Origin of the sequence: Desulfatiglans anilini DSM 4660, assembly GCF_000422285.1 — a bacterium.
Classification (GTDB): Bacteria; Desulfobacterota; DSM-4660; order Desulfatiglandales; family Desulfatiglandaceae; genus Desulfatiglans; species Desulfatiglans anilini.
This window is the reverse complement of sequence record NZ_AULM01000023.1, coordinates 1-57,671: the sequence shown is the minus strand read 5'-3', so window position 1 is coordinate 57,671 and position 57,671 is coordinate 1. Positions and strand designations below refer to the sequence as shown.

Below are 57,671 nucleotides of genomic sequence, written 5' to 3'. Positions count from 1 at the left end.
CACCAGGATGCCCCCGCTCTGGCTGATCACGGCGACGGGCCCCGGTTCGGGGCGTACGAAGCGCTCGCTCGGCAGGAAAAAACTGTCGATGCGCCCGGGTGCGTAAAGTCCGAGGCAGTTCGGACCGATGAAGGGAAAATCGGCCTCCCGCGCGATCGCGGTCACCTGGTCCTGCAGGTCGCGCCTTCCGCTTTCGGCAAACCCGCCGGAGATGACGGCCGCGCCGCCAACGCCGCTGTTGATGCAGTCGGCGAGGATGTCCGGGACGAACTCCGCCCTGACGGCGATGACCGCGATATCGACGGCCTTCGGAATCTCGGCCACCCGCGAATAGACGATCTCACCCTGCAGGCGTCCCCCCTTGGGGTTGACGGCGAAGACCTCCACCGGGTAGCGCAGGTGGTTTTTGTAATAGACCACATTGGCCGGGTGGCGGTCGTTGTCGAGGGAGACCCCGATTACGGCCAGCGTCTTTGGTTCGAACAGCCTCTTGAAATTCATAGGGCTCCTCCCCGGAGCAAAACACTGCCTGCAAGCCGGCGCGTTCAGCATCGCATGCCGGCATCCTCGCCTGAAAGGGTGCGATCCGATCGGATCATCCGTCAATCGACATTGTGCCACCTCCCGCAGCGCTCCGCAACCTGATTCGGGGGTTTCCGCTCCAACTGCGGCGAATCGATCCTATTCATATTTAAGAATCGGTTCAAGGGGTTCCACCATAGCGGGAAGGTCCTTGTTTATCGTGTCCCAGAGGATTTCTTCGCTGACACTGAAAGGCTCATGGACGACAAAATGACGCCTAGCCTGCATATCAGCCCATGGCACATTCGGATGCTGGGGGGAGATTTCCTCATTTCCGGATTGGAAACGGGTTCTGCCGGGATATCCTTTCCGGATGGATTCCAAATAGCCCGTGCCGGCGTGTCTTGACAAATCGAAAACAATATTTAATGGATCATATAGGATATTAGGCCGGTCTTTCCCGCAGGAGGCGCTGGAAATGGTTTACTGAGCGCTGCGGTCTGAAAGGCCGAGATCCGAGAAGCTCCGTTTGATGGTCGATTTCATAACGGCATTTTCAGATGGAAGGGGTGTGAGATGATGGCGGTTTCCGAAAAGGCGAAAGAGAAGCTCGATGAGGCAGGGAAGGAGATACGGGATGCTGTCGAGAGCCTCGGAAGGGAGGTGGCGGAACTCACCGGCAAGGTGAAGGAAAAGTTCAAGACAGGCGGTGAGGAGGCCCGTAAATCCGCTGAAGAGCTGGCCAAGGAGGTCAAAACGCTCTCGGAGAAGGTGAAAAATCTGATGCCTGCAAGATGGCGCAAGACACAGGTGCCGGTGGGTGTCGGCCGAAGCTCCGCTTATTACCCCGAGGTGTGGGAGCAGGCCTTTCCCGAACTCCGGTGAGGTTCGGACCGTATGATGGAGGATTTTTTCGGTCCTCTCGGCTGGCGCGGGCGGCTCGGACCGTGGGGGTCGGCCGCTTGGCCGCGTGTCGATCTGGAGGAAAAGGACGATGAGATCAGGATCAGGGCGGAGCTGCCCGGCGTCGACAAGGACGACATCGATGTCATGGTGAACGAAGACAGCGTCATGATCCGCGGAGAGAAGAAGGAAGAGGAGGAGAAAAAAGGCAAGGGTGCCTATGTCCTGGAGTGTTACCAGGGGTTCTTTGAACGAAGATTTTTCCTTCCCTCTGAAGTGGAGCCGGACAGGGCAGAAGCGACCTTCAAGAACGGCGTGCTCTCATTGAAGCTCCCCAAGTCGCCCGCCGCACGTGAGCGGGTCAAGAAAATAGCCATTCGCGGGGAGTAGATCGCCGGCGGCGGGTGTTTCCGTTCGTTTGTTCATGCACCATCCTTCGCGAAAAAATCCAGGGCCCGGCAGACGACTCTCCTGGTCTCCTCTGGACAGATGATTGCATCGATCCAGTATTCATAGGCCGAGTCCCACACGGAGGCGCTTTTCGTCAGGTCGGCTCTCGCCTGCTGCTGGGCCTGGGCTTTGACCGCCGGATCCGCATGTTTGGTCAGGATGGCCGCCCCCATCTCCGGGGCGATGAAACTGATTTCGGCATTGGGCCAGGCCGCCACGAACTGGGCCCCGGTGGCCGCCATTCCGAGGAAATAATAGGCCGCCCCGTAAGACTTGCGGATGATGAGGGTCACCATGGGCACATCCACCCTGTCCATGGTGCCGGAGTGGGCCGCAATGGCGTTGACCATGCCGTCTTTTTCGACTTCGGAGCCGATCAGGAACCCAGGGATGTCCTGAATCACGAGGAGGGGGATTTTTCTCCTCGAAGCAAATTCCATGAACGAGGCTGATTTTCTGAGGCTCTTCGCGTCCACGGATCCCCCCCCGCTCATGGGCTGACTGGCCATGATGCCAACCGCCCGCCCCCCGATCCTGCCAAGGCCGATGATGAGACCTTTGCCGAATTTCGGTTTGAGTTCGATCCACTCCCCATGGTCACAAACGCGGTCGACGACCTTTTTCATGTCGTACACCTGCCGGTTGTTGTGCGGAACGATCGTCTCTAGGTCGGGGATGAGCCTGTCGGGGGGATCCGACGGGGATTCGGGAGACCGGAGGAGATGAAGGATCTTCCTCAGTGTCCTGATGCAGTCTTGCTCTGTCTTGACAACGAGGTCGACGGTCCCCGTCATTGTCTCGTGCATATGCGGGCCGCCCAGATCACGGTCCGTGATGGTTTCGTTGATCGCAACCTGCAGCAGGGGAGGGCTGGATACCGCTACGGAGGAGTCCTCCACCATCAGCGTGATATCCGCCATGCCGGCCCTGAAGGCCGGGTCCCCGTAAGTGTAGCCGAAGACCCCGCACAGCATCAAGGGCCGCCTGTCATGGTTGGCGAGCCAGCTGAGGGACTTGACGGTTTCCAGTCCGCTCAGCCGCGTGAAGCCGGATCCGATTCCATCCGGGATCCTGACGCCGCCTCCCTCCGAAAGGGACAGGATGGGAAAGCCGTTGCGCGTGGCGAGATCGATGATTCGATCCACCTTCCTCACACTGACAAAAGACTGGGTCCCGCCCAACACGGTGACATCGTCCCCGAGGACGGCCACCGTCCTCCCATGGATCCTGCCGAGGCCCGTCATGACACCGTCCCTGGGCGACCGCTCTTCGAAGCCGGGCTCCACCGAACGGGCGAATTCCCCGTACTCCAGCCAGCTTCCCTCATCCAGGAGCATGCTGATCCTCTGGGAGACATGCAGCTTTCCTTTGGCCAGGTGCCGTTCCAGCCGCGGCTGGTTGCCCCGCTGCACCCAGGCGCGTTCATCCTCGAATCGCCTTCGTCCCTCATCATAATCCATAGCAGCCTCCGACCCCTTTCGACGGAAGACGGTGCCTTGCGGTGACGATCCGGGGATTCGGTTGGAAATGATTGCCCATAACGATCCAGCCTCCAGGTATTGTGGGGGGGCGGGTCCCGGTCTCACCGATCCATGTGGAAAAATGAGAATGAGGGCGACCGTCCGATCGCCGCGCAGGCAAACCAGGCGAATTGACGCTGATTTGAACAGAGAAGGACCTTTCCGGGTGCATCTAATGGATCCTCCGGCTGAACCCTTCCCAATAAGGTTCTCTCAACACGTTCTTCCGGATCTTTCCGGAGGGGGTCCGAGGCAGTGGATCCAAGAATGCGACGGTCTTGGGGCACTTGTATTTGGCCAACCGCTTCTGGCAGTAGGAGACGATGTCTTCTTCAGTGGCGGTTGCACCCTGCTTCAGATGCACGAGGGCCATCACCCTTTCCCCCCACTTCTCATCCGGGACGCCGATCACCGCCGCTTCCAGCACCCCCGGTATCTCGGTCAGGACATTCTCCACTTCGACGGGATACACGTTCTCCCCTCCGGTGACGATCATGTCCTTCTTGCGGTCCCGCAAGAAGACGTAGCCCTGTTCGTTCCTGACCGCGATGTCGCCCGTGTCGAAGAATTCGCTCTTCATCACGGCCGCCGTTTCTTCCGGCGCCTCCCAGTAGCCGGAGGTCACGTTGTCCCCGCCGGCGACGATCTGTCCGATCCCGCCCGGCTCTGTTTCACGGCCTTTCTCGTCCACGATTCGCACTCGGCACCCATACATTTCCCTGCCACCGGAGGTCAGCAGTTCCGGCTTCTGGTGGTCTTCCCGGGTCAGACAGGTGAGGACGCTGGTCTCGGTAAGACCGTAGATCTGAAAGAAGACGTTTCCCAGGCGCTCGAGGGCCTTCTTGAGCAACTTCTCGGGCATGGGGGCCCCGGCGTAGACGACCAGGCGCAAAGCGCTGAGGTCGGCCTTTTCCTGACCTGGGAGGTTCAGGAGGGCCCCGATCATGGCCGGGACGAGCAGGGTGACGCTCGCCCGGGTCTGTTCAAGGGCTTCGAGGGTCGATTGGGGTTCGAAGGCTGGAAGGATGTTCACCGTACAGCCTCTTGCGATGTGGGCCATGTAGGTGTGGCAGCCCGCGACGTGGAAGAACGGTGCAACCATGAGGCCTGAGTCTTCGGGGGTGAGACCGAGTTCCACGAGAAGCGAAACCAGCGTGGAGGCGGTGTTGGCGTGGGTCAGTTTCACGCCTTTGGGAACTCCGGTTGTGCCGCTTGTGTAAAGGAGCGTGGCGAGATCTCCGGGCCTGGGCCTCTGGAGGGCGGCCGGCGAGGCATGGGCCATGAGTTGCCTCAGATCGAGGTTTCCGGCTGCCTGTTCCGTACAGATGCGCGCCTTCAGGAAGGGCAGATCAGGGGCCAGGGCGGCTACGGTCTGTTCGAAGGGGGGTGAATAGATCAGGGCCGAGGCCCGCGCATTGTGGATGATCCCCAGCAGTTCGTCCTTGGAAAGCCGCGTGTTCAAAGGAAGCGTGACCAGCGAACATGCCGGGAGCCCGAAGTGGGCGACAGCCAGCTCGATGCTGTTGTGGTCCAAAACGGCCACCCTGTCACCGGGGCTGAGCCCAAGCCCGTAAAGAGCTGACCCCAGGCGCTCCGCCGTGTCCATGAATCCTTTGTAGGTCAGGGTCCCTTTGGCCGAGGTGACCGCCGTCTTATCCGAGTAAAGGCGGACCGAATGCTCTAAAATGCGATACAAGTCCATTCCTGGCTATTTCCTCCTGTTTTTTTGGTGAATTACAGCCTTGGCCTACCACCAAACGGTTTTTGACAGGGAGGTCCAAACGGCCTCTATGCTGGAGGATGCGGGTTCGGAGAGCAGATCCAGCATCACGGCATCCCTGTAGAACATCGCTATTTTCATCTCCTCGAAGTATCCGTATCCCCCGTGGAGTTGAAGCGCCTCGTCGGCGGTTTCGTTGCCGAGTTCCACGGCCATGGCCTCTGCCGAGCGGGCAGCCAGAGAAACATCCAGACCTTTGTCCCAGTCGGCTGCAGCCTTGTAGACCAGGAGTCGAAGGGCTTGAAGCCGCTGCCATGTCTTGAAGAATTTGGCCCTGGTCGCCTCGAAATCGGACAGGTTTTGCTCGAAGATCTGTCTGCCCCGCGCATAGACGAGCGCCAGGAGGGCGGCGCCTCTGGACAGCCCGAGGCCGAGCGCAGCCGACCGGATGGCCTTCGCCTGCCTCGATCGTTCAACGACCCGCGGATGCCTGTAAAAGCACGCCTCTGAAAGGGCGGCGCCCCGCAGCTCCAACCGGGCCCCCGGCCAGCACCGCAGCCCGACCTTGTCCTCGAGAGGCAGGATGTCGAGACCGGGGAAATCGCGCCCCAAAAAGAAGAGACCTTCTTCTCCTTCGAGAAAACCCGGGATCAGGAACATCTCGGCGCCCCCATGAACGGGAGAGAAGGTCGAGGAGACACCAGCGCGCGCCTCCGCCCTGAAAGGATTTCCGTCCGCCGGATGGGCGAGTCCGAGCATCGGCCGATCGCTGGTCTTACCCCCCAACGGGGGAGGCAAATCGCCGGTGTGCGAAAGAAGTTCACATCCCCAGCCGATCTCGAGGATCGCCCTGGCGCCTCCGGGACTGGCGACGGCGAACTCCTCCGCCACCAGGCAGTCTTCAAGGAGCCCCAGCCCGGCCCCGCCTTGCCTTTCCGGAAGGGTCATTCCGACGAAGCCGAGCTCAACGGCCGCTTCCATGATCTCTGAAGGCATCCGGCCGGCCGCATCCCATTCCTGTGCACGGTCTGCCATTTCACCGGATGCGAAGTCGGCCGCGGCCTTCTTTATCTGGACCTGTTCCTTGTCAAGGCTCAGAAACATGATGACGCTTCTCCTGGCCAGGCGCTCCTTCCCTCAAGAGTCTCTTGAGGACCTTGCCCGCCGAATTCCTTGGGAGTTCATTGACGAATTCCACCTTTTTCGGGACCTTGTAGGCCGCCAACCTTTCGCGGCAGAATCGGAGGATCTCGCCTTCGCTCACCGCGGGCCCTCCTCTTGGAATTAGGAAGGCGACCGAGATCTCCCCCTTCTCCTCATCCGGCAGCCCGACGACGGCGGCTTCGCTCACCGACGGGTGTTGATAAAGGACCTCTTCTATTTCCCTGGGGTAGATGTTGAATCCGCCGGTCAGCACCATGTCCTTCTTACGGTCCACGATAAAGAGGTATCCATCCTCGTCCACGCACGCGAGGTCGCCGGTATGCAGCCACCCGCCCCGCAGGGCCTCCGCCGTGGCTTCGGGCTGGTTGAGGTATCCTTTCATGACATTAGGGCCGCGGACGAGGAGTTCGCCCACGGAACCCGCGGGCATTTCCCTGTCCTGTTCATCGGCGATCCGGATCGAGATGCCCGGGAGGGGAAGTCCGACGCTGCCAATCTTTTTCAGGCCGTGGAGGGGGTTGTGGGCTACGACCGGTCCGGCCTCGCTGAGTCCGTAGCCCTCCGTGATGGCGACGCCGTATTCCTTCGAGACGGTCTCGTAAAGGGCCCGGGGCATCGGGGCCGCGCCGACGATCAGCGCCCTGAGCGCGTCGACCGCAAAGTCCCGCCGGGCGGGGTGGTTCACGATCTGGTGATACATCGTGGGTACGCCCACGAATACGCTGGCGCGCTGCTCCGACACCGCCGTGATGGCCTCGTCCGCCGAGAATCTCGGCATGAGGTAGACCGCCGCCCCCCGGAAAAACCCCGCGTTCATCACGTTCGTTTGACCGGAGGAGTGGAAGAGGGGCATCCCGAAAACGATGACGTCTTCCTCCGCGTATTCGTAAGCCTCTGCCGCTGCGAGGGCGTTGCTGTAAAGATTCGCATGGGTGAGCATGGCTCCCTTGGGGCGCCCTGTCGTTCCCGAGGTGTAGAAGATGACCGCCACGTCCCCGGGATGCATTTCCGGCAGCGGTGATTCCCGCGGCTCCGCCAAGAGTTCCTCGAAGCAGGGTATCCCTGGGCGGAATGGAGTCGTGCAGAAGACCGCTTCCAGCGACTCGATCGCCGGCCCGGCGCGGAGAAGGTTCTCGATGAAGGGCTCCTGGCTGACGGCGAATCGGAGGGTGCTGTCCGTGCCGACATAGGCAAGCTCGGCCTCCTTGAGCATGACATTCAGCGGTACCACCTGCCCCCCCGCCCGTAGAATCCCGTAGTAGGCGTAAACAAACACCGGGATGTTGGCCAGGTGCAGCCCGACCCTGTCTCCGGGCCTGAGCCCCCTCTTGAGCAGACCTTGAGCTACGGACAGCGATTTTTTTTCGATGCCCGCAAAGGTATCCGATCCGCCCCGCCAGATCATCGCCGTCTTGTCCTGCCGCCGCGGGAGGTTTGCATCCAGTAAGGCGCAGAGAGTTCCATTCATCGGGCTCCCCCCGGGTCTCTGGTGGAGACATCGTCCGTCCCGCCGCCTTCGTTCCCTCTAGCCGATTCTTGAGGGTAGGCCCCTGCCAGCCCTCGACCGGCTTTCACGCCGTTGTACCCGGACATGGCGTAGATTCTGAGGACAGGGGAAGGCAGGAACCGTTCGCCGAATTCTCCGGTCAGTTCCAGCAGCAAGTCCGACACTTCCTGGAGACCGGTCTCGTCCGCCCACGCAAGGGGGCCCATTGGGAGCCCCGCGCCAAGCACCAGGGCGTCGTCGATTTCGCGCGCGCAAGCGACCCCCTCATCCAGGCAGCGGATGCTTTCGGCCCAGATCGCGGCGAGCAACTGCTTCTTCGCTCTGTCCGCGGCCCGGCCGTCCAGCTTCCGGGAAGCGGGCACGATGTCATGGGTTGCTGCCGGCGGCCGGGAGCGGTGATCGAGCAGGCCGCGCCCCGTCTTCAGGCCCAGTCTGTTCTCGCGGGTCAGCCGTTCGAGAAGGGGCGGGATCTCGAAGCGGGAGCCGTAGTAGGTCCTGAGAGTCTCGTTGGATGCCTGGATGATGTCCCAGCCGACCATTTCTCCCAGGGTGACCGGCCCCATGGGCAGCCCCAGATCCTTCGCCATTCCCTCCGCGTCGGTGATGCCGATGCGCTCTCCGAGAAGCCACATGACTTCGTTCATGTAGGCCCCCAGAACCCGGTTCACCAGAAACCCAGGGCAATCCTTGATGCGGATGGGTTTCTTTCCCTCTTCGGTCAGAAATGTCAAGGTTTGCTCGATGGTTTCCCCGGCCGTATCCACCCCCTTGACGACCTCGACAAGGGGCATGATCTGCGCGGGATTGAAGAAGTGGGTGCCCAGAAAACGCTCCGGCCGCTTGAGACAGGCCCCCAGGGCCGTGATGGGCAGGGCGCTGGTGTTGCTGGCGAGGATCGTCCCGGGTGCGACCGCATCTTCGGCTTCGCGGAGTATCCGCCTTTTCAGGTCGAAGTGCTCCGGTGCGGCTTCAATCACGAAGTCCGCCCCTTTCAGGCAGGAAAGGCCGGCAGCCGCCTCGAACCGCTCGATGCAGAGCCGGAAATCCTCCGGAGGAAACCTGCCTTTGTCCAAATCTTTGCGCAGGCGGGCATGGATCTTCTGGGTGCATTCCTCGGCGAGCGCCTCGCGGGCCTCCGCCACCACGACGCGAAAGCCACGGGGAAGAAGCCATTGGACCAGGCCCGTACCCATGATCCCTCCGCCAATGATGCCTATCTTGTCGATCGTGCCGGTCATTTTTCCTTGATCTCCCCCGTTGCGGTGCGTGGGTCGGATGCCCCCTTTTTCGGATGGATGATCCGGGCCCCTGCGCAGATGCCGCCCAGAGTGATCTGCCTCAGCGCCCAGGCCACCTGATGTCCGTCCAGATGCCTGTCGAATGCCAGCAGCTGGAGGACGATCCCATCGTGCACGGCAAGGATGATGGAGGTGATGATCTCCGCCTTGAGATCCTTACGAACGAAATGTTTTGCCTGGGCCTCCCGGATGATTTCGGTGATGAAGCTGCGCTGCTGTTCGAACACATCGAAGAGCGCCTTCGCGTTGTCGCCTTCGAGGGACTGCATCTCCAGGGAAAGGGTCCTCAGGCAGTGGATCAGGGTGGGGTGTTCGACCGCAAAGCGGGAGTTGAACTTGAACATGTGCCAGAGTTTGTCCATGGGCGAATCGCCTGCACCCCTGGTCTCCTCGATGAACCGGTTCAGGTAGGATTCCTGCAGTTCCTGGATGATCGCCCCCAGCAGATCGGCCTTGCTGTCGAAATGCCAGTAGAGCGCTCCCCGTGTAACGCCTGCGGCCTTGGTGATATCATCGACCGTGGTGCCGTGGTATCCCCTCATTCCGAAGATTTCTTTGGCGGCCTGGATCAGTTTTTCACGGCCCTGCGATTTTCCCCTTGCAGTCTGTTTCTGTTTGACCATTGAATCTTTCCTTTTTCGCAGTCTATCCATTGGCTCCGGCATGAGTGAACCCTGCCGCGTTGAGATACTCCAGGAGTTCCTGGGATCCATCTTCTCTGACGAGTCGCCCCCTCTCGAGAAGATATCCGCGATTCACGGTCTTCAATGCCAGCCGGGTGTTCTGTTCCACCAGCAGGAGGTTCAGGTTCATGTCCAGGATGAGGGTCCTGAGGATCCTGAAGATTTCCTTCACAACGAGCGGCGCGAGCCCCGTCGAGGGCTCGTCCAGCAAGAGCAGTCTCGGCTGGCTCATGAGGGCGCGCCCTATGGCCAGCATCTGCTGCTCTCCCCCGGACAGGGTGCCTGCCGCCTGGCGCAGGCGTCTCGAGAAGACGGGAAAGATTTCTGTCATCCTTTGCAGATCCTTCTGGATGTCCGGATCTCCGCCTTTTCTGATCCTCAGATAGGCGCCGAGCCTGAGGTTGGCCAGCACGCTCTGCCTGGCGAAGATTTCCCGCGACTCCGGGACATGGGCGATACCGAGGCTCACCCTTTTTTCCGGAGGGAGCTTCGAGATATCCTGTCCCAGGAACCGGATCGAGCCCGCCGCCGGGCGCAGGAACCCCGAGACGACCTTGAGAAAGGTCGTCTTTCCGCTCCCGTTCGTTCCCACGAGGGCGACGGATTCGCCTTCCCTGACCAAGAGGTCCAGCCCGGTGAGGATGTTCATCTTTCCGTAGCCGGCGTTGAGCGCCGTCACTTCCAGCACCGGGACATCAGTCGGCGTCTTCTTCACCAAGATAGGCCTCCAGGACCTGTTTGTCCTGCTGGATCTCCAAAGGGGTGCCGGTTGCAATGACCTTGCCGTAGTTCAGCACGATGATCCGGGTGCACAGGTTCACCATGAAACCGATATCGTGCTCGATGACCATCAGGGTGACGCCCCTGTTGTGGACGTCCCTCAGAAGGGTTCCCAGTTCGTCCCGCTCCTGCTCGTCAAGGCCGGCGCCGGGTTCATCCAGCAGGAGAAGCTCAGGGTCGGTGGCCAGGGCACGGGCCAGTTCCATCCTTCGCGCCTGGGAGAGGGTGAGCTCGTCGGCCGGCTTATCGGCCTGATCGGCAAGCCGCACGGCCTCCAGCAGCGTCATAGCCTGCTCCGCCTCCCGGCGGTCTTCCCGGACCGCGCCGGGCAGCCGGATCATATCGTAGAGCAGGTTGCTCCGGGAATGGAGATGCAGCCCCACCATGACGTTTTCCCTGACCGTCAGTCGTTTGAACACCCGCGTTGTCTGGAAGGTCCGGACGATCCCGCGTTTGACCACCTGGTGTGGCGTCAGCCGAGTGATGTCATGACCGCGGTGAAGGATGCTGCCCTCCGTGGCGTAGTCGAGGCCGCTCAGACAGTTGAAAAGCGTGGTTTTACCCGCTCCGTTGGGCCCGATCACGCCGGCGATCTCCCCCTCCCTCACGGTGAAGGAGACGCCGTAGAGCGCCCACAGCCCCCCGAATTTCCTGCTCAGCCGTTTCGCAGACAGAAGATCCACTTGCCCCCCGTTAGACCGCGGCGTTTTTCCCCGGTCGGTCGATCCGCCCGGATGGCACCCGGATGCCTGAAGATCGGAGTCATGTTCAGGCCCCCCCGGTACCGAACCTTCTTCGCAGCGCCGAACATATTCTCACGACACCGGTTGAAACGCCTCCCCATAATCCGCCCGGGGCCGCCACGACGATCACCATCAGGATCATTCCGAAAAAAAGAAGCCGGTACTCCTCGTAGCTCCGCATCAATTCCGGGAGAACGGCCATGAGGAGAGCGCCAAGGATGGCTCCGACCGGGCTCCCCAGCCCGCCGATGACCACGATGATCAGAAACTCCAGGGAGGCCCCGACCCCGAAAATTTCGGGCCCGACATAGTGCGTGTGCACCGCGTAGACGCCGCCGGCAAGCCCGGCCGCCACGGCCGAGACGGTAAAGGCCTGCACCTTGTAGACAGCGGTGGGGACGCCCACGGACTCCGCGGCGATCGGGTCGTCGCGCAGCGCGGCCAGGGCCCTGCCCGAGCCCAGGTTGGTCAGGTTGTTGAGCAGCCAGTAGACGAGCAGCACGAGGAACCAGGACAGGTGGAACGTTTTGAAAAGGGCGTCCCTGCCGTTGTCGATGGCGTGCCCCAGGATGCCGGCATAGGGGATGTTGGCGATGCCCCCCGCTCCACCCGTGAGGAATGGGAATTCCAGAAAGAAGATGTGCATGATCAAGCCGAAGCACAGCGTGATCATAGCGAGATAATGCCCCTGAAAGCGCAGGGCCAGGTAGCCCAGCGCCGCGCCGATCAGCCCGGCCAGCGCCCCGCCCGCCGGCATGGCGAGCCAGAAAGAGATCCCCGGTCCCGTCATCAGACGCGCCGTGGTGTAGGCGCCTATGCCGACGAAGGCGGCCTGCCCGAGGGAGATCTGCCCGGCGGTGCCCAGCACGAGATTCAACCCGATCGCTACGGCGGCGTTGATGCCCGCCAGTGTCAGGATCTGGAGGGTGTAGGTGCCCAGGCCGGAAAAGGGCAGAACGCCCACGGCGATTACGGCCAGCAGCCAAAACGGTTGGATTCCTGCGGTTCTTTTCATAGCGCTCAGACTTTTTCCCGCTTCCTGCCGCCCAGCAGGCCTTCCGGCCGAAAGGCAAGGATCGCGATGAGGAGCCCGAAACTGATGGCGTCCTTGAAGGCGCTGGAGAGGTACCCGGTGGTGAGGCTTTCTATGACCCCGAGCAGCAGACCCCCGACGATGGCGCCCATCGAATGGGTGATGCCCCCGAGGATGACCGCCACAAATCCCTTGATGCCCATTTCGGTCGACAGACTTCCTCCCGCGAAGGTGATCGGCGCGATCAGGATGCCGGCGAGGCCGGAAAGCCCGGTGGCGAGGGCCCAGGACATCGAGGTCATGCTCTTGACGTTGATCCCGACGATCCTTGCGGCTTCCGGCTTCTCCGCCGCGGCCATGATGGCGGAGCCGTAGATGGTCCGGGTGAAGAACAGCCAGAGCAGCAGGAAGAGCCCCACGGCGATCGCCATAATCCAGACGGCCTGCGGCAGAATCATGACGCCGCCGATGTTCAGGGGCGTTTCCCCGGAGATCGGCGGGAACAGCAGTTCGTCCTTGGTCCAGAAGACGTAGATGATCTGCTCGAAGAAGATGAAGCCCCCCACCGTCATGAGGATGCTGGAGAGCACCCCGGTGCGCCCGGCTGGAGAAACCAGCAGCACTTTGAACAGCGTGCCGATCACGGCTGTTGCGAAGAAGGTCAGAAAGAACACGAAGAGGTAGGGGATCCGCCAGGTGAGGAGCAGGCTCAACGCCATGATCCCCCCCAGTTGGACCAGGGCCCCTTGGGCGAAATTGATCACATGGGTCGAGATGAAGATCAGGTAGTAGCCCATGGCGATGAGGGCGTAGACGCTCCCAATGGTGAGCCCGCTGACCATGAACTGGCAGAAATCGATCATGTCACGTCACCTGTCCGGTTTCGCCCGGGGTTCCCTGCTTCGTCCGCCGGATATTCCATCTCCCGCAGGACCGGAACGAATCCCCACCCGAGCCCCTGTCGAGGCGGAGTCGACAGCCCTGCGGGGCATTGGCGTTGCGCTATCTGGGGTAGACTTTTTCCGCGGGATAGTAGTCCTGGTTCTTGACCACCGCCATCACGTAACACCCAGGCAGGAGGCCGTTGCAGCGGTTCTCCGAGAAATCGAAGGTCCCCTGGACCCCCTGGAAATTCCGGATGCCGGAGATGGCCTCTGCCAGCCGGGGGGCATCCCCGGCGGCGGTTTTCAGGGCCTCTGCCAGCAGGTACGCCGCGTCATATCCCACGGCGGCGAAGGTCGGCGGGATGGCCCCGAACTTCTTTTTGTAGTGGTCGATGAAGGCCTGTTCCCGCTCATTAGGCGCCCCGTAGTTCAGGACCGTATTGAAAAGAAGGCCTTCCCCGGCTTCTCCCAGGGATTCGATCATCTTGTGGGACCCCATGCCGGCTCCGCCCATCAGCCGGATCTCCTTCATCCCGAGCTGGTGCCAGTTCTTGACAATGACCGCCGGTGCAAAGCCCACGCCCCAGATGACGATGCACTGCGACCCGGCGTTTTTGAGGTTGATGAGCTGCGCGCTCATGTCACGGTCGGAGGACTGGTATTTCTCGACGCCCGCGATCTTGATGCCGGGGGCGCGCTTGCCGATCAGTTCCAGAAACGACTCCGTCGAACGGGACCCATATTCGTTGGCGTCGTGGATGATCCCGATCACGTTCAGCTTGAGGTTGTCCTTGATAAAGTCGATCATGCCTTCGGCATCCAGCTCATCGGCGGGAGCAGCGTTGAACACCCATTTTTTTCCTTTGCACAGGGCGGAGTTTCCCGAGATGTAAAACGTCGGGATGCCGGCTTTTTCCACCGCGGTAGCCGCGACGTTGATGGTCCCGGAGGTGGAGGCCCCGACAATTCCCACCACCTGGTCATTGCTGATGAGGCGGTCGATGAGGTTGGCCGCCTTGCCGGGGTTCCCTTCGTCATCGTAGGAGACGAGTTCGATCTGTTTCCCGAGGACCCCCCCATTGGCATTGATCTCCTCGACGGCCAGCTCAACCCCCTTTTGCTCAGGGTCTCCAAGGAAGGCGAAACGCCCGCTTGTCGAGAGCAGCGTACCGATCTTCACCTTCTCGGCGGAAAGGCCGAGGCCGGTGTGCAGCGCAAATATGCCAAATAACAGGACGGCCACGATACATCTTCCTCTCTTCATCTTTCCAACCTCCTTGCATGATTGGCGATTCGACCCATCAACCCCTTGCCAAAACGCTTGCTTACGCTCGATGCTCAGCCGAAATCCCTTCGAAGGAGGATGGCGTACCCCATCCCACCGCCGGCGCAAAGGCTTGCCAGCCCGAGAGGTGTGTCCCTGCGCATCATCTCGTGAAGAAGCGTCACCACCAGCCGGGTCCCTGTGGCGCCCACCGGGTGCCCGAGGGAGATCCCGCTGCCATTGACGTTCACCTTTTCCCGGTCCAGCCCGAGGTCCCTTTCGCAGGCGATGTAATAGGAGGCGAAGGCCTCGTTGATCTCCACCAGATCGATGTCCGAAAGCCCCAGGCCGGCCGACTCCGCAACCTCGCGGATGGCCGGCACGGGCGCGATCCCGGTGAGCCGCGGCTCCGTCGCCTTGATGGACCAGGGGCCGACCTTTGCGAGGCGTTCGAGCCCGTATGCTTCGCAGGCATCTTTGGTAGCGATCACAACGGCCGAGGCCCCGTCGTTCAAGGCGCTGGCATTGCCGGCCGTCACGGTGCCCTGGGCTGAAAAGGCCGGCTGGAGCCTTGCCAGGTCTTCGATGCCGAGTTCGGCCCTCGGGTGCTCGTCCGCATCGACCGTCCTGGACCGCCTTCCGTCTTTGACCTCGATCGGGACGATCTCCCGCGCGAAATAGCCGTTCCCCCTGGCCGAGGCCGCCCTCTGGTGGGAGGACAAAGCCAGTTCGTCCTGTTCTTCCCGGCTGATGCGGTACCGCTCCGCCAGGAAGTCGGCCGCCGCCCCCATGCCGCCCATGACGGGATCCTCCTGCATGCCCCACCACAGGAGGTCCACCGCCCGTGCGTGCCTCAGGCGCTGCCCCCAACGGGTGCTCGGCAGGAGGTAGGGCGCATTGCTCATGGATTCCACTCCCCCCACCAGTGCGATCCGTGCTTCGCCCAGCATGAGTGCGGAAACCCCGCTGATCAGCGCCTGCATCGCACTGGCGCAGGCGCAATGAATCGAGAAGGCGGGTGTCTGCGGGGGGATGCCGCAGGTGACGGCTGCCCCGCGGGCGATATTGGGGGTGAGCGGTGAGAGGGTGTTTCCCAGGATGACCTTCTCAATGGCTTCCTTGGGGATTCCCGCACGGGCCACGGCGGCTTCGATCACGGGTGCAACCAGTTCAATGGCGGGGAGGGGCCTGAAACCTCCTCCGAAATCCCCGATGGCCGACCGGGCCGCTGAGACCAGGTAGATGTCTGTGTTCATCAATGAAAGCCTCCTAAATGGAAAACCAGCTCATCGAGAGGGTTTAGGGCGAAAGCGAACCCTATCCCATGGGTCTTTTGAGGACCTGCCTCGCGATGGTCAGCTTCTCGAGATCCTTGGCGCCCTCGTAGATCTCCACGATCTTTGCGTCCCTGTAGAACCGGGAAAGGCGCCTCGTCTTTTCCTCCGCGTAGACGCCCACGATCCCGAGGGCATCCCTGGCGACGCGCACTCCGGTCTCGCCGGCGAGGAGCTTGGCCATGGCGACCTCGGCCGGGTCGATGTCCCCTTGGTCGATCTTCCATCCGGCCGAATAATACGCCGACCGGGCCGCCAGAACCGATGCCAGCATCTCGGCAAGCCGGAATTGGGTCGTCTGCTTCCCGGCTTGAAGCGGATTCTCCCTCAGGTGCTCGATTGCAAGGTCGATGGCCCCTTGAGCCACCCCGACCCCCTGGCCGCAGGCGAATACACGGTTGATGTTGAACAGATGCATCACTTGGGCAAAGCCCTGGCCCAGGGCTTTGCCCAGAAGGTGCGATTCCGGGACGAAAAGGTCCCTGAAAACGAGCTCCGCCGTGTCCGAAGCCCGGATGCCGAGTTTGCCCTTCATCTTTTCACTGGAGATGCCTGCGGAGTCCTTTTCGGCAACGAAGAAGGAGAAGCGCCTGGACGTCTGCCCGGGATCGCTTACAGCCAGGATGAGGATAACATCAGCGAGGGTTCCGCCCGTGATGAACTGTTTGGTTCCATCTAGGCGCCATCCGCCCCTGGAGGGCAGGGCGGAGGTTGCGACGGAAAAGATGTCGCTCCCCGCGTTCGGTTCGGTGATGGCGCAGCAGCTGATCGCGCGGCCTTCGGCGAGGGTCGGCAGCCACCGGCGTTTCAGTTCTTCGCTGCCGTAGAACATCAGCAGCTCCGACCCGAAGACGCCAAGGAGAATGTTGCCGATACCTGGATCCACCCGCCAGAACTCTTCCATGATCAAGGTGTGCCCCAGGAAGCCGATCCCGAGACCGCCGAACTCCTTCGGGATGTAGGCCCCGAGCAGCCCGGCAGAGCCCGCAGCCTGGTGAATCGCCGCAGGAAAGGCCTCTTCCTTGTCGAGCCGGTATCCGTCCGTGAAACGCTCGCGTGCAAACTCCCTTGCCTTGACCATCAACCCCAGCTTTTCGGGATTCAGCCTCGGATCCATCCCCCGACCCCCAAAGCCCTGATTGTACGGGCGGCGCTCTCATCCACAACAAACGGCGAGGATTACCAAACTAAATGTTTAGTATGGATCTTGTCAAGAAAATTTTACGGTTCTCTGGTCGAGCAAAATATCTGAATTGAACGGGATGATGCTGAGCTTGATGCCTTTACTCTCTCTTGATGGTCAGCCCCATCATGGTTACATCGTCCGATGCGGGCTCGTCCTGGACGAACCGCCCGACCGCCTCCCGCACGCCTTTGATGAGCGATCGCACGTCCAAACCCTTCAGCCCGTTGACCGCCTCGATCATCCGGGCATCGGAGAAGAGTTCCCCCCTCTCGTTCATGGCCTCCGTGACGCCGTCGGTATAGAGGAACAGAAGATCGCCGGGCTCGAGGATCGTCCGGGAGGACCGGAAACTGTAATCCTCCATGCCGCCGAGCACCAGGTTGACCGGCGCATCCAGGGTGGTAAAGTCTCCGCTTTGGCGGGAGACGACCGGCGGGTTGTGGCCGGCGCTGACGAACTCCATCTCCCCGGTCCGGATGTCCAGCAGGCCGGTGAAGACCGTCACGAACATGTTCTCCACGTTTTCGGAGCAGAGCATGTTGTTGGTCTGGTGGAACACCTGTTCGAGGGAACCGCCCTGGACCATCTGGTTTCTGAGGATGGTCATGGTGATGACCATGAAGAGGGCCGCCGGGATTCCCTTGCCGGAAACATCCCCGATGCTGAAGTACAGCCGCTGGTCGTCCAGCAGGAAAAAGTCGTAGAAGTCGCCCCCGACCTCCCTGGCCGGCTCCATGACGGCGTACAGGTCGAGCCGTTGGACATCCGGGAAGGGCGGGAAGACGCGCGGCAGCATGCTGGCCTGGATCTTGTTCGCCACCCGCAGCTCCCCTTCCACGCGCTCCTTTTCCGCCGTGACCTGCTGCAGGTTCCGGATATAATCCTTCAGGTCGCCGGTCATTTTATTGAAGGCGCCGGACAGGGCCTCGATCTCGTCCCCGGTGCGGATATGCAAAACATGGTCGAGGTTCCCCGAGGCCACGACCTCGACCCCTTTCTTCAGATCGAGCACGGGTTTTGCGATCCGGCCGGAGATGAAAAAGACCATCAGCAGAACGGCCAGAAGAATTCCAACCATCAGCAGGATGATGTTACGCATGAGGCGGTAGGCCTTTCCCATCAGCTCCGTCTCGTAGAGAGAGACCCCGATCGCCCAGCCGGGGGTGTTCGGGATCGGGTTGAAGATCGTCACCACCTGCGACCCGTCGGGCCGCTGGAAGGCGCGCAGCCCTGACCGGCCTTCCGTCACCATCCGTCCGATCTCTTCCACCCCTTTGAACCCGCGTTCCGAGGCCCGGAGCAGGTTCAGGTGCATGCGCATCTTCGGATCCGGGTGCGCAATGACGAGCGCGTTGTGGTCCGCCACCCAGCCAAAGCCGTTCCCCCCGATGGTGATCGAGCCCGCGACCTCCGAAAGCGTGTTGAGGAGGACCGTCGCGCCGATCAGGCCGATCGGTTTCCCCTCATCGTCTTTCACAGCCGCGGCTACCACGAAGACGTACTCGCCCGAAGCGCGTGAGATGACCGGCTCGCTGATGAACTCGGCCCGGCCCTCCTCCACGATGGCCTTCACGTAAAGCCGGTCCGACACGTCCCCCATGGCGCCGGTAGTCGTGATGAAGCGCCCCTGGGCATCGGCGAAAAAGAGCATTTCATAGTCAGGGTTGATGCTTTTGGCCCGCCGCTGCAGATCCATGCCGATCTCTACGAAATCTCCCCTCCGGATCAGGTTGCGGCTCGCGAACGTCTTGACATCGTTCAGGTAGCCCTGCATGAGCCGGCTCAGCTCGGCCGATCGCGCGCCGAGCACCTCCTGGCTCAGTTCCCGCGTCAGAGCAATCACGGTGTCCTTGGTTTGCCAATAGGTCGTGGCTGCGAGCAGCGACAGCAGCAGGGTCAACGTCAGGCCGAACCACAGAAGCATCTTCGCTTTGATGGATTGCATCAATCGAACTCCATAGGAGAAACCTTCATTCGTGTCCATCCGGAAATATAGCTTTGAAAAGGAAGATGTTTCCAGACTATCCATTCCCGTCATCCGCCGCCGTTTTACTTCCACGGCTTCGGCCGGCCTGCCTGCCCGTCCCCGCCCCCATCGCGAACGCGCGAAAGGCCCGTTTCCTGCGCACCGGGCAAGCTTCGTTCAAAGGGCTTCAAAAAGAGAAAGCGTTTCGTAATGTGCCGTAAAAGCAACAGAAAACAATTTGCGGAGGGTGCTCTTCGACAACACTCTGCCATACCCAAGGCGATTTTGAAACGATTTTCAAACGAAGATTCTCGCTGGAAGGAGCCGCTTTGAACCCTATTGAAAAGCTTCGCTATCCGAATTATGATCATTTATGGTGATCAACCCGATTCGTGCAAGGGGAAACCATCCCCGGCCTCGCCCTTCCGAAGGGTGGCCGGAAAGGCCTTCTGTTTTATCCGAAGGAGGGGGTTTTGTGAGCAGAGGCTTTTTCAATGCGCTGCCGGCAGCGTGAGGATGAATCCGCTTTGCCTTTCAGCCTGCCCAACGTAAGGCTTTTCATCGCCTTCCGGATTTTTTTCAACGCCCGGTTCTACTACCCTGTATTCACCATCCTTTTCCTGGACTACGGTCTGACCCTCGAGCAATTCGCCATCCTCAACGCCGTCTGGGCTGCGACCATCGTGCTGGTGGAGGTGCCCTCCGGGGCCTTGGCCGACACTCTGGGCCGCCGCCGGCTGCTGCTGCTTTCCGGGTTCTTGATGGTGCTGGAGATGGTCTTGATGGCCTTTGCGCCGCGGGGCCCTTCAGGGTGGCTCTTTCCGTTCTTTCTGGTCAACCGCGTCCTGAGCGGTACGGCCGAGGCTTCGGCCAGTGGTGCCGACGAAGCCCTCGCTTACGACTCCCTCAAAGCGGCGGGTCTCGCCCGGGAGTGGGGCCGGGTGCTCGAGCATCAGATCCGTTGGCAGGCGGGGGCCTTCATGGCGGCCTCGCTGGTGGGGGCGGCGGTTTACGACCCGGCTCTGATGCAGCGGGTTGCGGCCTTTGTGGGGTTCAACCAACCCATGGAGCAGACGGTTACGATGCGTTTCCCTGTCTACCTGACCCTTGCGATGGCCGTTGCGGCTCTAGCGACAGCCTGGCGCATGAGCGAACCGGACTGTGCCGGCCCTCAGGCCGCGGACGGAATAAAAGGCTGCGGGCGGCCCGTGGCGGACGCCATCAGGCTGACCTTCCGGGCCGGGGTCTGGATTGTGAAGACCCCCTTCGCCCTGGTGGTGATACTGGGCGGTTTGCTCTTCGACCATGTCATCCGGATGATTCTGACCCTCAACAGCCAGTATTACCGTCTCATCGAACTGCCCGAGGCCGGTTTCGGCCTGATCGGGGCGGCTATGGCGGCGGTGGGCCTGTTTGCGCCTCGTGCGGCGGCGGGCCTGGCGCTGCGGTGCTCCCCGCGGTGCATCTTCGCGCTTCTGGCTGGAGCGACCATCCTCGGGCTGGCGGGCATGACCCTCTTCGTGCCGGTCTACGGTGTGGCCCCCATGCTGCTGCTGATTGGGGTCATGTACGTCTTCAACTTCTTTCTGAGCCACTACCTCAACCGCATCACTGCATCGGAGCAGCGGGCCACGGTCCTCAGTTTCAAGGGGCTGTCGTTCAACCTGGCCTACGGGATGCTCGGTCTTGTCTACTCGGCCGGCCTGGCCGCGGCGCGCCGTTTTGGCACCGGTGAAGACGCCCTGTTCCCCCATTCCATAGGTTGGTTCCCCTGGTATTTCCTGGTGGCGATGACCGCCTTCCTGCTCCTTAGCAGCCGGCGTCTTCGGGGGGTTGACATCCACAAACTCCCGGGTTGATGGGCCGATTTTGCACAAACCATTCTTTTCCGGCCGGTCTTAAAAAGCAATCGTTCTCAGGATGGGGCTGCGGGTTCATCGCGGACTGAGCAGACCATATCGAAAACCGGGCAGCCCTGAAGCCTGGCTTTGCTTCCCGGCCGAGCTCCGTTGGGTGGATGGGCGCCGACACAGGCACACCCAGCGCCGCCGGTCTGGTTCGATGGGGTGCAGGGGTGCGCCGGGCGGCCCTCGTCAAAAGGGGAGTGCGGCCATGGATTGTAGCGTCCAGAGAAGAGGGCCGGAAGGGATGTGGGCCGCTTTGGGATTGACGGACAGGGCGAGGCGCTATAGCCTTTCGCCTGATCGAACAGGACGGGAGGATGCGAACGGGTCGTGAAACCGACTGGAGAACAGCAGGCCATCGTGGATTCAACGGGGAGGGTTCTTCTGATCAATGCCCGGGCGGGGACGGGAAAGACCACCACGCTTCAGATGATCGCCTCTGCGCATCCTGATCTGAGGATCCTTTACCTCGTCTACAACCGGAAGGCCAGAGAAGAGGCGCAGGGGAGGTTCCCGGGGAATGTGGAGATCAGGACGGTCCATTCCTTGGCCTTTTCGGCTAATGTCGGCCGATGGAAAGACCAGGTGGGGACCTTCACGGTGGCCGATGTGCTCCCTGCGTTTCGGGGAGGGAGAAACGCCCAGCAGCTCGCCGCAGTGGGATATGACTTCACGGAGTTTTTTTTGAACTCGCCGTTTCCAAAGGTCGAAGCAGCGATGGAGGCCTTTCGAGAGGGGCACCTGGGCCATGTCACCGGGGAGGTGAGAGAGGCCGTCGAAGGGGCTCAGGACCTCATCGTTCAGGCCAGCAGGGAGATTCTGGGCCAATGGTACCGGCAGGAAAAGCCCTGCCCGCATGACTTCTATTTGAAGCTTTTTCACAGGGAAGGGGGCTTTTACAGGAGCCTCGACCGCTATGACATGGTCCTGGTGGACGAGGGGCAGGATCTGTCACCGGTCATGCTCGACGCCCTGGCGCACTGCCGCAGACGGGTCGTCATCGTCGGGGATTCGCACCAGCAGATCTACAGCTTTCGATACGCCATCGATGCCATGAAGCGGCTGCCTTTCGACGCGGAGCGGGATCTCACCCTGAGCTTCCGCTTCGGGCAGGAGATTGCGCACCTCGCCTCGGTGTTTATCCGGGAGGCGAAAGGAGAGGCGGGTTTCAGGATAGAGGGGAACCCCGAAAAGGCGTCGAGGGTGCGCTTCTACACCGGCCTCCCGCGTCCGACGGCCGGGGAGCGGTGCGCCATCCTGAGCCGGACCAATCTGGCCCTCTTTGAAAAGGCCCTGGACCTGCGATCCCGGCGGATCTCATTTTCCCTGGAGGGGAGCGTCGGCGCCGTGCTGGGGCGGATCCTCGATGTCTACCAACTCTCGGAGGAAGAGCACGACAAGATCCGCGATCCGTTCATCCGGTCTTTCGAGGGCCTCGATGCCCTCGAAACCTATGCCAGGGATCTGGATGATTTCCAACTGGCCGGCATGGCTAAGCTGGTTAGGGAAAAGAGCCGCATTTTGCCGGATGCCCTCTATGACATGATGAGGATCTCCAAAAGGTCAGGGGAGGGCGGCGAGGGTCCGGGAATCATGCTTTCGACGGTCCACGGGGCGAAGGGGCGGGAATTTCACAGGGTGGCCATCGACGCCGACCTTTCCGTTTCGTTGTCAAGAAACGGCGGGCCTCCGGTCAAGCCATCCGGCGACGAAGCCAACGTCGCTTACGTGGGCTTCACCCGGGCGATCCGGGAGTTGAGTCTCCCTGAGGATTTCAAGAACGTCCTCACCCCTGAATGGCAGACGGCCGTGAAGCGTTATGAAGAGCCTCAAAGACCCGAGGCCGTCATCGCTTCTCAGGGTGGAGGCGCGGTAAAAGGATTCCGGCCGTTTTCAAAGCCTGGATTGCGCCTATCGACGAACGGGGCCCCTCAGCCGAAGGCGCCGCGGAAAAAATCCTTTCAGGTGGGCGACGCCGTTCGGACCATCCACGGCGAAGGAACCGTCGTCGAGGTGGATGGGGATGCCTATCTCGTTCGCCTGGAGGATCGGGGGGTACGGCTCTGGGAAAAGGCATGGGCGCTCAAGAAAGGGTGAAGGCGGCATACCGGTAGAGATCTTGGGGCCTACCTCGTTTCCATCCGGAAATGGTCTTTTTGGCCAATCTCGGCGTCAATCTGCACGTTTGCTTGTGCGGCGACCTGCAGGTCGCTTCCGCGCAAACGCTTGATTTCCCTGATATTTGCCAATCTAGGACCCGCCGCGAAGCGGTGGGACTGAGCACGCGCAGCGTGTAAAGAAAAATCCTCACTTCCGGATTGGAAACTAGGTTCTACCGGGAAATCATTTCCGGTTGGAAATTACCTCGTTTGAATCTTCAAAAAATGGTCCCGTCCATCGGGTCCACCTCGAGAGCGGGGGGGATCCCGCCGGCCGTGTTCGGCAGATGGGTTGACAAGAAACCCGTTCTATGCAAAAATATTTGTGCTCATGTGTTCTGAGCTGTGATCTCTCGTGATCGCAGACATCCTCGGATGCTTGTTCTTCGATTTATCCGGCGAAGATCTCTTCTTCGCGGTTTTTCTGTCTGTCCTGCCGATTTCGTTGAAGCGTTTCCATAAGGGTCTTTTCGACCGATCCGGGTATCGACCTGTGCGTTGACCCGATGACCTGCGGGCTGTCCCTCCGCAAACCGATCACTGAATCAGCACAGCGGGAATCCCTTGGTCCCGGCAATGAATGGGTCCGGCAGCCCAAAGGGACTTCCGAGGCCCGTCCGGCAGGAGAATCCGAAGGGACGCACAGGCAGGGCCTTTCAGGGAGTTCCCCCTACGCCCTGTCGATGTACTCCGCCGCCCAGGATGAGACGATGGTGCGACCGCTGGTGACATCGACCGTTCTGGGCGTGGCAGGGGTGCCCGTGTTGACCGTCTATCATCCGGGAGACCGCTGCCGGATACGGGGAAAAGGTCCTGTTATTCATGAAGAATGATGATCAAGAGACCGGCTTGTTTCGGGGTGCGGCGCGCCCGGCGGCCTTCGGGGCAAGGATGCTTTTTGGGGAAACCGGCCTGGAAGAGAGCATGCAACGACTGACCGGACAGGGGAGTGAGCATGGAGTTCGAGTGTATCTTGTACGAGAAGCGCGGCAGGACGGCGACCATCACCTTGAACCGCCCACGGGTTCTCAATGCGATGAACCGGCAGCTCTGGCTGGATGTACAGGAGGCGCTTCGGGATGCGGAGAGCGACGACCGCGTCAAGGTCCTCGTCATCACCGGCAGCGGCCGGGCCTTTTCGACCGGGGCGGATCTCAAGGAGTCGAAGGACCGCAGCCTCGAGGAGTACCGCGCCTATCTGGAGGAACTTCAGGAGGCCTCTCGCAAAATCATCCGCTTCGCAAAGCCCACCATCGCAGCTGTCAACGGCTATGCGTTGGGGTCGGGGTACGAACTGGCGCTCGCCTGCGACATCCGCATAGCGGCGGAGGATGCCCAGATCGGCTCTCCGGAGGCACGGGTGACCTCCTCGGTGACCGGAGGCGCGATGCGCCTCATCCAGGATCTGATCGGCCCGGGGCGGGCGAAGGAACTGCTCTTTACGGCCCGCAACATCGACGGCCGGGAGGCCGAGCGGATCGGCCTCGTCAACCGGGCCGTACCGGCGGAGCAGTTGATGGAGGCTGCCTACGCGATGGCGGAGGCGATCGCTGAGAACTCCTCGTTCTCCATGCGGATGATCAAGCGGGGCCTTCACATGGCCTCCGAGGTGAGCCTCGAGGCGCTGATGGACTACGAGATCGAGGCTTGTCTGGCCTGCGTGTCCACCAAGGAGCGGCAGGAGTCGCTCGTCCGGTTCGAGGGCCGCAAACGGCCGCAATGAGACGGCCTTTTCGAGCGGCGTGGGCGCGCCCGCCCAGGGGAGAAAAGGAAAAGCATAGGCGAAAGTGAGCGAAGGGATGCGCGGGTTGCAGCCGGAGCGCCCCTGGAGATTTCAGATGCGAAGGAGGGTTGATGCCACTGAAGAGGATATTGAATGCACAGTCGGTTGCCGTTGTAGGGGCTTCGAAGAGTGAAACGAAGCGCGGCTTTCAGGCCGTGCGGACCCTGATCGACGAGAAGTATGAAGGAAAGATCTTTCCGGTCAACCCGAAGGAGAAAAGCGTCCTGGGTTTCCGGTGCTACGAAAAGGTCTCGGACATCGAGGAACCGGTCGACCTGGCGCTCATCACCACACCGGCCGGGACGATCCCGGCGGTCCTGGATGACTGTGGAAAGAAGGGTGTTTCGGGGGCCGTCATCATCGCCGGCGGGTTCCGCGAGTCCGGCGCGGAGGGCCGGAGGCTCGAGGAGGAGGTGGTCGAGGCCGCGAACCGGAACAACGTGCGTATCATCGGCCCCAACACCTCCGGCATGATGAACCTGAAGACCGGTATGAACCTGGTCGGGCTGCCGGATGCGCCCAAGGGCGACATCGCGCTCGTCTCGCAGAGCGGAAACATGGCCCTTACGCTTATGACCGAGGCCCGCCTCAAGAGCCACAAAGGATTTTCCTACTATGTAGGCGTGGGAAACGAATCCGACATCCGTTTCCATGAATATCTGAGTTTCTTCAAGGAGGAGCCCGACACCCGGGCCGTCCTGATGTATGTCGAAGGGATGCGCGACGGCCGGCGTTTCCTCCAGGAGGCCTACAAGACCACGCTCCACAAGCCCATCATCCTCCTGAAGAGCGGGCGGTCCAAGACCGGCCGGCGGTCGGCCGGCTCCCACACCGGTGCGCTCGCGGGCATCTCCGAGGTGGCCCGCAGCGCGTTCAAGCGGGCCGGGATCATTGTCGTCGAAAAATCCGATGCGCTCTTCCCGATTGCCGAGACCCTCTCGAGCCTCCCCTCCATTCGGAACAACCGGGTGGCGATCCTGGCCGACGGCGGCGGCCACGCCACCATCGCGGCCGATATCCTGACGGACCTCGGCGTGGAGATCCCGGAAATGGAGCACAAGACCCAGGAGCGCCTGAAGAAGATCCTGCCCTTCACCGCCTCGGTGAGGAACCCGGTCGACGTGGCCGGGGGAACCGATGCGGACCCGTCCATCTTTGCAGAGTGCGCCCGGATCATCCTGAAGGACCCCCATGTGGGCGGGCTGCTCCTGGTCGGCCTCTTCGGCGGCTACGGGATCCGGTTCGCCGAAAGCCTCAAGTGGAAGGAGGAGGACTCTGCGCACCAGATGGGAAAGCTCGTCCGCAAGCGGGATAAACCGATCGTCGTCCACAGCCTCTACAGCTCCGCCAGGCCGCATTCCCTGGATCTTTTGCGGTACTACAACATCTCGGTCTACGACTCCCTCGACACGGCCTGCGAATGCATCGGGGCCCTGGCGGAGCGGGGGCGCTACCTGAGGGAGTACCACGCCAAGGTCAACTTCGTCTTCAACTGGGGCGCCAAGGCGCGGCCGGAAGGGCGGGCCATCATCGAGACGGTCCGAAAGGAAGGCAGGAATTTCCTGCTCGAGCCGGAGGCCAAGCGGCTCTTTCAGATCCACGGGGCGCCGGTCAGCGAGGACCGGCTGGCCCGGACGGCCGGCGAGGCGGCGGCCGTGGCGGCGGATTGCGGAGGCGAAGCGGCCCTCAAGATCGTTTCCCCGGACATCCTCCACAAGACGGACGCGGGCGGCGTGCGCCTGAACGTCATCGGGGAAGGCGCGGTGCGGCAGGCCTTCGAGGAGATCGTCGGCAATGCCCGAAGATACCGGCCCGACGCGGATATCCGCGGCGTGATGGTCTCGCCGATGGCGCCGCCTGGCCTCGAGCTGATCATCGGGACCAAGATCGACGACCAGTTCGGCCCGGTGATCATGTTCGGCCTCGGCGGGGTGATGGTGGAGGTCCTCCGGGACGTGGCCTTCCGCGTCCTGCCCATCTCGCCGCGCTCGGCCCGCAAGATGATGGAGGATGTGCGCTCGATCGCCATCCTGAACGGCGTCCGCGGAAACCCCCCGTACGACAAGGCCGCCATTGCGCGGGTGCTGCTGCAGTGTTCGGAAATGATCGAATCCTATCCCGAGATCGCCGAAATGGACCTGAACCCCGTGATCGCCTATGAGAAGGGTGTGCGCATCGTGGATGCCCGGGTGATTCTGAAGGAGGGTCAGGTGGAGGGTGGCTGATGGGTGGCCGCCCAAAGGTCATGAAAAGTGATGCCGCCCCGCGCTCGGCCGTTTGAAAACGGTTGTTTCCGGCGAAGGCCGGTCGAGCGCTGAGGGTCTTCAATTGGCAGCAGGAGGGGCTCTGCTGCCCGGCCTGCATCAGTTGAAGAGGGGGCGGCTTCCCTTCTACGGGTAGGGCGCTCCAGCCCCGGAGGTCACCAAGCCGTTTACCGAGAGAGGACAGACGATGGAACGAGAGAAGATCAGATCACGGCTGCTCAAGATATTGGATCTGGCGCCTCCGATCAAGGAGATCCTGTTGTCGGAGGCCCACCTCGACGATAAACGCCAAAGCATCCGGCATTTTCTGGAGGACATGCTGCGCAGAACGCTCGAGGACGATCCCGCGGTGCCCCCGCTCGAGTGCATCCAGGTCCGTGACGCAATCCGGGTCTTCGAGAGCGTCCTGTCCAGGCGCAGCGAACGCCTGGCGGGATACAGCCTTCTCGGGTACCTGAATGACCTGCTCCATCGGTCCGACTACCACGGCCTCGAGCGGCCCTCATCCGGTTTCCTGGCCGAGATGGAGCACCTCATGCGCGGGGTGATGGGCAAGACCGGCATCTATCAGGAAAAGATGCCGGCGTTTCCGAAGTATGAAGGACGCCGGGCGGCGAAGCTCCGCTCGGCGGACCTCTCGCGCATGATGCGTGCGGCCGACCGCTTCATGGCGCGCTATGCCTGCGGCCTCGATGAGGACGTGATCCGGCGCCGCAGCCGCAACAAGGTCCGGATCCTCGAGTATTTCAAGGCGACGGAGCTCGAATGGGACGACTGGCGCTGGCAGACGAAACACATCATCCGTAACGCCGACACCCTCGCGGCCATGGTCGAGCTGACCGAGGACGAGTACCGGGCGGTCAAGCTGGCGCGGGAAAATCGGATCCCCTTCGGCATCACGCCGTACTACCTGTCCCTTTTCGATCGGAAGCCCGGCGAGGGGCGGGACACTGCCGTTCGGGCCCAGGTCCTACCGAGCATGCACTATGTCACAAAGATGATGGCCCTGCGCGAACGCTCGGAGCACTCGATGGATTTCATGCTCGAGCGCGACACCTCTCCGATCGAGGGCATCACGCGGCGCTACCCCTCCATCGTGATTCTGAAGCCGATCCTGACCTGTCCCCAGATCTGCGTCTACTGCCAGCGGAACTGGGAGATCGAAGACGTCTATTCGGCGAATGCCGCGCTCGGGCAGGAGAAGCTTGACCGGGCCCTGAACTGGATCGGAGAGACCCCGGAGATACACGAGGTGCTTGTAACCGGCGGGGACCCGCTGCTGCTTTCCGACGACCGGATCGAAAACCTCCTCTACCGCCTCTCGAAGATTCCCCATGTGGAGAGGATCCGGATCGGCACCCGCACGCCGGTCACGCTGCCGCAGCGGATCACGGACACGCTGGTGCGGGACATCAACCACTTTCATCACCCCGGCAAGCGGGAGGTGATCATCATCACCCACTTCGAGCACCCCTACGAGATCACGCCCCAGGCCCTCGAGGCGGTGCAGAAGTTCAGGCGCTACGGCATGGAGGTGTACAACCAGCTGGTCTACACCTTCTACAACTCGCGGAAGTTCGAGGCCGCCTTCCTGCGCCACAAGCTGCGCCTCATCGGGGTCACGCCCTACTACACCTTCAACACCAAAGGGAAGGAAGAGACGGACGAATACCGGGTGCCCATCAGCCGTCTGCTGCAGGAGCAGCACGAGGAGGCGCGGCTCCTGCCCGGGACCGTGCGGACCGACGAGATCGTCTTCAATGTGCCGCGACTCGGGAAGAATTACCTGCGCGCGAGGCAGCACCACGACGTCATCTCGATCTTGCCCGACGGATGCCGCGTCTTCGAATTCCACCCCTGGGAGAAGAAGCTGGAACTGGTCGACACCTACGTCTACACGGACGTGTCGGTCTACGACTATGTGAAGCGCCTCAGGAGCGTGGGAGAGGACCCCGCGGACTATCAGACGATCTGGTACTATTATTGAGCTGCTATTTCCCGGCGGCTTCGCGGGCTGCGCGGATCAGATCGGTCCGCAGGTCGTGGAGCCGCATCTCGATGCCGGCCGGGTATTCATGGGGATTCAGGAGCCTCCGGATGGCCGGGTGCAGGCGTTCGAGCTGGTCCAGGCACCGCTGCCGGGCCTCGCGGGAAGATGGAACGTCGTAGATCAGGCGGCCTCCGTTGAAGATCGGAATGAGCAGATCCTCGTGGGGGGTTCCGGCCGTGACACGGATAAGGCGGGTGGGATTCAGCGGGTCCACGATCGTGCAGGGCTCTTCTACGCCCAGCTGGACATCGTAGATGGCATCCGCCTTGAAATCGCTGTTGCGCCGGTACCGGCGCACCTGCAGGACCCCGGGGGTCGTGACCTTGATCAGTTGCTCGGATAGCTTGACCTTGTAATCCCAGCGGCCGTCCTTGTTTCGCACCGCCGTGAGCTTGTAGACTCCGCCGAGGGCGGGATCGTCGTAGGCGGTGGCCAAACGTGTCCCGACCCCCCAACTGCTGATGGGGGCGTCCTGCACCTTGATGCTGTGGATGACATGTTCGTCGAGGTCGCTGCTTCCGACGATGCTCTTGTCTCCGAATCCCGCCTCCTCGAGGATCTTCTGGGCCTCGGTGCTGAGGTAGGCCAGATCCCCCGAATCGATCCGGATCCCCACCATCTCGTGTCCGGCCTCCCGCAACTCCTTCGCCGCCGCGACGGCGTGCCGGACCCCCTGGAGCGTATCGTAGGTGTCCACCAGGAAGATGCAGTTGTTGGGCATGGCTTTGGCATAGTCCCGGAAGGCCTGCAGTTCGTCATCGAACACCATCACCCAGCTGTGGGCGTGCGTGCCCTTGACCGGGATGTCGTAGAGCTTCCCGGCCAGGACGTTGGACGTCCCGGAGCAGCCCCCCACGAAAGCGGCGCGGCTGGCGGAGACCCCGCCGTCGATCCCCTGGGCGCGCCGGAGTCCGAACTCCATGACGGGGTCGCCTTCGGCGGCCAGGCAGATGCGCGCCGCCTTGGTGGCGACCAGGGTCTGGAAGTTGATCATGTTCAGCAGGGCCGATTCGAGGATCTGGCACTGCAGCAAAGGGCCGGTGACGCGCACCAGGGGTTCCTGCGGAAAGACGACGGTCCCCTCGGGCAGGGCGTCCAGGTTGAAGGTGAGGGTGAGGCCCTTGAGGTATTGCAGGAAGGCGTTATCGAAGATGGGGCGGCCGTCGTTGCCGGGGATGGTGCCGAGGTAGGCGATGTCTTCGTCGTCGAAGCGGAAGTTTTGCAGGTAGTCGATGACCTGGCTGAGGCCGCATGCCACCGCGTAGCCGCCTTTGAAAGGGTTTTGCCGAAAGGTCAGGTGAAAGGCCACCTCCTTGTCCGCCATCCCGAGTTTCCAGTAGCCGTAGGCCATCGTGAGTTCGTAGAGATCGGTCAGCAGGGTGAGGGAGTGGCGGTAGAGTTTGTTCAGGATCTCCATGGGCTGCATCTCCTCGTTGGACGGGATCCATCGGCGCATGCACGGTTTGCCTTCGCCGAAAGGACCGGGGCTGCAGGGGGGCGTTTGAACGAACGGTGAGGACGGCGCCTTCTGAGACATCACAGCGCACATATTCCCTTGGAAAACGCACTATAAGCATGTTTGCCCTTTTTGATCAACGGGATTTTTGGTTTTTCGTGAGGGGATCGTGAGAAGCCGGTGTGCTTTCGAGGTTCAGGGGGAGGCGCCGAGGCAGGCGCGCTTCGCGGGCCGGAAGGATTGTCCGAGGTGTCTGGATATGTCGTGAAGAATGGACAGGGGGCTGCGCCTCAGGTTTTCTGAGGCCTGGTCGGTGAGGCCCTGTTCAGGCGCGCATCCGGCGGAGCTCTTCTTACGGGTGGATCTCTTCGTGAGTGGGACTCGGCCGGTTTTTGCCCTTGACTTACAGTCATATTTACAGTAATATGCTGTTCCATAGCCATCCAATACCACCATAAAGGGGCGCAGGATGAAGTTGACGGATAAACAGAAGGCCTTCCTGGACTATCTGGTCCGGTACCGGTCGGAGTGGGGGCAGGCGCCGAGCTTCGATGAAATCTGCTGGCACTTCGGGTTCCGTTCTTACAATGCGGTCACGACCTATCTCGATATCCTGGAGCGGAAGGGGTATATCCGACGTCCGCGGGAGAAGAACCGCAAGCGGGCCGTCGAGGTGCTCCAGCCGCTGGAAGCCCGGCGGTTCGAGTTCCCGCTCCTCGGGAAGGTCGCCGCCGGCAAGCCGATCGAAGCGGTGGAGGACCGCCGGGCGATCGAGGTGCCGCCCTCCATGGCGGCTTCGGGAGACCATTTCGTTCTGCAGGTCACGGGGGATTCCATGATCGAAGACGGCATCCTGGACGGGGATTTCGTTGTGGTCAGGAAGCAGGCCGTGGCCGAAAACGGCGATACGGTCGTGGCCCTCATCGACAACGAGGCGACAGTGAAGCGCTACTACCGCTGGCCGGATCACGTCGAACTCCGGCCGGCCCACACCGGCATGGCTCCCATCCGGGTGGCAGAGGGGGACCTGCGCATCGACGGCAAGGTGGTCGGGGTGATCCGCTATTACAGGTAGGGCTCCGCATCGCCGTTTTCGGCTCGAAAATTGGGCGTGTTTTGCTGCGACTGCTGCAAGCCAGCGAAGCCGCCGAGAGGACCAGCGCCTATTTCCTGGAAAGAATCCATCCGGAAATGATTTCCCGGTAGAACCCAGTTTTCATCCGGAAATGAGGATTTTTCTTTACACGCTGCGCGTGCTCAGTCCCACCGCTTCGCGGCGGGTCCCGGTTTGGCCAATATCAAAAAAATCAAGCGTTTGCGCGGAGGCGACCTCCAGGTCGCTCCAGGTCGCCGCACAAGCAAACGTGCAGATTGACGCCGAGATTGGCCAAAAAGGCCATTTCCGGATGGAAACTGGAACATTGAACGTGTTTGTGCGGTGACTGCCGCAAGGGCGGGTGCGTGCCATGGAGCGCCAGATCATCCATCTTCATATTCCGGCCTTTGCCGTTGCGGTGGAGGAGGTCTGCCGGCCCGGGCTGAAGGGGCGGCCGGTAGCGGTGGCGGTGCCCCGCTCGGACCGGGCCCCGCTGCTCTGCGTGTCGCAGGAGGCCCGGAGGCAGGGGGTCTTCAAGGGCATGCCCTTCATGGCGGCCCGCAAACGGTGCCCGGACCTGCTGCGCCTGCCTCCCAACCCCGATCTGGTCGACCGCGCGTGGCGGGCCCTGACGGGGATCACCGGCCGGTACACCCCGCTTTGGGAGCCGTTCAAGCCCGGGCATGTCTACCTGGATATGACGGGCACCGGGCGGCTCTGGGGGCGGGCCAGGGACGCCGGGCAGCGGCTCGAGCGGGAGGTCCGGACGCGGATCCGGCTGGCGGGCAGTGTGGGCCTGGCAGGGAACAAGATGGTCTCGAGCATCGCCTCGCGGGTGCAGGGACGCCCGGGCGTGCTGGACGTTCATCACGGGCGGGAGGCCGCGTTCATGGCCCCCCTGCCGGTGGATATGGTCCCCGGCATCGGGCCTGTCCGGCGGAAGATCCTCCTCGAAGAACTGCACATCCGGCTGGCGGGCGAACTGGCCTCCCTGGACGACGGAGCGCTCCGGCTGATCTTCGGCGGCCGGGCCCACGTCATGCGGCAGCGGGTCCTCGGGGTCGATCCGACGCCCGTCCGTCCCGAGGCTGCCCGTCCGGTGGTGTCCGCCGGCGTGAGCCTGCCCGGGGACGAAAACGACGACGACCGGCTCCTGGGGGTGCTCGCCCGGCTGGTGGAGGTGTGTGCCGCCCGGCTGCGGGAAAAGGCCCTCCGGCCCCGCCGGGCGGGTCTGATGATCCGCTACGGGGACCTGGAAGAGGTCTACCGTCAGATGAAGCTCCCCGTTCACAGCTGGTGGGAGTTCGAATTGAACCCCTGGATGGCGCAGCTTTTCATGAAGGCCGCATCCCGCCGGGTCGGGATACGGGCCGTGGGGGTCTGGTTTCGGGACTTCGCCCCGGAAAGCGGCCAGCTCAGCCTATTCCCGGAGGTTGCGCCGCAGAAGGAAAAGGCGTGCGAGCTCGTCCGGGCGCTCGACCGGATCCGGGGGCGCTACGGTGCGGATGCGGTTCGGCGCGCGCGTCTGCCCCTGGAGGGCGACCTGGGGGGTGTGAGGGAGGGGGCATGAGCCATGAAGGATTTCGTCCATCTGCATGTCCACTCCCATTTTTCGAAGGGCTGGGGGATCGGCACGGTCGAACGGCTCTGCAGCGCCGCGGCGGCCCTGGGCATGCGGCGGCTGGCCCTGACCGACACCAATGGTCTCTACGGCCTGGTCCCCTTCCTCCAGGCGGCGCGGGAGCAAGGGATCACGCCCATCGCCGGGAGCGAACTCGTGCACGGGGGGCGCCGGGCGGTGCTGCTGGTCAAGGACGAGGCGGGCTACGCCAACCTTTCCGCAATGATCTCGGCTCGTCACTGCGACCCGGATTTCGACCTCATCCAGGTCCTGCGGGAAAGGCGCCGCGGCCTGACGGTCCTCTCGGACGACATCCGCCTCCTGAAGGCGCTGCGGAGGGACAGCCGGGACGATTTGTTCGTCGAGATGTCGCCCGGGTACGGGATGGCCCGGGCCTATGCCTTCGCCCGCGGGAGCGGCCTGCCGCCCGTGGCGACGAGCCGGGTCTTTCTCGTGGAGCGCGGGGATTTCCCCCTGCACCGCATCCTCCGGGCCATCGCCGAAAACAGCACCCTCTCGCGCCTGACGCCGGCGGCCGTTTGCAAGGAGGCGGATTTTCTCCAGCCCCCGTCGGCCATGATCGATCAGTTCCCACATGCCCCGGCGGCCGTCGCCAATACCCTGCGCGTTGCGGACGGCTGTCTGACGGCGTGGGAGTTCAACCGGATCATCTTTCCCCGCTTTGCGGGGATGGGCGACCGGGAGGCCTTCGACCGCCTCTACCAGACGGCCCTGGAGGGGTGCCGGCGGCGCTGCGGTCCGCTCACCGAGACCGTTCGCAGGCGTCTCGACCACGAGATGGAGATCATCCGCGCCAAGAACTTTGCCCATTATTTCCTGGTGGTGGCGGAAATGACCCGCAAGGTCCGCTACTCCTGCGGGCGCGGCAGCGCTGCGGCCTCCCTCGTGGCCTATGCCCTGGGGATTACGCACGTGGATCCCGTGCGGCACAACCTCCTCTTCGAGCGGTTTCTGAACCCGGGGCGTCTGGATCCGCCCGACATCGACGTGGATTTCGCCTGGGACGAGCGGGAGCAGGTGATGGACGAGGCCTTTGCGCGTTACGGCCACCGCCGGGCGGCCATGGTGGCCAACCAGAACACCTTCGGGGCGCGGGCGGCGGTGCGCGAGGTGGCCAAGGTGTTCGGCCTGACGGAGGGCGAGATCGCCCGCGTGACCGGCAGGATCGGCTACGGGTGGCGGCTCGGCAAGATGGGGGCGGAACTCCGGACGCACCCCCGGATGCGCGGCTTCGATTTCAAGGAGCCGTGGGGGGAGATCCTGGACGCCGCTGTCAAATTGGAAGGGCATTTCAACCACCTGTCCACCCATTGCGGCGGGATGGTGGTGGTGCCGGACGACATCCGCCGCTACTGTCCGGTGGAGATATCGGCCAAGGGGGTGCCGGTCCTCCAGTGGGAAAAGGACGCGGTGGAGGATGCAGGGCTGGTGAAGATCGACATCCTCGGCAACCGGAGCCTGGCGGTGATCCGGGACGCCCTCGCCATGGCGTCGGAGAACCACCCGGGCCGGGTGCCGGCCTATGACGAACTCGACCCGCTCGACGACCCCGCGGCCGTCCGTATCTTCCATCGGGCCGACACCTTCGGGGTCTTCTACTTCGAGAGCCCGGCGACCCGGCGGGTCCTGACCCAGGTCAGCCGGGGGGTCGATTTCGAGGCGTACCGGCGGATGGACCATTTCCATCTGAACGTGGTGGTCACCTCCATCATCCGACCGGCCTCCAACCAGAGCATCCACACCTGGGTGGAGCGCCTGCACGGCGCGCCGTGGGAGCCGGCCCATCCACTGCTGCGCCCCGTTCTGGAGGAGACGCTCGGGGTGATGGTCTTCCAGGAGCAGCTGAGCCTGGCGGCGATCCACCTGGCCGGGTTCGAGGCCGGGGAGGCGGACACCCTCCGCAAGGTCGTGAGCAAGAAGCACCGCGAGAAAAAGCTCAAGGACTTCTACGCGCGGTTCTGCGCCGGCGCCGCACGGCGGGGCGTGGGGCGGGAGACCGTCGAGGAGGTCTGGCGCATGATGATGGGCTTCGACGGCTACAGCTTCTGCAAGCCCCACTCGGCGAGCTACACGCTCGTGGCCTACAAGTCGGCTTGGCTGCGGGCCCGTTACCCGGCCGAGTTCATGGCCGCGGTGATCTCGAACGGCGGGGGCTACTACAACACCTTCGGGTACCTCTCCGAGGCGCGGCGCATGGGGCTGCGGGTCTTGCCGCCGGACATCGACGCGAGCGCGTCGGCCTACACCGGCGGCGGGCGGGATGTGCGGGTGGGGCTGATGCAGCTGAAGGCCCTTTCCGCGGAGTGCGCCGCGGCCGTCCTGGAGGAGCGGGGCAAGAACGGGCCTTTCCGGTCCTTCGAGTCCTTCCTGGGGCGCATGCGGGGGCGGATCACGCTCCAGGACGCGCGCATCCTGATCAAGGCGGGCTGCTTCGACCGCCTGGAGGGGGAGGCCGCCCGCCCGGCCCTCGTCTGGCAGGCCTTGGGCTTTTTCGCCCGCGATCGAAGCCGGAGGTGCCCGGGCCTCTTCGACCGTCCCGACCCGGCTCCGATGCGCCCGTCGGGCCGCGGGGAGCCGCTTTGCCGCGCCGACCGGCTGCGGCAGGAGGCCGAGACCCTCGGTTTTTACCTCTCGGTCCATCCCATCGCGTGCTACCGGGATGCCCTCGTGCGGCTGCGGCCGGTCTGGGCCCGGGACCTGCGGCGTTGCGTGGGATGTGAGGTCACGGCCGTCGGGTGGTGGGTGACGGGCAAGACCGTGCACACGCGGGGCGGGGAGGCCATGAAGTTCGTGAGTTTCGAGGACCCCACCGGGATCTACGAGGCGGTCTTTTTCCCGCGGGTCTACGACCGGTATTGCCACCTGCTGGAGGCGGCGCGGCCCTATGTCCTCAAGGGCCGGGTGGAGGACGACGGCGGGGCATTGAGCCTGAACGTGCGCTGGATCGGCTTCCTGGACGCGCAAACGGGGCGCGGACGCCCGCACGAGAAGGGGGCGGCGCAAAGATCGGCCGGTACGTCCTGAGGCCCGCCGGCGGATTTTTCCTGGAAAAACATCCAATAATGGCTATCATGGGATTTCGACACCGGTCCGGGCGGCCAGCCGCCTGGCGGGTCCGGTGGACAAACACAGATACTCCGACGGGAGGAAACGATCCCATGTCCCATTTCGTTCTGTTCGCACTGATGTTCGCCGGCGGCATGGCCGTGGCGCTCCAGCCCTCCATCAACGCCCGCCTCGCCCAGAAGGTGGGGTTCCTCGAGAGTTCTTGCATATCCTTCGCCGTCGGAACCCTGGCCCTCCTGGCCGTGGTGCTCGTGACGGGGCGCGGGAGCCTGAAGGGGATTTACGACGCCGTGTGGTGGGAGTTGACGGGCGGGTTTCTGGGGGCTATGTTCGTGACCCTGACGATCGTCGCTGTTCCCCGAATCGGGACGGCCGCCGCCATGGGGGCGACGATCGCGGCGCAGTTGACCACGGGGCTGATCCTGGACCACTACGGTTGGTTCGGGTTCAAAGGGATCCCCTTCGACCTCCGGCGCATGGCGGGGGTGCTGCTCCTCATGCTGGGCGCCCTGCTGCTCTTCAAGCGGTAGGCGGACGTCCTTCCCGTTGCGGCGCGGAGCGGAATCAGGTCTTCGAACCGCCTGTCATGCGCCTTTCCACCCGGTGTCTTCCATATAGCGATCCATATCGAAGCGGACCCATTTGAAGCGTTTCTGCACCGCTTCGGGGACCTGTCCGCCGATGCGCGCCATGAAGAGGTTCTCGGGCCGGAGCAGGACGTTGGGTTCGTTGGTCTGAAAGGTCCTGAAACCGAAGGCTGAGAACAGCCCGATCAGCATCTCGCGATAACGGATGGCGGTGAGCCCCGTGCCTTCGAGGTCCCAGGTCCAGGAGTACCCGACCATATAAAAGATGCGGTTTTCCTTCAGGGGGTGATCGACGAGGGCGCGCAGCATCTCCCGCGCGATGCCGGCGGAGCGCCAGGCGGCGCCGACCTCGATCACGGCGACCTCCATCATGATCCGCTCGCCGACCCGGGTCCAGCGCTCCTCCTTCGAGGGATATTCCAGCAGGGCCACACCCACGATGCCGCCTGCTTCCGTGCAGGCGAGCGTGACGTTCTGCTCCTCGTTCGAGGCGGCTGCAAGCAGGGCCTCCTTGTCCGAGAGGAGCGGTTTGTAGGCGGTGTACCGTTTGAGCGAGGGGTCGAAATCCAAGGGCCCGATCATCTCGGGCGGGCAGAACGATTGGATGTCGACGGGGCCTCTAGGGGTCTGCAGGCGGGTGACCTGTGGCGGGAAGCGGCTCATCGGCTCAAAAATCGCCCCAGGTCGGATAGAGCGTTCTCGTCATCACCACCGTGACGTAGCACATCCCGTCCGGGCACCTGAAGCCGTCCTCGACGACACACCGTTCGACGAAGGCGCACTGGCCGAGCGCCTCGATCACGTCGTTTTCGAGCCCCATCACGAGGTCCGCGCGGAGGGTCTCGATGTCGAACTCCATGGCCCGGCGAATCAGGTCCAGGGTCATCCATGTGCACAGGCCGAGCTTTCGAAACGTGGGCAGGACCGCGAGTTGCAGGGTGCTTGTGTGGCGGCGGCCGCCGTAGCCGGGGCGTAAAATGGTGCCGAATCCCACCACTTCGTCTTCACAAAGGGCTAGAATGCCGAATGTGCGACCCTCCAGATGCCGATCGATCCAGCCTTCCACGACGCCCCGTTCGCAGGGATTTTCACCGAAACACCAGCGCTCGATGAGCGGCAGCCTTTGAAAAAGCCCGAGCAGCCCTTCGGCGTCCGCCTTGCCGGGAGGGCGGATGAGCACTTCCCGCCCGTCCGGCAGGAGAATCTCCTTGGGGTATTTTTGGTCGATCGATGCGCGGGGTCCGCTCGACGCTGTCATGGCCGCGGCGTCCTTTCAGTCGTCCGCCGCTGCGGCCCCGGAGCGTACGAGGAGGTAGCGGTCGGGCTGGAGGCGGGCGAAGAGGGCCGCCCCGGGGCAGGGCGCCACCTGTTTGACGGGGTAGGCACCCCCGAGGATCTGGTAGATCTCGAGGCAGCAGGAGCACAGGTGGGCCGTGCGGTCGATGGAATAGGGAACGATCCGCCCTGCTTCCTCGACGAAGCAGCGCGGATGGATGAAGTTGGCGTGATTGGCTGTGTGGGTGAGGAAGAGCGCGTTGAAGTGGGGTTCCTCCGAGCCCATGCGGTGCGCCCAGCGGAGATAGATCGCTTCCTCGCGCGGCAGGACGTTGAGCCAGGCCGGGGGCATCCGCGCCTTCAGCATGGGGTCTTCGAGAAGGGCGCGCTTGTCCTCCTTGTCGGCCAAGCGGGGCGGAGCGAAGTCCGATTCGGTGATGACCGAAGCGAGACGGTCTTCATAGCCGGGCAGGGCTGCGGCGCTCACGACCGCGTGAAGACCGTCCTTGTCGGAAGTGTGGTACCACGCGCCGGCGCGTTTGCAGGTGTCATCCCAGACCTCGGGCGCGACGGTGCTGATTCGATTGAAGGAGTCGAACGGGGTGCAGACGACGCCTTTGGCGGCCTTCACCTTGATGCCTTGGGCGGTGAGGTCCTCCCTCAAGCGGGCTGTATCCTCCGGCGTAAGCCAGTAAATGAACTTTCTGTAGGGGCCGGTGCGTTTGCCTTTGAGATCCGGCGTAGCAGGCTGCATGTCTTCCTCGTGATCCTCCGGAAATGGTGATTCAGCACCCTGAACTTTTTGTCCGGGCATGAAAAACCCCTGCCGATATCTAAGAAGTCGGCGTCTCAAGCGGCGGACTGTCCATCCCCGCCTCTGTCTACATGCCCGAGAGGCTCTCGAATGGATCATGCCACAGCAGAGTCCGAATGGCAACCCTGCAGGGAAGGCTTTTATCCATGCGGATTCTGTAAAAGGATCGCGGGGGTTTTTCTGTTTGAAGCGCTATGTTTTTTATGACATAATCGAACATCGAAATTTGGTCCGCCCTTTGAGATGTTTATTCCGTGGAGCCGTGTGGGCTGCAGGGTTCGATCGGCGGGCGGATTCGATCTGGAGCCTTTGTGCATGGAGTCTTTTTTCAAGCTGAAAACGACTGCCGAAGTCGTAGCCCTGATCAACGCCTTCGATCCTTTGGATGAGGAAAGCCTGCCGGTCGACAAGGCCTTTGGCCGCGTACTTAGGCGGGATTTCCTTGCCCCGGAAGACCTGCCGGCCTTTTTCAAATCTGCGATGGACGGGTTTGCCGTCCGGGCCAGAGACACCTTCGGGGCTTCCGAGGGACTCCCGGCCCTTCTGAATCTGGCTGGAGAGGTTCGTATGGGCGCTGCTCCCAAGGTCAAGGTGGGGGAGCAGGAGGCCGTGCGGATTGCCACGGGCGGCATGCTGCCCGACGGTGCCGACGGGGTGGTCATGGTGGAGTATGCGGAGCTGCTGGACGAAACGACCCTGGAGGTTTCACGGCCGATCGCGCCCCTTGAGAATGTCATCCAGCCGGGAGACGATTTCAGGAAGGGCGTGCTGGTGATCCCGAAGGGCGTGCGCCTGCGCATGCAGGAGATCGGGGCACTGGCCGGTTTCGGTTGCGCGGAGGTTTCGGTCCACCGGCGTCCGGTGGTCGGGATCATTTCGACGGGCGATGAGATCGTCCCCTCTGATGCGCTGCCGTCTCCCGGCCAGGTGAGAGACATCAACCGCTATACGCTGGAGGCCTTCTGCCTCCGCCACGGTGCGGAGCCGCAGCATTTCGGGATCTGTCCGGACCGGTTCGAGGCCCTCGAGGGCAAGATGACGGAGGCCCTGGGGCTTTGCGACACCGTCTGGGTATCGGGGGGCAGTTCGGTCGGCATGCGCGACTTGACCCTTTCCGTCCTGGAGGCCCTGCCCGGGTTCGAACTGCTTGTCCACGGGGTCTCCATCAGCCCGGGCAAACCGACCATTCTCGGCCGTTGCGGCGGCAAGCCTTTCGTGGGGCTGCCCGGGCATGTCGCCTCGGCGCTGGTGGTGGCGGAGGTTTTTCTGCGCCCGCTGCTCGGAAGGCTTTCCGGGGTGGCCGCAGAGGCTGAGGAGCGGCCGAAGGAGGTCTCGGCCCGCCTGGCGCGCAACATCGAATCCGTCACGGGCCGAGAAGATTACGTCCGCGTCAGGCTTTTCGACGACGCAGGAACCCTGGCGGCCGAGCCCGTTTTCGGGAAATCCGGCCTCATATCCACGCTGATCCGTGCCGACGGGCTCGTGAAGATCGGTTTGCACACCGAGGGGCTTTATCAGGGGGAGACCGTGCGTGTCACGCTGCTCGAGTGACGGAAGGAGATCGGGGCTTGAAGAGAAACGTCTATCTGGACATGAAGACCATCGAAGAGGCGCAAGGCCTCTTTCTCGAGCGTTTCGGCCGCGGCAGGCGAACGGAGGCCGAGCGAGTCGAGGTGAGCGAGGCTCTGGGAAGGATCACCGCCGAGCCGGTCTTCGCCCGCTGGTCCGTGCCGACTTACCACTCGGCGGCCATGGACGGGGCGGCGGTCCGTGCCGCGGATACTTACGGGGCGACCGAAACGCGGCCGCGCCGGCTCGAGATCGGAAAGGAGGCCGTCTGGATCAACACGGGCCAGCCCATGCCGGCGGGGTTCAACGCCGTCATCATGATCGAAAAGATCCACACCCTGGACGCGGACCGGATCGAGATCAGGGCCTCCGCCTACCCGTGGCAGAACGTGCGCAAGGTGGGCGAGGACGTCGTCGCCAGCCAGTTGCTCTTTACGCAGGATCACCGTATCCGGCCCTGTGACATCGGTGCGCTGATCAGCGCCGGGGTCTTCGAACTGCTGGTCCGGCGCCGCCCGCTGGTCGCGATCATCCCGACAGGCACCGAGATCGTTCCTTTCGAGGAGGCCCGGAGGATCGATGCGCCAGAGGGCACGCAGATCGTGGAGTCCAACGCGCATCTTCTCTCGGCTCTGGTCGAGGAGTGCGGCGGCGAGGCCGTGATCTGTCCGGTGGCGCCGGATCAGGAGGACCGCGTCCGTCAGGCGCTCCAGATGGCCCTTGATCTGAACCCCCAAGTGGTGATAGTCAATGCAGGATCCTCCGCCGGCAGCAAGGACTTCACCGCGCACGCCATCGGTTCGATGGGCGAGATCCTGGTCCACGGCGTGGCGATGATGCCGGGGAAGCCGACGATCCTGGCCGATGTCGGCGGCAGACCCGTTGTAGGAAACCCCGGGTACGCCGTCTCGTCCGTCCTTTCCTTCGAGCATTTCGTCAAACCGCTCCTCTACCGTCTGCAGGGGCGTCGCTTGCCGGCGGGGCAGACCGTGGCGGTTACGCCGGTGAGAGATATCCCTTCGAAACCGGGGGTCGAGGAGTTTCTCCGCGTCAATATCGGCCAGGTAGGCGGCCGTTATGTCGCCGTGCCGCTGCCGAGGGCGGCCGGGTCCATCACGAGTCTGACCCGGGCCGAGGGCCTGATCAGGGTGCCTCTTCTGACGGAGGGGATCTCCCGTAAGGAGACGGTGGAGGCGATGCTCCTCGTGGACCGTGAAGAGTTGAGCCGGACGGTGGTGATGATCGGAAGCCACGACATGACCATCGACATCCTGGCCGACGAACTCCGCCGGCTGGGCCTCCCGGCCCGGATCGTTTCGGGGAATGTGGGAAGTGTGGGGGGGTTGCTGGCCCTCAAGAAGGGGTCGTGCCACATGGCCGGTTCGCATCTCCTGGATGTGGAATCCGGCCGGTACAATTTGCCCTACATCGAGCGCTACTTGAAGGAAGTGCCGGTGAGCGTCTTTCACCTCGCCTTGAGGGATCAGGGACTGATGGTCGCCAAGGGCAACCCCAAGGGGATCGAGGGCCTTCAGGATTTGACGCGGCCGGACGTCCTGTTCGTCAATCGGCAGGCCGGTTCGGGAACGCGGGTTCTCCTCGATTACAGCCTCCAATCGGCCGGTATTGATTCTGCCGGCGTCAGGGGGTATGATCAGGAGGAATTCACGCACACGGCAGTGGCCGTGGATGTCGTGAGCGGGGTGGCGGATTGCGGGATGGGGATCTTCGCCGCCGCCAAGGCGCTGGACCTCGATTTTATCCCCGTTGTGCGGGAGCAGTACGATGTCGTGGTGCTGCGCGAGGCGCTCGAGTCCGAGGCGGTCCGGATGGCGCTCGAAACGATGCGGTCCGGGGATTTTCGACGGCGTGTCACGGCGATGGGGGGCTACGACCCCTCTCGAAGCGGTGAACTCTGGCAGGAGGTGGGTTGAGGTGGAGGAACGTAAAGCACAGCCGGACAGCAAGGGCGCCGAAGCCCTGCGCTTGAAGACGCGGCTTTGGATCGTCGATGAAAACGATCGTATCATCATGGGCGAAGGCCGGAGAGAAATCCTCGAAACGATCGACAAGACCGGGTCCATCAACCAGACGGCCAAGCTCATGAAGATGTCCTACAAGGCGGTCTGGGGCAAGATCAAGGCGACCGAAAAGACGCTGGGGCGGCGCATCGTGCACACCGACCGCAAAGAAGGGACGCATCTGACCGATGCCGGACGGGAACTCTTGGAAAAGTACCGGGTCCTGAAAGAGCAGTGCATCGCCGAAGAAAACCGGATGTTTTCGAAGCTGTTCAGGGGCCAGGCGCCGAGCTGAGGGGGGAGCTTCGCGCCATATGCGGACTGGGCGCTCGGTTTTGAACGTCCCCGGTCAGGAGGAGATGATGAAGGTCAACAAGCTGGATCATATTTGTATCGCCGTCCGGGATCTGGACGCGGCTAAAAAGGTTTGGGAGCCGGTTCTCGGCAAGAGCGGACCGGACGATGCCTACGTCGATGAGCCGGAGAAGATCCGCGTGGCGCGGTATTGGGTCGGCGAAGTGGGTTTCGAGTTGATGGAGTCGACGACGCCGGATGGCCCGGTGGCCAAGTGGATCGACAAGCACGGCGAGGGGGTGATGCTTGTGAGCCTGAACGTGGACGACACCCGCAAGGCCGTCGAGGAGCTTCAATCGAAGGATTACCCCTTCATTCCCACCCCGGACGGGGAGGTGGCAAGGCCTTTCCGGGACTGCGAATTCGCCTTCGTTCATCCCAAAAAGATGAACAACGTTCTGCTCGAAGTGATCGACTACAAATGGGATGAATTGAAGAAATAGACCGAGGGTATATGATGTCCAGTCAACTAGTCTCTATTCCGACCGCTCGTACGATCAACTATCTGCGTGTTTCGATAACGGACCGGTGCAATCTGCGCTGCTGCTACTGCATGCCCGAGGGCGGTGTTCCGGTGATGCCGCACGACGAGATCCTTTCTTACGAAGAAATGCTCCGGTTGATCGGGGTCTTCGTCCAGGGCGGGATCCGGAAAGTCCGCATCACCGGCGGCGAACCGCTGGTCCGGAAGGATTCCGTGGACCTGCTGGGCAGGCTTCACCAAATGCCTGGGCTGGAAGAGGTGACCCTGACGACCAATGGGGTGCTCCTGAAGGAATTCGCCGCGCAACTCAAGAAGAGCGGCGTCAGCCGACTCAACATCAGCCTCGACTCCCTCAAGCCGGAGCGTTTCGCGCGGATCACACGGCGGGACCGGTTCGAAGACGTTGTCGCCGGGATTCATCTGGCCGAGAGCCTTGGGTTCGATCCGATCAAGATCAACGTGGTGATGATGCGGGGTGTGAACGATGACGAGATCGGGGATTTTTTTCGGCTGGCCAAGGAGCGTCCCTATCAGATCCGCTTCATCGAGTACATGCCGGTTGGTGCTGCCAACAGCTGGGATCCGGCCCAGTTCGTCTCGTCGAAGGAGATTTACGAGACCATTTCGCAGTTCGGCCGGCTGGAGCCGCTGGAGGCCGGGATGCTCGACGGCCCTGCGCGGTGTTACCGGGTGGTCGAAGGGGCCGGTCAAATCGGTTTAATCAGCGCCCTGAGCGACCACTTCTGCGAGCGCTGCAACCGCCTGCGCCTCACCGCGGACGGACAGCTGAGGACCTGCCTTTTCTCCGACGCCGAGGTGTCCCTCAAGGCCCCGTTGCGGCAGGGCGGCTCGGACGAGGAACTCCTCGACCTCATCAGGCTGGCGATCAAAAACAAGCCCAAAGGGCACGGGCTGCAGCGGGTGCGTCCTGAGGCCTGCCTGCGTCAGATGTCCCGAATCGGCGGATAATCAACCCCAGCGTAATCCTGCCCTCGAAATCCGCACAGCCATCCCGAGGGCCGCACCCTGTTCGAAAGGAGTGTTGATACGACGATGCCCGAAACGATCGCGGCGCCGCCGGTGGTTGCATTTGTCGGCTGGTCGGATACCGGAAAGACGACCTTCATCGAAAAGCTGATACCGGTCCTGGTGAAGTCCGGTCTGCGTGTTGGGACCGTCAAACACCACAAGAGCGGATTCGAGATGGACCGCGCCGGAAAGGACAGCTGGCGCCACAAACAGGCGGGCGCCGCGGCGACGCTCGTATCCTCCCCGGTGCGGATCGGGATGGTGCAGGATGTGGACCATGATTACACCCTGGATGAATTGCTCCCTTTCTTCAGAAATGTCGACCTCGTTCTGGCCGAGGGTTACAAGCACGAGGCTGAGAAGAAGATCGAGGTGTTTCGGCCTCTTTCTGCGGGGTTCAAACCGCTTTGTGCGAACGACCGCCACCTGATCGCTCTGGTGAGCGATCTGCCGCTGGACCTGGGCGTGCCGCGCTTCGGCCTGGAGGATGCGGGTGGTGTGGCGCAGTTCCTGGCGGCCTTTTTCGAACTTACCCCACGCAAATAGAGTTTCCATCCGGAAATGGTCTTTTTGGCCCATCTCGGTGTCAATCTGGACGTTTGCTTGTGCGGCGACCCGCAGATCGCCTTCGCGCAAACGCCTAATTTTATTGATGTTGGCCAAACCGGGACCCGCCGCGAAGCGTGTAAATAAAAATCCTCATTTCCGGATGGGAAACTGGGTTCTACCGGGAAATCATTTCCGGATGGGATTTGGATAAGGATCTTTTTCGGTACGGGAGATTTTTCTTGTATCTTTAGATATAGAAAAATAACATATAGGGTTATGTGTTTAGAGCCTCCTCCAGTGTGAACATGGAAACGTTCATGTACGGGAGGCTTTCGTGTATCCTGATGCGGGTGCAGCGGAGAGCGGGTCTCCAACTCCGCAGGGTGTTTCGAAGAGGTTTGGTCGGCAGGCTGAAAAGAACCGCCTGCCGGGAACGTTTGGCCGGAGTTCGGCCGGGGAGAGAAAATGATCCAGGTTCCGCTCGTTGCCCAAGGGCCCGCCGTCGTTTTCGCGGCGGGTGCCCCTGGGGGGGATATCCTTCATATGGTGCTCAGCGCCGGTCTGATGGTCAAGCTGGTGTTGCTGATTTTGCTGGTCTTCTCGGTTGTTTCATGGGCCATCATCCTGATAAAGGCACGCCTTCTGCGCAAGGCCCGCAAGGAAACGGAAAGTTTTCTGGACCTGTTCAAGGAGGGCCTGGAGCTCAAAAAGATATTCATGGCGGCCGAGAGCTACGGCTTCAGTCCGGTGGCACGCCTGTTCAGATCCGGATATGCGGAATTCAACCGGCTGAAAAAGATCGAACTCTCACTGGCCGCTGAAGAGGGGCACGTCGCTGATTCCGGATCTCTTGTCTGGTCCAAGCAAACCATGATGGACAACCTGAATCGGGCCCTGGAAAAAGAGGTGATCGAGCAGGTGAACCGATTCGAGGATTCCCTCGGTTTTCTGGCGACGACAGGAAATGCGGCGCCTTTTGTGGGACTTTTCGGAACGGTTTGGGGTATCATGGAGTCATTCCACTCCATCGGTCTGAAAGGGGCAGCCAATCTCGCCGTTGTTGCGCCCGGGATCTCCGAGGCGCTGGTGGCGACAGCGGCAGGACTGGCCGCTGCGATTCCTGCGGTCGTGGCCTTCAATGCCTTCAACCGCCGGGTTTCAGCGTTGAGGGTGGATATGGATATCTTTACCGCCGATTTTCTGAGCATGGTCGAAAGGCAGCTGCTCAAGCGCCAGACCATCGGGCGGCCGGTGCGATAGAGGGTGGGATGGGACACATCGGCGATCAAAAAAAGTTCATGTCGGAGATCAATGTCACCCCCCTGGTGGACGTCATGCTGGTGCTCTTGATCATTTTCATGGTTACGACACCCATGCTCATGCAGGGGGTCGATGTCAATCTGCCGAAGACCGATGCCCGCCCCATCAAGACGAAGGAGGATCCGCTGATCATCACCATTCAGAAAGACCAGAAGATCCTTTTCGAAGACCACGAGATGCCGATGGAAGGTCTGGAAACCAAGATCAGCAAGATCTTCGAGAACCGACGGGATAAAGAGGTGCTCCTCCGCGCCGACCGTGACGTGTCCTACGGCTTTGTCATGCAGGTCATCGCGCGGGTCAAGGCGGCGGGGATCGACAAACTCGGTATGGTAACCGAACCACTTGAGTGAGGCCCGGAATGTCCTGGGTGATGCGCGGGCGGGCTGCGGGGGCGATGCAGCCGAATTGGCCGTCGATGCTGCTGATATCCGCCCTGCTCCATGTGTGCGCATTTGCAGTGCTCCTGCTCGTTCCGGGTGCGATGCCTACGCGCGATATCAAAGGCACGGTTTACGAGGTGAGCCTGGTGGATTTGCCGAACCGGCTCGGTTCTCCGGACAAGGCGCCGAAGGCGGGCAAGGGTGAGCCGGCGGCATTGCCGAAGGCCGCCGCCCCGAAACCAGCCGCCTCCAAGCCGTTGGTTGCGCCTAAACCTCTGCCCCCCCAGCCGCCGGCAGTGAAGAAGATCGCCCCGGTGAAAAAGGCACCGGAAAAGGTCGTTCCAATCGCCAAGCGGACGATCGAAAAACCGGTCAAAGCGGACAAGCCTCCGGAGGCGAGCCTTGCAAAGCGTGTCGACGAGGCGCTTTCCAAGATCGAAAAGCAGGCGGCGGAGAGAAGGCAGAGGGAGGAGGCGGAGCGTGCGAAGCGCGAGGCGGCGGAGCGTGCGAGGCGGGACGCGAAAAAGGCCGCCGCCCGGGATGAAAACCTGATCGACAGCGCCGTCGCCCGTCTGGAGGAGCGCCTGCGGACCAGCGGGGGCGGAAGCGGGGAGGGGGGTTCTGCTGGCGGTGGCGGACCGGTGCAGGGAATTTCCCTGCGCATCTATGAAATGGAGGTGACGAGTTGGATCAAGAGCAACTGGTCTTACCCCGTCGCACTGACGGAGCCCGATCAGCGGAAGGACCTGATGGCGGTCGTGCTGGTGAAGGTCAAGAATGACGGGACGGTTTTGGATGTCATGTTGAAGGAGCCTTCGAAAAACCCAGTGTTCGATCAATCGGTGCTGAAGGCGGTCGAGCGTTCCGATCCGTTGCCGCCGTTTCCAGAGGGGTTCAATCGGCCCATCGGGGAGTTTGAAATCACGTTTAATCTGAGTGAATTCGAGGGGATGTAATTTTTGCTCGGTAAGGGGTTAGCAGGATGTCTTTTGTTTTTCCGTTGAGCCGGCTGTTGGCGGTTGTTGCAGTCGGTGTGTTGCTTTTTCCGGGTGTGGTGCTGTTCCCTTTTTCCGCGGATGCTTCCGCCCGTTTTTATATTGATATCAACGCGCCTTCCACGCCGCGATTCAAGATCGCCATTCCCGATTTCCTCAATCTGGGAGGTGAGGCGCCAAAGGGTGTTTTTACGGATCCACTGGACAGCATCATGTCCAATGATCTCGATTTGAGCGGATTCTTCGAGCCGATGGACAAAGGCGCCTTTCTCGAGGCGCCGGGGGATGCCGGGAACCTGGATGTGACGCAGTTCAAGAACTGGTCCGTTATTGGTGCAGAGCTTCTTCTCAAAGGTGGATACCGTCTTGAGGGGGACGAACTCGAGATCGACGTAAAGCTCTACGATGTCTTCTCCGGTCGCCAAATTTTGGGGAAGCGGATGACGGGCCGGGCTGCCGGCCACCGGTATCTCGTTCACCGTTTGGCGGGCGAGATCATCAAACTCCTTACCGGGAACGAAGGGATATTTCAGAGCAAGTTGGCCTTCGTCGGAACGGCGACCGGGAACAAGGAAATCTACGTATGCGACTTCGACGGCTATAACCCGGTTCAGATCACCCGTGACAAGAGCATCGCGCTTCTTCCGCGGTGGTCTCCCGACGGAGGAAATATCCTTTTCACCTCTTACAAAGACGGCGGCGGCCCTAAGCTTTATCTCAAAGAGTGGCCCGGAGGGGCTGTCAGACGAATCTCGGGTGATGCCGGCCTGAACATCGGGGCCGGGTGGGCCCCGGATGGCCGGAGCATCGCCCTGACCCGCAGCGGCAAAGGAAGTCCGGATATCTATCTGATCGATCCGAAGGGGAAAAACATCAGGCAGCTTACGAACCACTGGGGCATCGACGTTTCGCCGACCTTTTCCCCTGACGGCAGCCGGATCGCTTTCGTATCGAATCGGTCGGGATCACCGCAAATTTACGTGAAGGACCTCCGCTCCGGCTCGGAGGAGCGGATTACGTTTGAAGGCAGATACAATACGTCACCCTCGTGGTCCGCTCTCGACCGTATTGCTTATGTGTCCATGCAGGACGGGAATTTCGATATCTTTGCCATCGACCCGGACGGAAGGCGGCTGATGCGTTTGACGGACGGCCAGGGAAACAACGAGGATCCCTGCTGGTCTCCGGACGGGCGCTATTTGGCGTTCAGCTCGAACCGTACCGGGCGCTATCAGATATATATGATGACTGCAAACGGTCAGAACCAAAAGAGGCTTACCTCCGGCGCGGGTGAACAGACGGCGCCGTCGTGGGCCCCTTAGCCTTAACCTTTGTCTTTGTGTTTTACAGTTTGTATACGGGGCTGGTTTATCCTTAAAGCGGGAGGAGACCGCGGCCGGTCCTTTTCGTTGGTGCCCATTCGAAAGCACGCGTCACTGCACAGCCGAACTTTGATCCACAAATATAGACGGGGTTCCTGGTGGTTTCTGGGAGATCTATCCGCGTGTTGGAGATGTTCTCCAAGATGACCAGACAGGCGAAAACACCAGTTGGCGTTGGAGCAAAGGTGAAAAAACCGTTTCCGGATGAGTGCGGCTTACCGTGAGGAGATGTTTTCAGCTTGGATACTGACGTGGCACCCATCCAGAACCTTTCGGACTTTTTCGAGGCTTTGGAGCACGATGCAATGTGAGGGGCCGACTTATGAAGGGAGGGATGTGTAGACCCTTGAAATGCATGGGTCAACGTGCTAGAAGTGAACCATTGGAACCAGCTGGTGCCTTGGGAAATGGTGCGAACCGTTTCAGGGCCGGCGAATAAGTTCGGATTTGAAGACCGGCCGAATGGATGGCCGGGAGTGTCTCACACGGAAATTTTAGGGAGGTAGAGTCGCAATGTTTTCGAAACGGTTGTTCGAAATCATGTTATGTTTGGTGTTGGGTGTGGCGCTTTTGTTTACCGTGTCCTGCGCGAAGAAGCAGGTTGCGGTTTCTGACGCCACAGGCGTGAAGTCCGGGGTGGCCGATGACAGTGCAGATCGCGCCAGGGAAGCTGAACGGGCCCGGATGATGGAACTCGAAAGGGCACAGAGGTTGGCCCAGCAGCAGGTGGAGGCCTTTCAGAACGAGCGGATCTATTTTGATTTCGACCGCTCCGACCTTCGGTCTGAAGCCAAAGTCATTTTGCAGAAAAAGGCCGAGTGGCTGAGGTCGAACACGGAATACCGTCTGGTCGTAGAAGGTCATTGCGATGAGCGCGGCACGAACGAGTACAACCTTGCACTGGGTGATCGGCGTGCCAATACGACGAAGGATTACCTCGTGGCGCTCGGCGTGGATGATATGCGGATTTCCACGATCAGCTATGGGGAAGAGAAACCGCTGGATCCGGGGCACAGCGAGGGAGCGTGGAGCCAGAATCGGCGCGCTGAATTCCGCCTGAGCAAATAGTGCTCCTCCGCATCGAGTTTTCGGGCGCTGATGGATTTCCAGTCCGGAAACAGGGAGGTCCAGAGTCCCATATCCGGTGCTTCCTATAAGGTTTGCAGAAGTGGCCCGGGCGATGCCGGGTGTGCGATTCCAAGGATCTTGGATCGTTTTCGGGCCGAGACTGTTCCTGTGCGAAAACCCGGTAGGGCGACAGGTTGATTGTCCCGAAACGGCAGTTGGTTTATTGGGAATGAGGGGTGGCGCCGGACCGTGGTTTGTGCTCCACCCCTCGTTTTCGTCGGATCTGAGGGAGTCTTTCGCTTCGATCCGTGGGTTTGAAGGACATTTGTCGGATGGGGGTAAAGAAGGCATGGTGATATCTGGCTGGATCGAAAGCGGGAAGATGGTTTGTGTTTGTGGACTTATGGCGGCGTTCTTTTTGGGATGCGCCAGCAGCCAGGATGTCCTTTATCTGAATGACCGGGTGGCTGCATTGGATCAACAGTTGACCCAGATGCAGGAGCGCGTCGAGAAGGATGAATTGGGTTCTATCCGCGCTACGCAGGCGGACATGATGACCGATCTCGGGCGGGTCAAGACCGAATTGCAGGAACTGCGCGGCATGACGGAGGAAAACCAACACCTTCTCAAGCACGGCTCTCTCAAGCCGGGCGCTGGGGAAGACCGGGCAGCCACCGGCATCGAAGATCTCAGCCGGCGGGTGGCGGTGCTCGAGAAGGGCTTGCGCCAGGTTCAGGGCTACTTGAATCTGGAAGAGGCATCGGAGTCCCCGGCTGCGGCTTCCGCCGAAAAGACAGCGCCGGCGGATACGGGTGCAAAGGCGCCGGCCGTTGTTGAGGCGGCCAAGCCCCTTCCCTCCGATCAGGTTTTGTATGAGCAGGTCCTGGCGGAGTTCCGGGCTGGGCAGTATGAAAAGGCCATCCAGGGGTTCGACTCGTTTCTGGCCGAATACCCGAAGTCTTCACTGGCCGACAATGCGCAGTTCTGGATAGGCGAATCTTACATGGCTCAGAAGCAGCACGAACAGGCTATCCTCGCGTATCAGAAAGTCATCAAGAATTACCCGAGCGGCAATAAAGTTCCGAGCGCTATGTTGCGCCAGGCTTTGGCATTTTACGAAATCAACGACAAGACGAGTTCGCACCTGCTGCTCCGTCAGATCATGAAAAAATACCCCGACTCCCCGGAGGCCAAGATCGCAAAATCCAAGCTCGAAACACTGAAGTGATTCTACGCTCCAAGCCCCGCGCCGCGCCTTTGTATATGCGCTGTGCTGGGGAAGGAACGGGTTTGTTTAGATCGAGGAATGGGCCGGATGGGGCGGAAAGCGGTTTTGGTCGAACGATAAGGCGTCCGGTGAGGAAAGCGGATTGCCGATTCCAGGACCTGGAGGCTTAAGATGAGGCTTGATCGGTTGTTTTTTTTGATCCCGATGCTGATGCTGGCGAGTGCGGGGATGTGGGGCAGCTGCGTTGCATGGGCGCAGGACCGGGACCCGTACACCTTGGAGCGGAGCATTGCGGAGGCGATGGAAAACAACCCCGATCTTCGGGCGACGATGGAGACGAAATACCAGGCCGAAATGGCGAAAAAACAAGCTGGTACGGAGTTTTTGCCCAAGGCCAGCACCACCTACGGCTACACCCGCTTCAACGAGGCACCTCAGTTTCGCTCGGATCTTCTGCCGGGAGTCGAGATCAATGTCGGAACGGTCGATAATTATCAGTGGAAAGGAACGGTGACCCAACCTCTCTTTACCGGCTTCGCTTTGACGAGCGCCTATGAACTGGCCAAGTTGGGAGTCGATCAGGCCGAGTTGAACATCGCGAGGGCGAAGCTCGACCTCATTCTGAGCGTCAAGGAAGCGTACTTCAACGTGCTGATCGCCGACAAGGCGGTGTTGGTTGCCGAACAGGCCGTCCAGTCGCTCGAGTCGAACCGTAATGTCGCGGATAATTTCTACAAAGTCGGTATCATCCCGGTCAATGATTTGCTGAAGGCGGAGGTCGAACTAGCGAACGCAAGGCAGAAGCTCGTGGGCGCGCGGAATTCAGCCGTTCTAGCGCGGGCGGCATTCAACAATGTTTTGGGCAGGCCGGTCGCCCTTCCAGTGCAGGTCCAGGACATTTTGGCCTATTCCCCGGAGGAGGGTGATTTCGTTGCCTATGTGTCCAAGGCGCTGAAGAACCGCCCGGAGATGAAGCTGCTCGATACCAATATCCTCCAAGTCGAACAGCAAAAGCGGATCGCCGCGAGCGACTATTATCCTGATGTCGTACTGAGCTATGACTACATCAAAGAGGGCGACTCTCCCGGTGTGTCCGGCAGCCCCTATCATGACGCAAACAGTTGGCAGATCACAGCGGGTCTGACCTGGACCTTCTGGGAGTGGGGCAAAACGCGCTATGCTGTCCATGAAAAGGAAAGCCTCCAGAGGGAGTTGATGCACACCAGGCAGTCCCTGGAAGAAGGCATCGGTCTGGAAGTGAAAAACGCCATGCTGGAAATCAGCACCGCGGCGGAGAATATCCCGACGACGGAGAAGGCTCTGGGCCAGGCGGAAGAGAACCTGCGCGTTAACGAGGAGCGTTACAAGGCGGAGGTGACGACGATTACCGAGGTCCTCGATGCCCAGACCCTTTTGACGGAAGCGCGCGTCAACTACTACCGGGCCCTGTACAACCACAACCTCGCCAAGGCCCGGCTGCAGCGGGCCATGGGAATTGAGTGAAATGACGGTATTTTCCGGAGACTGCCGAGGGTTCCACCATGATCCAGCTTTTCCGGTTGAGCAAGAGTTTCGGGGCCTGCGTCGCACTGAAAGATGTCAACCTGACGCTGAATACCGGAGAGTTCATCTTTTTGACCGGGCCGAGCGGGGCCGGTAAGACGACGCTGCTGCGGCTGATTTTCGGATCGGAGAAGCCGACGAGCGGGGGGATCCTGATCCATGGGATCAACCTGAGCCGGATCAGCCGCTCGAATCTCGACCTGCTTCGCCGTAAGATCGGTTTCGTGTTCCAGGATTTCAAACTGCTGCCCGGCAAGACGGTCTTCGAAAATGTAGCCCTGGCCCTGGAGGTATGCGGCGAGCGCCCGGGAGTGATCCGCAAGAAGACCCACCAGACCCTTCGGTCATTGGGCCTGGCGGACAAGGAGTCCATGTTCCCGCTGGAACTGTCGGGGGGTGAACAGCAGCGGGTGGCGATCGCACGGGCGATCGTCAAGGACCCGCTCATCCTGCTGGCCGATGAGCCAACCGGCAATCTGGATTGGGATCTGACGCTTGAAATCATGCACGTTCTGCGCAAGATCCAGGCGAAAGGGACCACCGTGATCATTGCGACGCACAACCGGGAGCTGCTGGAGGAGATGGGGCATCGACGGATCAGGCTCGATCGGGGTGCCGTTTTGGATGACCCATGAAAATCTATCTGATCGTTTATCTGTTTCGTCAGGCGATGGCCGGTTTGCGCGCCAACCGGATGGTGCAGCTGATCGGGATAGGCACGATGACGGTATCGCTGCTGATCTTCGGTTTTTTCCTTCTCCTTTTCGTCAATCTGAATACCTGGGTCCGCGGTTGGGGTGACAGCCTTTTTGCCTCCGTCTATATTCGGAGCGATGCAGGAGAGCCTGTAAAACAGCAGGTCGAGGGGTTCATCGTGTCCTTCGAGGGCGCGGAATGCGTGCGCACCGTGTCGAGCGAGGAGGCGATGCAGATCTTGCGGAGGGCGCTCGGGGATCAGAAGGAAATCCTGGATGATTTGCCTGATCCCAACCCGCTGCCCACTGCCTTGGACGTGATTTTCAAGGCGACGGAGGTGGACGGGGACGACCTCCTGGAGTTCAAACGGGGTGTCGAGGCGGTACCTGGTGTCGATGAGGTCGTGTTGAGCGAGGATTGGCGCGGGCGGGCTCACGCTTTGCTTGACGTGCTGAGGATTGGAGGCACCGTGCTCGGAGGGCTTCTGGCGGTGGGGGTGCTTTTCATCGTCGTCAATACCATCAAGTTGACGATTTATTCACGCCGGGAAGAGATCGAAATCTCGAAACTGGTCGGGGCCACCGACTGGTTTGTCAAGACGCCCTTCCTCCTCGAGGGTCTGGTGCAGGGGGTTTTGAGCGGGGCCGCGTCTCTGGGGATCCTCTATCTGAGCTATCTGCTCCTTTCCGCGAGGGAGATCCGGTGGATGGATATCCCGGTTCTGGAGGTCGTGTTTGTTCCTCCGCACCTGTTGTTAGCCCTTTTCGCCGGCAGCATGCTGTTAGGGGTTTTTGGCAGTCTGATCGCTGTGAGCCGTTTCTTCGACGTATGAGAGGTTTTTTAACCGCCGGCCGGATTTTCCAGGTGGTGATCGTCATGGGTGCCTTCTGGCTTTGGGGCTCCCCCGGGATGTCCCGGGCGGCGGATAATGCGGTGCGCCGGCTCGATCAGATTGAGGCCCACCTTTCGGAGGAGGCCCAGAAACTCGACGCCGCCCAGCTGCGTGAAAAAGACCTGCTGGTCGAGTTGTCCATGCTGCAGGACGAGGTCCGATCCGGTGAGAAGGCCCTGGATCGCCTGAAAAGCGAACAGCGGGCATTGGAGCAGGAAATCGAATCCCGGAAGGAAGCCCTCGCGGGGATGGAGGATGCGGCCGCTGCCATAGGAGCGCAGCTCGCCCGAAGACTGACCGTCTTTTATAAGTTTGCCCGGGAAGGTTATCTGAAGACGATTTTCTCGTCCCAGGGTCTGCGTGAACTGCTGCATCTGATCAAATACCTGAAGGTGATGGTCAGCCGTGACGGGAGGGAATTACAGTGGCTCGTGGAAGAGTCCTCAGCCGGCAGACAGAAGATTGCCGAACTCGAGGCCGGCTTGGAGGATGCCCTGAAGCGGTATCAGGCCCTCGAACAGCAGGCCGTTGCGCTGCAGAAAGAGCTGGAGGGCAGGGTTCTCGATCTTGTGAAGGTCCATCAGGAAAAGGATTTTTACGAGACGGCCGTGAGGGAACTCGAGGCGGCCGCCAAGGAAATGAAGGATCGGCTTTTGATGCTGGAAGAAGAAGAATCGCCGTCGAAAGAACGTGCTTTTTCGGATTTTGAGAGGGCCAGAGGAAGTCTGCAGCCTCCTCTGCCCGGAGAGATTGTTTCCGCTAGAGACTTCTTGAGCAAGAACGACCTCGATCAGCGCAAGGGCGTCTTCATCCGTGGGGACGAGGACACGGTGAAAGCCGTTTTCCCCGGCCGGATTGATTTTTCTGGAAGGCTGAAAGGATACGGTGATATGATTATCATGAATCACGGACGCCGATTTTATACCGTTATGGGCCAGTTGGCCGAGCGGCGCAGAAAGACGGGAGAGTGGGTGGAGGCGGGGGAGGTTTTGGGCTCAGTCAAAGGTGGAGGACCGCTCTACTTCGAGATCAGGACGGGAACGGAGAACCTCGACCCGCGTGAATGGTTCGGTCTGCCATGACGGTTTGTTCTGCCTGAAGCTGAGGGCGAAGGTCCGGGCGTATGAGATGTAGGCAGGGTGATCGATAAAGTTGTGGCAAGCGGTCTTTCCCTGCCCCGGCTAAGCCGGTGGAAAGATCTTCCTGTTTTCGTCTGGACCTGTGGAGAGGAATCAAATGGGCGGCGCCCCTCCTGCAGCGGGGGCGAGGAGAAACGAATGCATCAGTTTGCGAAAAGATTCGGCAGGTATTTTGGGTTGGCGTGTCTGGTCACCCTGGGGTTTTTCCTTTTGAACGGCCGGCATGACTCTGTGCGTGCCGGGACCGACGATGTCTACAAGAACCTCGAGATCTTCGCGGAGGTCCTGCGCGAGGTGGAACAGAACTATGTGGAACCGAAGGATGCTCAGACACTGATCTATGGTGCCATCAAAGGGATGGTTGGGAGTCTCGATCCCCATTCCTCCTTCATGACACGGGAGGAGCATCAGGAGTTGATGCAGGAGACCCAGGGCAGTTTTACGGGGATCGGCATCGAGATCACCCTGAAAGATGATGTGCTGACCGTCGTTTCTCCTATCGAGGGAACCCCGGCCTACGACGCCGGATTGCAGGCGGGGGACAAGATCATTAAAGTGGAAGACAAATTCACCAAAGATATGACTCTGACCGAGGCGGTCAAGATGATCCGCGGTCCACGGGGCACGGAAGTCCATTTGACCATCATCCGTGAGGGGGAAGATGCCCCCCTGGAATTCGCCATCAAAAGGGATGTCATTCCCCTTAAGAGTGTCAAGGTCTTCAGGCTGACCCCGGATATCGGTTATGCCCGGGTTTCCACGTTCCAAAGCAAAACGGCTGAAGAGCTATCTCAGGCGCTGGACGGCCTGGAGCAGACTGGGGAGTTGAAAGGGCTTATCCTCGATTTGCGGAACAACCCCGGCGGCCTTTTGTCCCAGGCCATAGACGTCTCGGACCTTTTTCTCGATTCCGGATCCATCGTGACGACCAAGGGGCGGATTTCTTCCCAGAACATCGAGGCGAGCGCGCACCGGGACGGTCACCCGAGGCCGTACCCCGTTGCTGTGCTGGTGAACGGGGGGAGCGCCAGCGCGGCCGAGATCGTGGCCGGGGCGTTGCAGGACAACGGCCGCGCACTGGTCGTGGGTACCAGGACCTTTGGCAAGGGGTCGGTCCAGACCATTCTGCCTCTTTCGGATGGCTCCGGGTTGAGGCTGACCACTTCTTTATATTACACTCCCAGCGGACGGTCGATTCAGTCGAGCGGGATCATGCCGGATGTGGAAGTGCCCTTTGTCAGGTCTGAGAAGGATAAGGCCAAAGAAGACATCTCGCTCATGATGCGTGAAGAGGACCTGGAGGGACACCTGCCTTCCGAGAAATCTGATGGGGAGGAAGGCGGCGAAAAGGATGCCAAAGACCCGGGAGAGGAGGCCGCACAGGTCCTCCTTGAACAAGACAATCAAGTTCGGTATGCCTTGGATCTGCTGAAAAGCTGGAAGGTTTTTTCCAGGATAAAGTCGGCATCCTGATATTGTCCGAACCGGCAGGAAAACATGGCCCCAAGGGGTACTCTAGATCATACGGAAATGATTTTGCGGTAGGACTCGGTTTCCAATCCGGAAATGAGGATTTTTCTTCACACCCTTCGGGTGCTCAGTCCCACCGCTTCGCGGCGGGTTCCGGTTTGGCCAATATCAAGGAAATCAAGCGTTTGTGCGGAGGCGACCTGCAGGTCGCCGCACAAGCAAACGTGCAGGTTGACGCCGAGATTGGCCAAAAAGACCATTTCCGGATGGAAACTCTCTAGGGTGTTGGAGGACGGGCGCGTGGATCGGCGCACGGTTCTGGTGTCTGGTTGGGAGCGAAAAGGAGAACGAAAAGAAAACCCCGGAAGCGCACAAAGCGGTCAAAATTCCGTCCGTTGACCATTGGGCTTTTCCTCGCCTTTCTTGGCCTGGTGGCTTTCTCGTTATGGGTTTTTCGGGACAAGGGGTTTACCGGG

49 protein-coding genes (1 of these 49 running past the window's edge) are annotated in these 57,671 nt (G+C 61.4%); 29 read left to right on the top strand and 20 right to left on the bottom strand.

The annotated features are described in order from the left end of the window. Both H567_RS0114805 and H567_RS30125 read right to left on the bottom strand, forming a co-directional pair. Positions 1-501 carry the 5' end (the start) of a CoA-binding protein gene (locus H567_RS0114805; RefSeq protein ID WP_028322000.1) on the bottom strand. Its footprint begins 867 nt before the window's first position, so 501 of the gene's 1,368 nt are visible here — the first part of the coding sequence; the start codon lies at positions 499-501; its stop codon lies beyond the left edge, outside the window. 180 nt (positions 502-681) lie between these two features. Beyond that, positions 682-906, bottom strand: coding sequence for a HepT-like ribonuclease domain-containing protein (locus tag H567_RS30125; protein WP_035254590.1), 225 nt, complete (start codon positions 904-906; stop codon positions 682-684). 192 nt (positions 907-1,098) lie between these two features. On the opposite strand from H567_RS30125, the gene H567_RS0114800 reads away from it, so the two are divergent. Both H567_RS0114800 and H567_RS25165 read left to right on the top strand, forming a co-directional pair. Then, positions 1,099-1,407, top strand: coding sequence for a hypothetical protein (locus H567_RS0114800; RefSeq protein WP_028321999.1), 309 nt, complete (start codon positions 1,099-1,101; stop codon positions 1,405-1,407). Between the two features lie 12 nt (positions 1,408-1,419). After that, positions 1,420-1,815, top strand: a complete 396-nt coding sequence (locus tag H567_RS25165) for an Hsp20/alpha crystallin family protein (RefSeq protein WP_051184938.1) — start codon at positions 1,420-1,422, stop codon at positions 1,813-1,815. A gap of 32 nt (positions 1,816-1,847) precedes the next feature. On the opposite strand, the gene H567_RS0114790 is transcribed toward H567_RS25165, so the two are convergent. From H567_RS0114790 to H567_RS0114725, 14 genes are all read right to left on the bottom strand, one after another. After that, positions 1,848-3,335, bottom strand: a complete 1,488-nt coding sequence (locus tag H567_RS0114790) for an acyl-CoA carboxylase subunit beta (RefSeq protein ID WP_028321998.1) — start codon at positions 3,333-3,335, stop codon at positions 1,848-1,850. Positions 3,336-3,567: 232 nt separating this feature from the next. After that, entirely contained in the window at positions 3,568-5,097 is a 1,530-nt protein-coding gene (locus H567_RS25160) for a class I adenylate-forming enzyme family protein (protein WP_051184936.1), read from the bottom strand. A 45-nt stretch (positions 5,098-5,142) separates the two neighbouring features. Next, the gene (locus tag H567_RS0114780; RefSeq protein ID WP_028321997.1) at positions 5,143-6,219 is read right to left on the bottom strand and encodes an acyl-CoA dehydrogenase family protein; all 1,077 of its coding nucleotides are present in this window, start codon (positions 6,217-6,219) and stop codon (positions 5,143-5,145) included. Further along, on the bottom strand, positions 6,203-7,747 hold the full coding sequence (locus H567_RS25155) for a long-chain-fatty-acid--CoA ligase (RefSeq protein WP_051184932.1): 1,545 nt from the start codon (positions 7,745-7,747) through the stop codon (positions 6,203-6,205). The genes H567_RS0114780 and H567_RS25155 overlap by 17 nt, the downstream gene beginning before the upstream one ends. Continuing rightward, positions 7,744-9,024 carry a 3-hydroxyacyl-CoA dehydrogenase gene (locus tag H567_RS0114770; RefSeq protein WP_028321996.1) on the bottom strand — a complete coding sequence of 427 codons (1,281 nt, stop codon included), beginning with the start codon at positions 9,022-9,024 and terminating at the stop codon, positions 7,744-7,746. Before H567_RS0114770 ends, H567_RS25155 begins: the two co-directional genes overlap by 4 nt. Next, the gene (locus tag H567_RS27350) at positions 9,021-9,707 is read right to left on the bottom strand and encodes a TetR/AcrR family transcriptional regulator (protein ID WP_028321995.1); all 687 of its coding nucleotides are present in this window, start codon (positions 9,705-9,707) and stop codon (positions 9,021-9,023) included. The genes H567_RS0114770 and H567_RS27350 overlap by 4 nt, the downstream gene beginning before the upstream one ends. Before the next feature lie 22 nt (positions 9,708-9,729). Beyond that, entirely contained in the window at positions 9,730-10,416 is a 687-nt protein-coding gene (locus tag H567_RS25145) for an ABC transporter ATP-binding protein (protein ID WP_435051121.1), read from the bottom strand. Between the two features lie 46 nt (positions 10,417-10,462). Beyond that, positions 10,463-11,230 carry an ABC transporter ATP-binding protein gene (locus H567_RS0114755; protein ID WP_028321994.1) on the bottom strand — a complete coding sequence of 256 codons (768 nt, stop codon included), beginning with the start codon at positions 11,228-11,230 and terminating at the stop codon, positions 10,463-10,465. 85 nt (positions 11,231-11,315) lie between these two features. Next, complete coding sequence (locus tag H567_RS0114750; RefSeq protein ID WP_028321993.1) at positions 11,316-12,305, bottom strand: branched-chain amino acid ABC transporter permease; 990 nt, start codon at positions 12,303-12,305, stop codon at positions 11,316-11,318. 5 nt (positions 12,306-12,310) lie between these two features. Next, positions 12,311-13,186 carry a branched-chain amino acid ABC transporter permease gene (locus tag H567_RS0114745; protein WP_028321992.1) on the bottom strand — a complete coding sequence of 292 codons (876 nt, stop codon included), beginning with the start codon at positions 13,184-13,186 and terminating at the stop codon, positions 12,311-12,313. A 139-nt stretch (positions 13,187-13,325) separates the two neighbouring features. Continuing rightward, positions 13,326-14,471: an ABC transporter substrate-binding protein gene (locus H567_RS0114740; RefSeq protein WP_028321991.1), complete on the bottom strand. Its 1,146-nt coding sequence runs from the start codon at positions 14,469-14,471 to the stop codon at positions 13,326-13,328. A gap of 74 nt (positions 14,472-14,545) precedes the next feature. Further along, the gene (locus H567_RS0114735; protein WP_028321990.1) at positions 14,546-15,727 is read right to left on the bottom strand and encodes a thiolase family protein; all 1,182 of its coding nucleotides are present in this window, start codon (positions 15,725-15,727) and stop codon (positions 14,546-14,548) included. A 61-nt stretch (positions 15,728-15,788) separates the two neighbouring features. Continuing rightward, complete coding sequence (locus H567_RS0114730; protein ID WP_028321989.1) at positions 15,789-16,922, bottom strand: acyl-CoA dehydrogenase family protein; 1,134 nt, start codon at positions 16,920-16,922, stop codon at positions 15,789-15,791. 166 nt (positions 16,923-17,088) lie between these two features. Beyond that, positions 17,089-18,936 (bottom strand): SpoIIE family protein phosphatase, encoded by a 1,848-nt coding sequence (locus H567_RS0114725; RefSeq protein WP_161626630.1) that lies wholly within the window; start codon positions 18,934-18,936, stop codon positions 17,089-17,091. Between the two features lie 548 nt (positions 18,937-19,484). On the opposite strand from H567_RS0114725, the gene H567_RS0114720 reads away from it, so the two are divergent. The 5 genes from H567_RS0114720 (at position 19,485) to H567_RS0114690 (ending at position 29,054) form a co-directional block, all read left to right on the top strand. Further along, positions 19,485-20,816 (top strand): MFS transporter, encoded by a 1,332-nt coding sequence (locus H567_RS0114720; protein WP_028321987.1) that lies wholly within the window; start codon positions 19,485-19,487, stop codon positions 20,814-20,816. A 375-nt stretch (positions 20,817-21,191) separates the two neighbouring features. Beyond that, positions 21,192-22,958 (top strand): UvrD-helicase domain-containing protein, encoded by a 1,767-nt coding sequence (locus H567_RS0114715; protein ID WP_028321986.1) that lies wholly within the window; start codon positions 21,192-21,194, stop codon positions 22,956-22,958. A 1,017-nt stretch (positions 22,959-23,975) separates the two neighbouring features. Beyond that, positions 23,976-24,743: an enoyl-CoA hydratase/isomerase family protein gene (locus tag H567_RS0114700; RefSeq protein ID WP_028321984.1), complete on the top strand. Its 768-nt coding sequence runs from the start codon at positions 23,976-23,978 to the stop codon at positions 24,741-24,743. 131 nt (positions 24,744-24,874) lie between these two features. Next, the gene (locus H567_RS0114695) at positions 24,875-27,028 is read left to right on the top strand and encodes an acetate--CoA ligase family protein (RefSeq protein WP_028321983.1); all 2,154 of its coding nucleotides are present in this window, start codon (positions 24,875-24,877) and stop codon (positions 27,026-27,028) included. 226 nt (positions 27,029-27,254) lie between these two features. After that, positions 27,255-29,054: a KamA family radical SAM protein gene (locus H567_RS0114690; protein ID WP_028321982.1), complete on the top strand. Its 1,800-nt coding sequence runs from the start codon at positions 27,255-27,257 to the stop codon at positions 29,052-29,054. A gap of 4 nt (positions 29,055-29,058) precedes the next feature. On the opposite strand, the gene H567_RS0114685 is transcribed toward H567_RS0114690, so the two are convergent. Further along, positions 29,059-30,534 carry a nicotinate phosphoribosyltransferase gene (locus tag H567_RS0114685; RefSeq protein WP_028321981.1) on the bottom strand — a complete coding sequence of 492 codons (1,476 nt, stop codon included), beginning with the start codon at positions 30,532-30,534 and terminating at the stop codon, positions 29,059-29,061. Positions 30,535-31,042: 508 nt separating this feature from the next. On the opposite strand from H567_RS0114685, the gene lexA reads away from it, so the two are divergent. The 4 genes from lexA (at position 31,043) to H567_RS0114655 (ending at position 36,907) form a co-directional block, all read left to right on the top strand. After that, entirely contained in the window at positions 31,043-31,648 is a 606-nt protein-coding gene (gene lexA / locus H567_RS0114680) for a transcriptional repressor LexA (RefSeq protein WP_035254586.1), read from the top strand. 391 nt (positions 31,649-32,039) lie between these two features. Beyond that, complete coding sequence (locus H567_RS25140) at positions 32,040-33,239, top strand: DNA polymerase Y family protein (RefSeq protein ID WP_051184926.1); 1,200 nt, start codon at positions 32,040-32,042, stop codon at positions 33,237-33,239. Positions 33,240-33,242: 3 nt separating this feature from the next. Continuing rightward, complete coding sequence (locus H567_RS25135; protein ID WP_051184922.1) at positions 33,243-36,335, top strand: DNA polymerase III subunit alpha; 3,093 nt, start codon at positions 33,243-33,245, stop codon at positions 36,333-36,335. Between the two features lie 134 nt (positions 36,336-36,469). Next, positions 36,470-36,907, top strand: a complete 438-nt coding sequence (locus tag H567_RS0114655) for a DMT family transporter (RefSeq protein WP_028321978.1) — start codon at positions 36,470-36,472, stop codon at positions 36,905-36,907. 54 nt (positions 36,908-36,961) lie between these two features. Here H567_RS0114655 and H567_RS0114650 read toward each other — a convergent pair whose 3' ends face one another. Genes H567_RS0114650 through H567_RS0114640 form a run of 3 tightly spaced genes read right to left on the bottom strand, consistent with a single transcriptional unit; the run spans position 36,962 to position 38,993 of the window. Further along, positions 36,962-37,627: a hypothetical protein gene (locus H567_RS0114650; protein ID WP_028321977.1), complete on the bottom strand. Its 666-nt coding sequence runs from the start codon at positions 37,625-37,627 to the stop codon at positions 36,962-36,964. A 4-nt stretch (positions 37,628-37,631) separates the two neighbouring features. Beyond that, the gene (locus H567_RS0114645; RefSeq protein ID WP_028321976.1) at positions 37,632-38,222 is read right to left on the bottom strand and encodes a GNAT family N-acetyltransferase; all 591 of its coding nucleotides are present in this window, start codon (positions 38,220-38,222) and stop codon (positions 37,632-37,634) included. Between the two features lie 15 nt (positions 38,223-38,237). Further along, positions 38,238-38,993, bottom strand: a complete 756-nt coding sequence (locus H567_RS0114640) for a hypothetical protein (RefSeq protein WP_028321975.1) — start codon at positions 38,991-38,993, stop codon at positions 38,238-38,240. Positions 38,994-39,368: 375 nt separating this feature from the next. Here H567_RS0114640 and H567_RS0114635 point away from each other — a divergent pair, with 375 nt between their 5' ends. From H567_RS0114635 to H567_RS29880, 18 genes are all read left to right on the top strand, one after another. Continuing rightward, entirely contained in the window at positions 39,369-40,604 is a 1,236-nt protein-coding gene (locus H567_RS0114635; RefSeq protein ID WP_028321974.1) for a molybdopterin molybdotransferase MoeA, read from the top strand. Between the two features lie 17 nt (positions 40,605-40,621). Further along, positions 40,622-42,556, top strand: coding sequence for a molybdopterin biosynthesis protein (locus tag H567_RS0114630; protein ID WP_028321973.1), 1,935 nt, complete (start codon positions 40,622-40,624; stop codon positions 42,554-42,556). A 1-nt stretch (position 42,557) separates the two neighbouring features. Continuing rightward, positions 42,558-42,938, top strand: coding sequence for a winged helix-turn-helix domain-containing protein (locus tag H567_RS25130; RefSeq protein WP_051184920.1), 381 nt, complete (start codon positions 42,558-42,560; stop codon positions 42,936-42,938). Positions 42,939-43,005: 67 nt separating this feature from the next. Continuing rightward, entirely contained in the window at positions 43,006-43,440 is a 435-nt protein-coding gene (locus tag H567_RS0114620) for a VOC family protein (protein WP_028321972.1), read from the top strand. Positions 43,441-43,451: 11 nt separating this feature from the next. After that, positions 43,452-44,450, top strand: coding sequence for a GTP 3',8-cyclase MoaA (gene moaA / locus H567_RS0114615; protein WP_208598389.1), 999 nt, complete (start codon positions 43,452-43,454; stop codon positions 44,448-44,450). 84 nt (positions 44,451-44,534) lie between these two features. Next, positions 44,535-45,056 carry a molybdopterin-guanine dinucleotide biosynthesis protein B gene (mobB, locus tag H567_RS0114610; RefSeq protein ID WP_028321970.1) on the top strand — a complete coding sequence of 174 codons (522 nt, stop codon included), beginning with the start codon at positions 44,535-44,537 and terminating at the stop codon, positions 45,054-45,056. Between the two features lie 468 nt (positions 45,057-45,524). Next, positions 45,525-46,319 carry a protein TolQ gene (gene tolQ / locus H567_RS0114605; RefSeq protein WP_028321969.1) on the top strand — a complete coding sequence of 265 codons (795 nt, stop codon included), beginning with the start codon at positions 45,525-45,527 and terminating at the stop codon, positions 46,317-46,319. Between the two features lie 8 nt (positions 46,320-46,327). Further along, on the top strand, positions 46,328-46,732 hold the full coding sequence (tolR, locus tag H567_RS0114600; protein WP_028321968.1) for a protein TolR: 405 nt from the start codon (positions 46,328-46,330) through the stop codon (positions 46,730-46,732). Positions 46,733-46,740: 8 nt separating this feature from the next. Then, positions 46,741-47,718 carry an energy transducer TonB gene (locus H567_RS0114595; protein ID WP_028321967.1) on the top strand — a complete coding sequence of 326 codons (978 nt, stop codon included), beginning with the start codon at positions 46,741-46,743 and terminating at the stop codon, positions 47,716-47,718. 26 nt (positions 47,719-47,744) lie between these two features. Continuing rightward, positions 47,745-49,079 carry a Tol-Pal system beta propeller repeat protein TolB gene (gene tolB / locus H567_RS0114590; protein ID WP_084517349.1) on the top strand — a complete coding sequence of 445 codons (1,335 nt, stop codon included), beginning with the start codon at positions 47,745-47,747 and terminating at the stop codon, positions 49,077-49,079. Between the two features lie 573 nt (positions 49,080-49,652). Continuing rightward, positions 49,653-50,207, top strand: coding sequence for a peptidoglycan-associated lipoprotein Pal (gene pal / locus H567_RS0114585; RefSeq protein WP_028321965.1), 555 nt, complete (start codon positions 49,653-49,655; stop codon positions 50,205-50,207). A 349-nt stretch (positions 50,208-50,556) separates the two neighbouring features. Next, complete coding sequence (gene ybgF, locus H567_RS27345; RefSeq protein WP_051184917.1) at positions 50,557-51,435, top strand: tol-pal system protein YbgF; 879 nt, start codon at positions 50,557-50,559, stop codon at positions 51,433-51,435. Positions 51,436-51,606: 171 nt separating this feature from the next. After that, complete coding sequence (locus H567_RS0114575) at positions 51,607-52,938, top strand: TolC family protein (protein ID WP_028321964.1); 1,332 nt, start codon at positions 51,607-51,609, stop codon at positions 52,936-52,938. Between the two features lie 38 nt (positions 52,939-52,976). Next, entirely contained in the window at positions 52,977-53,633 is a 657-nt protein-coding gene (gene ftsE, locus H567_RS0114570) for a cell division ATP-binding protein FtsE (protein WP_028321963.1), read from the top strand. Continuing rightward, a complete protein-coding gene (locus tag H567_RS0114565) occupies positions 53,630-54,526 on the top strand; it encodes a cell division protein FtsX (protein ID WP_028321962.1) in 897 nt (298 codons plus the stop codon). Before ftsE ends, H567_RS0114565 begins: the two co-directional genes overlap by 4 nt. Continuing rightward, entirely contained in the window at positions 54,523-55,668 is a 1,146-nt protein-coding gene (locus H567_RS0114560; RefSeq protein ID WP_028321961.1) for a murein hydrolase activator EnvC family protein, read from the top strand. The genes H567_RS0114565 and H567_RS0114560 overlap by 4 nt, the downstream gene beginning before the upstream one ends. A 195-nt stretch (positions 55,669-55,863) precedes the next feature. After that, the gene (locus H567_RS0114555; protein ID WP_028321960.1) at positions 55,864-57,198 is read left to right on the top strand and encodes a S41 family peptidase; all 1,335 of its coding nucleotides are present in this window, start codon (positions 55,864-55,866) and stop codon (positions 57,196-57,198) included. Between the two features lie 155 nt (positions 57,199-57,353). After that, positions 57,354-57,476 (top strand): hypothetical protein, encoded by a 123-nt coding sequence (locus tag H567_RS29880; RefSeq protein WP_279614977.1) that lies wholly within the window; start codon positions 57,354-57,356, stop codon positions 57,474-57,476. The last annotated feature ends 195 nt before the right edge of the window (positions 57,477-57,671 follow it).

Coding starts and splice junctions, on each gene's coding strand:
- H567_RS0114635 (WP_028321974.1), top strand. CDS start 39,369: ATGGAGTCTTTTTTCAAGCTGAAAACGACTGCCGAAGTCGTAGCCCTG.
- H567_RS0114655 (WP_028321978.1), top strand. CDS start 36,470: ATGTCCCATTTCGTTCTGTTCGCACTGATGTTCGCCGGCGGCATGGCC.
- H567_RS25135 (WP_051184922.1), top strand. CDS start 33,243: ATGAAGGATTTCGTCCATCTGCATGTCCACTCCCATTTTTCGAAGGGC.
- H567_RS0114790 (WP_028321998.1), bottom strand. CDS start 3,335: ATGGATTATGATGAGGGACGAAGGCGATTCGAGGATGAACGCGCCTGG.
- H567_RS25145 (WP_435051121.1), bottom strand. CDS start 10,416: ATGAACATCCTCACCGGGCTGGACCTCTTGGTCAGGGAAGGCGAATCC.
- ybgF (WP_051184917.1), top strand. CDS start 50,557: ATGGTGATATCTGGCTGGATCGAAAGCGGGAAGATGGTTTGTGTTTGT.
- H567_RS25160 (WP_051184936.1), bottom strand. CDS start 5,097: ATGGACTTGTATCGCATTTTAGAGCATTCGGTCCGCCTTTACTCGGAT.
- H567_RS0114620 (WP_028321972.1), top strand. CDS start 43,006: ATGAAGGTCAACAAGCTGGATCATATTTGTATCGCCGTCCGGGATCTG.
- H567_RS27350 (WP_028321995.1), bottom strand. CDS start 9,707: ATGGTCAAACAGAAACAGACTGCAAGGGGAAAATCGCAGGGCCGTGAA.
- H567_RS0114640 (WP_028321975.1), bottom strand. CDS start 38,993: ATGCAGCCTGCTACGCCGGATCTCAAAGGCAAACGCACCGGCCCCTAC.
- H567_RS0114770 (WP_028321996.1), bottom strand. CDS start 9,024: ATGACCGGCACGATCGACAAGATAGGCATCATTGGCGGAGGGATCATG.
- H567_RS0114695 (WP_028321983.1), top strand. CDS start 24,875: ATGCCACTGAAGAGGATATTGAATGCACAGTCGGTTGCCGTTGTAGGG.
- H567_RS0114560 (WP_028321961.1), top strand. CDS start 54,523: ATGAGAGGTTTTTTAACCGCCGGCCGGATTTTCCAGGTGGTGATCGTC.
- ftsE (WP_028321963.1), top strand. CDS start 52,977: ATGATCCAGCTTTTCCGGTTGAGCAAGAGTTTCGGGGCCTGCGTCGCA.
- tolR (WP_028321968.1), top strand. CDS start 46,328: ATGGGACACATCGGCGATCAAAAAAAGTTCATGTCGGAGATCAATGTC.
- H567_RS0114780 (WP_028321997.1), bottom strand. CDS start 6,219: ATGTTTCTGAGCCTTGACAAGGAACAGGTCCAGATAAAGAAGGCCGCG.
- H567_RS0114750 (WP_028321993.1), bottom strand. CDS start 12,305: ATGAAAAGAACCGCAGGAATCCAACCGTTTTGGCTGCTGGCCGTAATC.
- H567_RS0114595 (WP_028321967.1), top strand. CDS start 46,741: ATGTCCTGGGTGATGCGCGGGCGGGCTGCGGGGGCGATGCAGCCGAAT.
- H567_RS0114645 (WP_028321976.1), bottom strand. CDS start 38,222: ATGACAGCGTCGAGCGGACCCCGCGCATCGATCGACCAAAAATACCCC.
- H567_RS0114740 (WP_028321991.1), bottom strand. CDS start 14,471: ATGAAGAGAGGAAGATGTATCGTGGCCGTCCTGTTATTTGGCATATTT.
- H567_RS0114650 (WP_028321977.1), bottom strand. CDS start 37,627: ATGAGCCGCTTCCCGCCACAGGTCACCCGCCTGCAGACCCCTAGAGGC.
- H567_RS0114575 (WP_028321964.1), top strand. CDS start 51,607: ATGAGGCTTGATCGGTTGTTTTTTTTGATCCCGATGCTGATGCTGGCG.
- H567_RS0114725 (WP_161626630.1), bottom strand. CDS start 18,936: ATGCAATCCATCAAAGCGAAGATGCTTCTGTGGTTCGGCCTGACGTTG.
- tolB (WP_084517349.1), top strand. CDS start 47,745: ATGTCTTTTGTTTTTCCGTTGAGCCGGCTGTTGGCGGTTGTTGCAGTC.
- lexA (WP_035254586.1), top strand. CDS start 31,043: ATGAAGTTGACGGATAAACAGAAGGCCTTCCTGGACTATCTGGTCCGG.
- H567_RS0114565 (WP_028321962.1), top strand. CDS start 53,630: ATGAAAATCTATCTGATCGTTTATCTGTTTCGTCAGGCGATGGCCGGT.
- H567_RS0114745 (WP_028321992.1), bottom strand. CDS start 13,186: ATGATCGATTTCTGCCAGTTCATGGTCAGCGGGCTCACCATTGGGAGC.
- tolQ (WP_028321969.1), top strand. CDS start 45,525: ATGATCCAGGTTCCGCTCGTTGCCCAAGGGCCCGCCGTCGTTTTCGCG.
- H567_RS0114555 (WP_028321960.1), top strand. CDS start 55,864: ATGCATCAGTTTGCGAAAAGATTCGGCAGGTATTTTGGGTTGGCGTGT.
- H567_RS0114685 (WP_028321981.1), bottom strand. CDS start 30,534: ATGGAGATCCTGAACAAACTCTACCGCCACTCCCTCACCCTGCTGACC.
- H567_RS0114800 (WP_028321999.1), top strand. CDS start 1,099: ATGATGGCGGTTTCCGAAAAGGCGAAAGAGAAGCTCGATGAGGCAGGG.
- H567_RS25140 (WP_051184926.1), top strand. CDS start 32,040: ATGGAGCGCCAGATCATCCATCTTCATATTCCGGCCTTTGCCGTTGCG.
- pal (WP_028321965.1), top strand. CDS start 49,653: ATGTTTTCGAAACGGTTGTTCGAAATCATGTTATGTTTGGTGTTGGGT.
- moaA (WP_208598389.1), top strand. CDS start 43,452: ATGATGTCCAGTCAACTAGTCTCTATTCCGACCGCTCGTACGATCAAC.
- H567_RS0114730 (WP_028321989.1), bottom strand. CDS start 16,922: ATGGATCCGAGGCTGAATCCCGAAAAGCTGGGGTTGATGGTCAAGGCA.
- mobB (WP_028321970.1), top strand. CDS start 44,535: ATGCCCGAAACGATCGCGGCGCCGCCGGTGGTTGCATTTGTCGGCTGG.
- H567_RS0114690 (WP_028321982.1), top strand. CDS start 27,255: ATGGAACGAGAGAAGATCAGATCACGGCTGCTCAAGATATTGGATCTG.
- H567_RS25155 (WP_051184932.1), bottom strand. CDS start 7,747: ATGAATGGAACTCTCTGCGCCTTACTGGATGCAAACCTCCCGCGGCGG.
- H567_RS0114700 (WP_028321984.1), top strand. CDS start 23,976: ATGGAGTTCGAGTGTATCTTGTACGAGAAGCGCGGCAGGACGGCGACC.
- H567_RS0114735 (WP_028321990.1), bottom strand. CDS start 15,727: ATGAACACAGACATCTACCTGGTCTCAGCGGCCCGGTCGGCCATCGGG.
- H567_RS25165 (WP_051184938.1), top strand. CDS start 1,420: ATGATGGAGGATTTTTTCGGTCCTCTCGGCTGGCGCGGGCGGCTCGGA.